The sequence below is a fragment of the Pseudoalteromonas sp. SWXJ133 genome, assembly GCF_015864365.1.
Taxonomy (GTDB): domain Bacteria; phylum Pseudomonadota; class Gammaproteobacteria; order Enterobacterales; family Alteromonadaceae; genus Pseudoalteromonas; species Pseudoalteromonas arctica.
Map to the genome: position 1 here is coordinate 173,015 of NZ_JADYXJ010000001.1, position 57,671 is coordinate 230,685.

General features: G+C 38.9%; 40 protein-coding genes (2 of these 40 running past the window's edge). 15 read left to right on the forward strand and 25 right to left on the reverse strand.

The features are described from left to right. The 3 genes from secF to I6F40_RS00710 form a co-directional block, all read right to left on the reverse strand. Nucleotides 1–482: the 5' portion of a protein translocase subunit SecF gene (gene secF, locus I6F40_RS00700; protein ID WP_197192356.1), read on the reverse strand. Its footprint begins 463 nt before the window's first position; 482 of the gene's 945 nt are visible here — the first part of the coding sequence; its start codon is at nucleotides 480–482; its stop codon lies beyond the left edge, outside the window. Beyond that, entirely contained in the window at nucleotides 475–2,313 is a 1,839-nt protein-coding gene (gene secD, locus I6F40_RS00705; RefSeq protein WP_165727422.1) for a protein translocase subunit SecD, read from the reverse strand. Before secD ends, secF begins: the two co-directional genes overlap by 8 nt. Before the next feature lie 108 nt (nucleotides 2,314–2,421). Further along, nucleotides 2,422–2,883 (reverse strand): hypothetical protein, encoded by a 462-nt coding sequence (locus I6F40_RS00710; protein WP_165721524.1) that lies wholly within the window; start codon nucleotides 2,881–2,883, stop codon nucleotides 2,422–2,424. A gap of 464 nt (nucleotides 2,884–3,347) precedes the next feature. Between I6F40_RS00710 and I6F40_RS00715 the strand changes: the two genes are divergently transcribed. The 5 genes from I6F40_RS00715 to I6F40_RS00735 all read left to right on the forward strand — a co-directional run bounded on the left by I6F40_RS00715 (nucleotide 3,348) and on the right by I6F40_RS00735 (nucleotide 11,971). Next, nucleotides 3,348–5,411, forward strand: a complete 2,064-nt coding sequence (locus I6F40_RS00715; protein WP_166376265.1) for an HAD family hydrolase — start codon at nucleotides 3,348–3,350, stop codon at nucleotides 5,409–5,411. 118 nt (nucleotides 5,412–5,529) lie between these two features. Continuing rightward, nucleotides 5,530–7,308 carry an ABCB family ABC transporter ATP-binding protein/permease gene (locus tag I6F40_RS00720; RefSeq protein ID WP_197192357.1) on the forward strand — a complete coding sequence of 593 codons (1,779 nt, stop codon included), beginning with the start codon at nucleotides 5,530–5,532 and terminating at the stop codon, nucleotides 7,306–7,308. Nucleotides 7,309–7,548: 240 nt separating this feature from the next. Continuing rightward, the gene (locus I6F40_RS00725; protein WP_197192358.1) at nucleotides 7,549–9,627 is read left to right on the forward strand and encodes a M13 family metallopeptidase; all 2,079 of its coding nucleotides are present in this window, start codon (nucleotides 7,549–7,551) and stop codon (nucleotides 9,625–9,627) included. A gap of 258 nt (nucleotides 9,628–9,885) precedes the next feature. Further along, complete coding sequence (locus I6F40_RS00730) at nucleotides 9,886–10,599, forward strand: YebC/PmpR family DNA-binding transcriptional regulator (RefSeq protein WP_010555049.1); 714 nt, start codon at nucleotides 9,886–9,888, stop codon at nucleotides 10,597–10,599. Between the two features lie 79 nt (nucleotides 10,600–10,678). Beyond that, on the forward strand, nucleotides 10,679–11,971 hold the full coding sequence (locus tag I6F40_RS00735; RefSeq protein ID WP_197192359.1) for a leucine-rich repeat-containing protein kinase family protein: 1,293 nt from the start codon (nucleotides 10,679–10,681) through the stop codon (nucleotides 11,969–11,971). A 73-nt stretch (nucleotides 11,972–12,044) separates the two neighbouring features. Here the strand turns inward: I6F40_RS00735 and I6F40_RS00740 are convergent, their stop codons facing one another. From I6F40_RS00740 to glk, 6 genes are all read right to left on the reverse strand, one after another. Next, nucleotides 12,045–13,169, reverse strand: a complete 1,125-nt coding sequence (locus I6F40_RS00740; RefSeq protein ID WP_197192360.1) for a sterol desaturase family protein — start codon at nucleotides 13,167–13,169, stop codon at nucleotides 12,045–12,047. A 212-nt stretch (nucleotides 13,170–13,381) separates the two neighbouring features. Then, nucleotides 13,382–14,386, reverse strand: coding sequence for a type I glyceraldehyde-3-phosphate dehydrogenase (gene gap / locus I6F40_RS00745; protein ID WP_007582622.1), 1,005 nt, complete (start codon nucleotides 14,384–14,386; stop codon nucleotides 13,382–13,384). Between the two features lie 9 nt (nucleotides 14,387–14,395). Continuing rightward, entirely contained in the window at nucleotides 14,396–15,016 is a 621-nt protein-coding gene (eda, locus tag I6F40_RS00750) for a bifunctional 4-hydroxy-2-oxoglutarate aldolase/2-dehydro-3-deoxy-phosphogluconate aldolase (protein ID WP_002959756.1), read from the reverse strand. 33 nt (nucleotides 15,017–15,049) lie between these two features. After that, complete coding sequence (gene edd, locus I6F40_RS00755; protein ID WP_007582619.1) at nucleotides 15,050–16,900, reverse strand: phosphogluconate dehydratase; 1,851 nt, start codon at nucleotides 16,898–16,900, stop codon at nucleotides 15,050–15,052. 336 nt (nucleotides 16,901–17,236) lie between these two features. Continuing rightward, nucleotides 17,237–18,250 carry a LacI family DNA-binding transcriptional regulator gene (locus tag I6F40_RS00760; protein ID WP_165740595.1) on the reverse strand — a complete coding sequence of 338 codons (1,014 nt, stop codon included), beginning with the start codon at nucleotides 18,248–18,250 and terminating at the stop codon, nucleotides 17,237–17,239. Between the two features lie 36 nt (nucleotides 18,251–18,286). Next, nucleotides 18,287–19,279, reverse strand: a complete 993-nt coding sequence (gene glk / locus I6F40_RS00765) for a glucokinase (RefSeq protein ID WP_197192361.1) — start codon at nucleotides 19,277–19,279, stop codon at nucleotides 18,287–18,289. A gap of 291 nt (nucleotides 19,280–19,570) precedes the next feature. Here glk and I6F40_RS00770 point away from each other — a divergent pair, with 291 nt between their 5' ends. Further along, nucleotides 19,571–20,590 (forward strand): LacI family DNA-binding transcriptional regulator, encoded by a 1,020-nt coding sequence (locus I6F40_RS00770; protein ID WP_165735095.1) that lies wholly within the window; start codon nucleotides 19,571–19,573, stop codon nucleotides 20,588–20,590. 254 nt (nucleotides 20,591–20,844) lie between these two features. Here I6F40_RS00770 and I6F40_RS00775 read toward each other — a convergent pair whose 3' ends face one another. From I6F40_RS00775 to I6F40_RS00800, 6 genes are all read right to left on the reverse strand, one after another. After that, on the reverse strand, nucleotides 20,845–23,253 hold the full coding sequence (locus I6F40_RS00775) for a glucan 1,4-alpha-glucosidase (RefSeq protein WP_197192362.1): 2,409 nt from the start codon (nucleotides 23,251–23,253) through the stop codon (nucleotides 20,845–20,847). 10 nt (nucleotides 23,254–23,263) lie between these two features. Continuing rightward, nucleotides 23,264–24,769, reverse strand: a complete 1,506-nt coding sequence (locus I6F40_RS00780; RefSeq protein WP_197192363.1) for an MFS transporter — start codon at nucleotides 24,767–24,769, stop codon at nucleotides 23,264–23,266. Further along, nucleotides 24,762–26,621, reverse strand: coding sequence for an alpha-amylase family glycosyl hydrolase (locus I6F40_RS00785; protein WP_165740480.1), 1,860 nt, complete (start codon nucleotides 26,619–26,621; stop codon nucleotides 24,762–24,764). Before I6F40_RS00785 ends, I6F40_RS00780 begins: the two co-directional genes overlap by 8 nt. Nucleotides 26,622–26,711: 90 nt before the next feature. Then, nucleotides 26,712–28,562: a glycoside hydrolase family 13 protein gene (locus I6F40_RS00790; protein WP_197192364.1), complete on the reverse strand. Its 1,851-nt coding sequence runs from the start codon at nucleotides 28,560–28,562 to the stop codon at nucleotides 26,712–26,714. A 2-nt stretch (nucleotides 28,563–28,564) separates the two neighbouring features. Then, nucleotides 28,565–30,055 carry a tryptophan halogenase family protein gene (locus I6F40_RS00795; protein ID WP_165740484.1) on the reverse strand — a complete coding sequence of 497 codons (1,491 nt, stop codon included), beginning with the start codon at nucleotides 30,053–30,055 and terminating at the stop codon, nucleotides 28,565–28,567. Between the two features lie 132 nt (nucleotides 30,056–30,187). Next, nucleotides 30,188–32,971, reverse strand: a complete 2,784-nt coding sequence (locus tag I6F40_RS00800) for a TonB-dependent receptor (RefSeq protein ID WP_197192365.1) — start codon at nucleotides 32,969–32,971, stop codon at nucleotides 30,188–30,190. 662 nt (nucleotides 32,972–33,633) lie between these two features. Here I6F40_RS00800 and I6F40_RS00805 point away from each other — a divergent pair. Next, nucleotides 33,634–35,256 (forward strand): alpha-glucosidase, encoded by a 1,623-nt coding sequence (locus tag I6F40_RS00805; protein ID WP_197192366.1) that lies wholly within the window; start codon nucleotides 33,634–33,636, stop codon nucleotides 35,254–35,256. A 93-nt stretch (nucleotides 35,257–35,349) separates the two neighbouring features. Here the strand turns inward: I6F40_RS00805 and I6F40_RS00810 are convergent, their stop codons facing one another. Then, nucleotides 35,350–35,895, reverse strand: a complete 546-nt coding sequence (locus I6F40_RS00810) for a TIGR00645 family protein (protein ID WP_007582598.1) — start codon at nucleotides 35,893–35,895, stop codon at nucleotides 35,350–35,352. A 240-nt stretch (nucleotides 35,896–36,135) separates the two neighbouring features. On the opposite strand from I6F40_RS00810, the gene I6F40_RS00815 reads away from it, so the two are divergent. Beyond that, a complete protein-coding gene (locus I6F40_RS00815) occupies nucleotides 36,136–36,378 on the forward strand; it encodes a hypothetical protein (RefSeq protein ID WP_007582596.1) in 243 nt (80 codons plus the stop codon). 317 nt (nucleotides 36,379–36,695) lie between these two features. Here the strand turns inward: I6F40_RS00815 and topA are convergent, their stop codons facing one another. Together topA and I6F40_RS00825 are read right to left on the reverse strand one after the other, a co-directional pair. Beyond that, nucleotides 36,696–39,404 carry a type I DNA topoisomerase gene (topA, locus tag I6F40_RS00820; RefSeq protein ID WP_197192367.1) on the reverse strand — a complete coding sequence of 903 codons (2,709 nt, stop codon included), beginning with the start codon at nucleotides 39,402–39,404 and terminating at the stop codon, nucleotides 36,696–36,698. Nucleotides 39,405–39,656: 252 nt separating this feature from the next. After that, on the reverse strand, nucleotides 39,657–42,368 hold the full coding sequence (locus tag I6F40_RS00825; protein WP_197192368.1) for a hypothetical protein: 2,712 nt from the start codon (nucleotides 42,366–42,368) through the stop codon (nucleotides 39,657–39,659). A 193-nt stretch (nucleotides 42,369–42,561) separates the two neighbouring features. On the opposite strand from I6F40_RS00825, the gene I6F40_RS00830 reads away from it, so the two are divergent. Further along, nucleotides 42,562–43,896: a dicarboxylate/amino acid:cation symporter gene (locus I6F40_RS00830; protein WP_166376248.1), complete on the forward strand. Its 1,335-nt coding sequence runs from the start codon at nucleotides 42,562–42,564 to the stop codon at nucleotides 43,894–43,896. A gap of 96 nt (nucleotides 43,897–43,992) precedes the next feature. Here the strand turns inward: I6F40_RS00830 and sohB are convergent, their stop codons facing one another. Together sohB and I6F40_RS00840 are read right to left on the reverse strand one after the other, a co-directional pair. After that, nucleotides 43,993–45,009, reverse strand: coding sequence for a protease SohB (gene sohB, locus I6F40_RS00835; RefSeq protein WP_166376247.1), 1,017 nt, complete (start codon nucleotides 45,007–45,009; stop codon nucleotides 43,993–43,995). 100 nt (nucleotides 45,010–45,109) lie between these two features. Then, nucleotides 45,110–47,566 (reverse strand): VolA/Pla-1 family phospholipase, encoded by a 2,457-nt coding sequence (locus I6F40_RS00840; protein ID WP_197192369.1) that lies wholly within the window; start codon nucleotides 47,564–47,566, stop codon nucleotides 45,110–45,112. 206 nt (nucleotides 47,567–47,772) lie between these two features. Here I6F40_RS00840 and I6F40_RS00845 point away from each other — a divergent pair, with 206 nt between their 5' ends. Further along, nucleotides 47,773–48,519 (forward strand): YciK family oxidoreductase, encoded by a 747-nt coding sequence (locus tag I6F40_RS00845; protein ID WP_166376245.1) that lies wholly within the window; start codon nucleotides 47,773–47,775, stop codon nucleotides 48,517–48,519. Between the two features lie 81 nt (nucleotides 48,520–48,600). On the opposite strand, the gene rluB is transcribed toward I6F40_RS00845, so the two are convergent. The 4 genes from rluB to I6F40_RS00865 all read right to left on the reverse strand — a co-directional run bounded on the left by rluB (nucleotide 48,601) and on the right by I6F40_RS00865 (nucleotide 51,392). Beyond that, the gene (rluB, locus tag I6F40_RS00850; RefSeq protein ID WP_007582584.1) at nucleotides 48,601–49,473 is read right to left on the reverse strand and encodes a 23S rRNA pseudouridine(2605) synthase RluB; all 873 of its coding nucleotides are present in this window, start codon (nucleotides 49,471–49,473) and stop codon (nucleotides 48,601–48,603) included. After that, complete coding sequence (gene scpB / locus I6F40_RS00855; RefSeq protein ID WP_166376244.1) at nucleotides 49,470–50,060, reverse strand: SMC-Scp complex subunit ScpB; 591 nt, start codon at nucleotides 50,058–50,060, stop codon at nucleotides 49,470–49,472. The genes rluB and scpB overlap by 4 nt, the downstream gene beginning before the upstream one ends. A gap of 151 nt (nucleotides 50,061–50,211) precedes the next feature. Then, nucleotides 50,212–50,733 (reverse strand): EF-hand domain-containing protein, encoded by a 522-nt coding sequence (locus I6F40_RS00860; RefSeq protein ID WP_197192370.1) that lies wholly within the window; start codon nucleotides 50,731–50,733, stop codon nucleotides 50,212–50,214. A gap of 227 nt (nucleotides 50,734–50,960) precedes the next feature. Continuing rightward, nucleotides 50,961–51,392: an exonuclease III gene (locus I6F40_RS00865; protein WP_166376242.1), complete on the reverse strand. Its 432-nt coding sequence runs from the start codon at nucleotides 51,390–51,392 to the stop codon at nucleotides 50,961–50,963. Between the two features lie 240 nt (nucleotides 51,393–51,632). Here I6F40_RS00865 and xthA point away from each other — a divergent pair, with 240 nt between their 5' ends. The 3 genes from xthA to I6F40_RS00880 are packed head-to-tail and all read left to right on the forward strand — an operon-like array spanning nucleotide 51,633 to nucleotide 53,904. Further along, nucleotides 51,633–52,439 (forward strand): exodeoxyribonuclease III, encoded by an 807-nt coding sequence (gene xthA / locus I6F40_RS00870; protein WP_010554249.1) that lies wholly within the window; start codon nucleotides 51,633–51,635, stop codon nucleotides 52,437–52,439. A 5-nt stretch (nucleotides 52,440–52,444) separates the two neighbouring features. Next, on the forward strand, nucleotides 52,445–53,092 hold the full coding sequence (locus I6F40_RS00875) for an energy-coupling factor ABC transporter permease (protein ID WP_166376241.1): 648 nt from the start codon (nucleotides 52,445–52,447) through the stop codon (nucleotides 53,090–53,092). Next, complete coding sequence (locus tag I6F40_RS00880) at nucleotides 53,089–53,904, forward strand: putative RNA methyltransferase (RefSeq protein ID WP_197192371.1); 816 nt, start codon at nucleotides 53,089–53,091, stop codon at nucleotides 53,902–53,904. The genes I6F40_RS00875 and I6F40_RS00880 overlap by 4 nt, the downstream gene beginning before the upstream one ends. On the opposite strand, the gene yfbV is transcribed toward I6F40_RS00880, so the two are convergent. Continuing rightward, nucleotides 53,901–54,347 carry a terminus macrodomain insulation protein YfbV gene (gene yfbV / locus I6F40_RS00885; RefSeq protein ID WP_007582569.1) on the reverse strand — a complete coding sequence of 149 codons (447 nt, stop codon included), beginning with the start codon at nucleotides 54,345–54,347 and terminating at the stop codon, nucleotides 53,901–53,903. The two genes, I6F40_RS00880 and yfbV, sit on opposite strands and share 4 nt — an antisense overlap. A gap of 284 nt (nucleotides 54,348–54,631) precedes the next feature. On the opposite strand from yfbV, the gene I6F40_RS00890 reads away from it, so the two are divergent. After that, nucleotides 54,632–55,846 carry an acetate kinase gene (locus I6F40_RS00890; protein ID WP_197192372.1) on the forward strand — a complete coding sequence of 405 codons (1,215 nt, stop codon included), beginning with the start codon at nucleotides 54,632–54,634 and terminating at the stop codon, nucleotides 55,844–55,846. A 1-nt stretch (nucleotide 55,847) separates the two neighbouring features. Continuing rightward, nucleotides 55,848–57,671, forward strand: partial view of a phosphate acetyltransferase gene (gene pta / locus I6F40_RS00895; protein ID WP_166376238.1) — the 5' portion only. Its footprint extends 336 nt past the window's final position; the window shows 1,824 of its 2,160 coding nt (coding positions 1–1,824); it begins with the start codon at nucleotides 55,848–55,850; its stop codon lies off the right edge, out of view.

The following is a 57,671-nucleotide window of genomic DNA, read 5'->3' on the forward strand; positions in this document are numbered from 1 at the left end:
GCTAAGCGCCATTCAAAACGCACTGCAAGGTAAATCATTACCGCAATCATTGCAGCAAACATTGCTAAACAGCCTTGATCAAATAACTCATCGCCCACTTGTGAGCCAATATAAGCTGACGATAATACCTGTGCGTTTATATAATCGTTTTGTGTAACGGCGCTTTGCCAATCAGGGCTATTAACTGTTGTTGATGTAGTTGATGCACTTGGCGCTTCTCTTAATTGAAAATGACTATTACCTTGCGCGGTTAGCTCAAACTCACCGTTGTGATTTTTAGCAATAAACGATTGAAGCTCTTTTAGCTCAACACTTTGGCTGGTTGTAAACTCAGTTAAATAACCGCCGGTAAAATCTAGGCCAAAATTTAGACCTTTTTGCGTAAGCGTAAATACGGATAGCAGCACTAAAATGGCACTTAAAAGCATACCCATAAAGCGTAAACGTGTGCCCTTTTCACCTTTCAAAAAATAATTAAGCATGTGCTTTTACTCCTGCTTTTTTACCCATTTTTAAATACAACGTTTGGCTTAATATTTTTGATACGTACACACCTGTAAATACAGACGTTAAAAGCCCCAGTGCGAGTGTAATGGCAAAACCTTTAACGGGCCCATAGCCTATGCCGTATAAAATAAGTGCGGTGATCATGGTGGTTATATTGGCATCAAATATTGTATTTGCGGCTTGTTTATACCCCTCTTGAATAGCCTGATACGGTGCACGGCCTTGGCGACGTTCTTCTTTAATGCGTTCAAATATTATTACGTTAGTGTCTACCGCCATACCTATGGTTAGCACCAGGCCTGCAATACCCGGAAGCGTTAACACAACCCCTGGTAATAATGACATTAAGCCCACCAGCGATGTTAAATTTAATATAAGTGCTACGTTTGCAATAAGGCCTAAGCGGCGATACCAAAGCGCCATAAATGCAAGGGTAATACCCATACCTAACATAAGCGCGGCTAAACCATTACTTATGTTTTCGCTGCCAAGGCTTGGTCCTATTGTTTGTTCGTGCACAATTGTAACGGGTGCTGTAAGCGAGCCTGCACGTAGTAGCAATGCTAGGTCGGCTGCCGCTTGTTGGCTTTTCATATTGGTGATACTAAAACGTGAACTTAAATGCTGAGCAATATTGGCAACGTTAATAACTTCGCTTTTTTTAACTACTTCGCCTTTAGCGTTTTGAGAATACTCAGAGTAAACCGTCGCCATTGGCTTACCAATATTGGCTTTTGAAAACGCCGACATTGCATCACCACCTTGGCCGTCTAAGCTTAGTTGTACCAATGGTTTACCCCAATCGTCGCGGCCTATGTTTGCATTATTAATATGATCGCCTGTAAAAATTGGCACAGGATCGAGCTTTATCGTTCCGCCCGATTGCATATTAAATGTTTGCCCGCCAATTTCTTTTAATTGATAAAAACCAAGCGATGCTGTTGCACCAATAATACGTTTTGCTTCGGTTGGATCTTGCACGCCTGGTAGCTCTATACGAATGCGATGTTTGCCTTGTTGCTGTGTTACCGCTTCGGTAATGCCTAACTCTTCAATACGCGAACGAAGGGTTGTAAGTGTTTGCCCCATAACCTCTTTATCAAAGCTGCTGCGGCCTTGCTCTGAATAACTAAATTTGGCAGTTTTAACGCTGCCGTTATTGCTTGTTACAACGGCTAAATTAACAAATCGGCTTTGTAGCTCTTCAATAACGGGGGTTAACTTGTCGGTTGCATTAGGCAATGCGTTTATTTCAAACCCCTGCTGAGTTTGCTGCGCTTTTACGCCATGTGCTTTTTGCTTAATAATAATTGATTTAGCTTGTTGATACGCACTGACTAACTGCTCATCAACGGCTTTATCTAAATCTACGTCTAGTACAAATAGCACACCGCCATTTAAATCAAGGCCCAGCTTTATTGGTGATAAACCAAAATCTTGTAACCATGTTGGGCTGGTTGCATGCTCAACAATTTTAACTTGCGTGTTTGGATATTGCGCTTTTATAGCCGCTTGCGCCTGAGCGCTTTTAGTTGGCTCGTTTAAAAGTATATTAATAGTCGATTGCTTATCTAAACCCTGCTCAACCTCTAGCCCTTGTTTATTTAAAAAAGTAACTAGCGTTTTAGTGCTCGGTAAAGATTGCGTTTCGCTGTGCGGCGTACTACTTACGTGCAACCACGATTTATTTGGATATAGGTTTGGTAATGCGCTGATAGCTAATAAAACCAATACTATTAGCATGGCTATATAGCTTAATTTGAACTTAGCCGAAGACGGCTTTTTATCTTTTTTAAAACTTAACATGTTGAATCCTTATTGCCAGCAAAGCTAGCAACGTGCTTTTTAAAAGCACAATTAATCTGCAGGCTAAAACTTTAAAAGTTAAAACCTAATAAAATTAAATAAGGAAAATTAAGCGTGGTAGGTAGTTACAGCTCTGTAGAGTAAGTTTACGTCTTTCCAGCCACTCAAGCGCGACTTTTTACTATTAGTTACAAGCGTATACCAAGGCTGTATAGGATTAATCGCTCTTGGTCGTAAGAATATATGCCTAACAAGATTTTGAGCAAAAAATTCAAAAACCACATCGTATTCTGGCTCACTTTGAACAGTGTGCAAAAACAATGATGAATTATTGGCTGTTAACCTTGGTTGGTGCGCGTCAAAATCGGTTTGATGCGTTTTTTTATGCTGCGAAGTATCTACAGACTTACTAATAGGCTGTATTTTAGTTAAATCGGCAATATCAGTAAGCGAAACCTGCGTACTAATATTGATATTTAAATTTTGAGAGGCGCCCATAGCATTGCTCTGCACACTAAAAAGTGCAGCAAGTAGCAAAAAGGCAGTTAAAAACACTCTAAATTTAAACATTCACGTTTTAAAACTAAAATAAGGGATGCGTAGTATATAAGGGCTAGTATTTAAAATACAATAGCCTGCTCGGTAATTTAGTTTGATTTTGCCACTTAACCTAGGCCGCTGCCGTTGATTTAGGTTGAGCGAATTATTTGCATATTATTTTGAAAATTTAATTTACAAAACACGTTACGTTTAAATCTACTTCTTCGGTAACATACCTTCCCCTTATCAAATAAAAATAGAGTAATTATTTAGGGTTACTCTTCATCTATTATTTGCAGTTTCATTATTCATTTAACGTTCATTTAGTGGTTTTTTTTGGTAAAATAACAGCTAACCAATTACGTTTTTTACTATTAAATAAACGCGTAAGTTACAGCGAATATACGAAATTAATACAATAAAATGTAAAAAATAGCTAAATTTTGATTTTCTTAATTATGTTATGGACAGTAAATAAGGTAGGAAAGGTCATTATGAAAAAAAACATACTTAGTAAAATAACCTCAAAATTTTACAATAAAAGCTTAAAGCTAATAAATACCCTAAGTAATGATACTGACCTAAAAAAGCTAATAAACAACAGTGAAATAGTCTCTTTTGATATTTTCGATACAGTGATCCTCAGAAAAGTCTTCAAACCAGCTGATATTTTTACAATAGTTGAAAATTTATATAATGATAAACATAAAAAGTTAGAAATAGACTTTAAAAGTATCCGAAGTAAAGCCGAACCAGAAGCAACTAAAATATTAGCTCAGGTAAATAGCACTCAATCGATTGGCTTAGATGAAATTTACGCACATATACAAAAAATACATAATTTAGACAGTAAAATAATAAATGTACTAAAAGCACTAGAGATCGAAATAGAATTAAAATTTTGTGTCAAAAACGAATATATGTACTCTTTTTATCAATATTGTATTGATAATGGGAAAAAAGTTATTTTCACTTCAGATATGTACTTACCTGAATATGTAATAAAAAAAATCCTTCACGATAATGGGTACAAAAAATTCCATCAATTATACTTATCATCTGTAATTCGTAAATCGAAGTCTAAAGGTGGATTATACTCACATATTATTAATGACCTATCTTGTAAACCATCTAAAATTTTACATATTGGGGATTATTATTACGCCGATGTGATCAATGCGATGAAAGAAGGCATAAAGCCTTATTATTACAAAAAAACAAGTGAATATGCGTTGAGCCATAATTCGTTTAAAAGACTAAGACAGCTATATCCCCCGAAGCTATCCATAGAAGAATCTATTTATTTTGCGACAATTATTAATAAAACCTTTACCCAAAGAAATAATAACAATGAGAATATTTGGTACGACTTTGGTTATGTTTACTGCGGAATTATATATTTTGGCTTAACTCGCTGGTTTACTGGTCAGGTCATGCATCAAGAAATAGAACATATATTTTTTCTTGCTCGCGACGGCTATGTTATGAATAAAGTTTATACCCTTATGAACCAAGGAACGAGTACGCCTCCTAGTAAATACATGTATGCATCGAGAAGGGCTATAAATATCCCTACCATATACAATGGTATAGATGAGCATTCAATAAAAGTACTGTGTCATTTCGTTCCTAATTTAAGCGTTGAAAATTACCTTGATAGAGTCGATATAGATGCAAAAAAACATATTGACCAAATAAAAGAAGCTGGGTTTTCTGATCAAAAACATACAATAGAAACAGATAACGATAAGAATAAATTAGCTAAATTATTTAATTTATTAGCCAATGATGTATGCAATATTGCGGCTGTCGAAAGAGAAAACCTATTAACATACTTGCATCAGATTGGGTTTATGGATACAAAAAAAGTCGCTATTGTTGATATTGGGTGGCAAGGAACAATTCAGAATTCGTTAAATAAGTTAATGCTACTAGAAAATAAAGAAATAGATATTAATGGCTATTATCTTGGCACATTTCAGACCGCTATGAAGTTTGCTAAAAAAGGGTTTCCGATGTCTGGTTATATGTGTAACTTTTCGGAACCTAAAAAAAATCATCAGGTTTTATCTAAAGGTGTACACATGTTCGAGTTTATTTTTTCGGCGCCTCACGGCTCTGTAATTAAATTTGATAAAAAGAATGATAAAGCTGAGCCAGTTTTCGAGCCTAATGATTTTTCTAACGGTAAGTTAGATACGATAAACGAATTTCAAAAAGGTGCTATAGATTTTATTACTGACTTTATGGCTACTGAGAGAGATTATAAAACAATGAATATAGCCCCTGAAACAGCTATAAAACCTATATCTCGGTTATTAAACAGCCCTACCTATAGCGAATCTGTAAATTTTGGCAACCTCAAACATTCTGAGTATGTGGGTGCAAATAGCCATGAAAGTTACTTTGCTAAAACATCAGATCCATTAAAAATGTTTATTAATCCGATTAAGTTTAAGCAAGCCTATAACAAATCATTATGGAAAGCTGGTTTCAGAAAACGCTACATGAGATATATTTTACCAGAAAACATATACTGCTATTTTAGAAAACATTAATTTGGTAAACGCATTTTAATGCTTAAAATTAAACTAGTATCTTTCCTTATTTCAATTTACTGAGCTTGTTAGCTTATAAGTTAGTTTATTTACCCATATACCAACTCTGAGATACTGAATGCGGCCCAGACAAAGCAGTGAAAAACGACCAGACGCCATGAATTTACGCCAAAGTGTAAAAACACTGTGGCCCTACCTTACAAAATTTAAAGGCCGTGTTTTCATTGCACTTATGGCGCTTATAGGCGCAAAAGGTGCCACGCTTTTAATGCCTTGGGCGCTTAAAGAAATTATAGACTCGGTAGATAAGTCGATTAACCCACTGTTAGTTATTCCCGCTTTATTGTTATTGATGTACGGTGCACTGCGTTTTGCTAGCGTATTTTTAGGTGAAATAAGAGATGCTGTATTTTCGCGCGTAACCGAGCACGCTATGCGTGATATTGGTTTAAAGGTATTTAAGCATTTGCACTCACTTGAGCTGGCTTTTCATTTAGACAGGCAAACTGGCGGTATTAGCCGCGATATAGAACGCGGTACTAGCGGGTTAAGTTTTTTAATGCGCTTTTTAATGTTTAACATTGTGCCTACTTTGTTTGAAATACTTACCGTTGCGATTATTTTTGGCACGTTGTTTTCTGTTTGGTTTGCGCTTATTACATTATTGGCAGTTGCTATTTATATTACCTTTACTGTGGTGGTTACTCAGTGGAGAAACCGCTTTATTAGAGAAGCAAATGCTGCCGACAATCAAAGTAATACCCGCGCCATAGACAGCCTACTTAATTATGAAACTGTAAAATATTTTAATAATGAGCAGTTTGAAGCAAAAACGTACGACACCTTTTTAGCAAACTGGGAAAAAGCCCGTTTAAAAAATAGAATGTCGCTGCTCGCCCTCAACTCAGGCCAAACACTTATTATCGCTTGTGCTATTACCGCTTTAATGTGGTTGGGCTCAACCGAGGTAGTTGCAGGTACACTCTCTATTGGTGAACTTGTGATGATTAACGCGTATATGATTCAATTGTTTTTACCACTTAACTTTTTAGGTTTTGTGTACCGCGAAATAAGACGCGCCCTAACCGACCTTGAAAACATGCTTGGGCTACTTAACAAAAAACCACAAATAACCGATGCACTTAATGCTAAAGAGCTCAATATTAGCCAAGGTGAAATAACATTTAACAATGTAAGTTTTAGTTACGATGCGCACCGCCCGATCCTTAATAACCTTAGCTTTAGTGTTAAAGCTGGCAGCAAAGTAGCCATTGTTGGTGCCAGTGGTGCAGGTAAAAGTTCATTAGCGCGACTGCTTTATCGTTTTTATGATGTAAGCGCTGGTGAAATTAGTATTGATAATCAAGCTATAAACTCAGTAACACTTAATAGTTTACGAAAAGCCATTGCAATAGTCCCGCAAGATACCGTGTTGTTTAACACCACGATTCGTGAAAATATCGCTTACGGTAGACCATCAGCAAGCGATGCAGAAATTGACGAAGCCATTGCTATGGCGCATTTAAAAGACTTTATAGCGACACTTGATAAAGGCGATAAAACGCTGGTTGGCGAGCGCGGTTTAAAAGTATCCGGCGGCGAAAAACAGCGTATTGCTATTGCGCGCGCCATTTTGAAAAAATCCCCTATTTTAATTTTTGATGAAGCAACTTCAGCCCTCGATTCTCATTCTGAGCAAGCAATACTCGCAGCAATGCGTGAAGTTGCCAGTAACCATACGAGTATTGTTATTGCTCATCGGTTATCCACTATTACCGATGCAAACACCATTATTGTGCTCAAAGCCGGACAAATTATTGAGCAAGGTAAGCACGATGAGTTACTTACACTCGCCGGAGAATATGCCCGTATGTGGGAGCTTCAGCATAAAAAATAAATAGTGTGTAACCCCTCTTAGCTCGGATACTTTCAAGTATTCGAGCTAAATAAAGCTTTTATAGCACCTATTAGCCTTTCTCTTTTCCTCTATATTAGTTTTATCGAGCACTGTGGTGATTCACCTCAAAAGGTTTGTTTGTCTGATTAATATCAATAACAATCGATAAGTTAAATATTCGTAACAATAAAAATGATTCACTGCTGCTTTAATTCAATCAGTGATACTCAGGAGTAAGTAATGAAAAAGAGTTTAATTGCCGCAGCATTAGCTGCCACATTTATTACCGGTTGTTCAGAGCCGCAAACAACAAAAACAGACGAGCAACAACCTAAAGTAGCCACTGCAGCAGTAACAGAAAAAGCAGAGTTAGGTAGTTTTGGTGTTGACCTAACAGCCCGTAACGAAGCCGTGAAACCAGGCGATGACTTTTTTATGTATGCCAGTGGCACGTGGTATAACAACTACGTAATGCCTGCAGATAAAACCCGCTACGGTGCATTTTCAGGATTAGCTGAGCGCAGCGAAGGCGATGTTAAAGCTATTATTGAAGAAATAGCCGCACGTAAAGATTTAAACGCCGAAGAAAAACTAGTCGCTGATTTTTACAATGCGTATATGGATACCGAAACACTTAATAAACTCGGTGTAGCGCCTATTAAGCCATTGTTAAGTGAAATTAGTGATATAGCGTCAACTGACGATTTAGCTGAAATGTTTGGTAAGTCTTGGTTAACCGGTAATAAAGCCCCTTTGGGCGGCGGCATGTGGTTTAATCGCCTAGACCCTAACAAATATGAAATGTCACTAGGTGCGGGTGGGTTAGGCCTACCAGATCGCTCTTACTACCTTGAAGACGCTGAGCGCTTTGTAAAAACCCGTACAGCTTATGTTGCTCACATTGCTGACATGCTTGAGTTTGCAGGCACTGAAAATGCAACTGAGCGCGCTCAAGCTATTCTTGATCTTGAAACCAAAATTGCACAAGGTCACTGGCCTCGCGAAAAGCGCCGTAATCGCGATTTAACCCTAAACCAAGTTGAACGTGCCGATTTAAGCACTGCTTATCCTGGTTTTAACTGGGATTTATATTTTGCGCAAACAGGTTATAAAGTACCTCAGTTAAATGTATCTCAGCCTGAACCAATAAAAGCGATGATTGAGCTAATCAATCAAGAAGATATTGCAGTATGGAAAGACTACCTAACGTATCACGCTATTAGCGGTAACGCAGGTTTACTATCAGAAGACGTATTTAATACTAATTTTGCTTTTTTTGGTAAAGAATTAAACGGACAACAAGAACCTCGTCCTCGATGGAAACGTGCAATAAGTGAAATGTCGGGCACAAGTTCGCTTGGTTTTGCTATTGGTAAAATATACGTAGCGCGTTACTTCCCTGAGTCATCAAAACAACAAATGTCAGAGCTAGTTGAAAACCTTCGTACAGCCCTTGGTGAACGTATTGATAACCTAGAGTGGATGGGCGATGCAACTAAAGTAAATGCGCGCGCTAAACTGGCTGCATTTGTACCAAAAATTGGTTACCCCGATGTATGGCAGTCTTATGACGGTTTAAGCATTACTAAAAACGATTTAATTGGTAATGTGAAAAACATGCGTGAGTTTTTCCACGCAGAAAGTGTTGAAAAAGAGCTACAAAAAACAGACCGAAATCGCTGGGGCATGACGCCACAACGCGTAAACGCTTACTACAATAGCTCGTTTAATGAAATTGTATTTCCGGCTGCGATATTACAACCGCCATTTTTCGATCCAAATGCCGATCCGGCTGTAAACTATGGCGGTATTGGCGCTGTAATTGGTCACGAAATGGGTCATGGATTTGACGATCAAGGTTCAAAATCTGACGAAAACGGTGTGCAACGTAATTGGTGGACTGATGCTGACCGCGCTGCATTTGACAAAAAAGCCGATCAACTGGCTGCGCAGTACAGTAAATACGAGCCAATTGAAGGTAATTTTGTTAATGGTCGAAATAGCCTTGGCGAAAATATTGGTGATGTGGGTGGTTTGTCGATGGCTTATCACGCGTACAAGCTAAGTTTAAATGGTAAAGAAGCGCCTTTAATAGACGGCGTGACTGGCGATCAACGTTTCTTCCTTGCGTGGGCACAAGTATGGAAAGAAAAACGTACTGAGCAAAGCATGCTTAACCAACTGCGTGGTGGCACACATGCCCCAGGTCGCTTTAGAGCACAAGCGCCACGTAACCACGATGCATGGTACAAAGCGTTTGATGTAAAACCAGGCGATGCGTTATACCTTCCTGAAGATGAACGTGTACGTATTTGGTAAGTAATACTTACTTTTTATTACTTAGTAAGGCAACCTGTTATACAAGTTGCCTTTTTTATTGAGTTAAATTTACAATAATAGATATAATTCCAACGTCTAAATCCCTCGATAATCCCCTCACTAAAATGCACTTTAGATGGACTTTAAACGCTACAGTTTTAATCGGCTTTAATACTTACTAGCCCTTGAATGCATTTACCTTTAGAATACGCATTATAATTTTATTCTATTATTTACATATATTAAGGCGAAACGCAGATGGGAAGAGCTTACCAAAACAAAAAAGATTCAATGGCTAAGACTGCGGGTGCTAAAACTAAAGTTTATTCTAAGTACGGCAAAGAAATTTATATTTGTGCTAAAAACGGCGGTGTAGATCCAGATGGTAACTTATCATTACGTCGTTTAATTGAACGCGCAAAAAAAGACCAAGTACCAGCACACGTTATTGACCGCGCAATCGACAAAGCAAAAGGTGGCGGCGGCGAAGACTACTCAGCAACACGTTACGAAGGTTACGGCCCTGGTAACTGTATGATTATTGTTGACTGTTTAACAGACAACAACAAGCGTACCTTTGCTGATGTACGTGTTTGTTTTACCAAAGCAAATGCTAAGATTGGCGCTCAAAACTCTGTTTCACATTTATTTGATCACCTTGCTATTTTTGTATTTGACGGTGATGACGACGAAGCAGTACTTGAAGCACTAATGATGGCTGATGTTGATGTAACTGACGTAGAAGTTGATGACGGTAAAGTCACTGTTTTTGCTCCTCACACAGAGTACAACAACACACGTACAGCGCTTGAAGAAATGGGCGTGACTGAATTTGACGAAGACCTAATTAGCTTTGTGCCACAAATTGAAACGCCGATTGAGGGCGAAGACGTTGAAGTTATGGAACGCTTTTTAGCAATGTTAGAAGATTGCGATGACGTACAAAACGTTTACCATAACGCGCAATTCTAAAGAGCGATTTAGTAAGTTAGAACGACTTTAAGCCAACAGCTATGTTGGCTTTTTCATTTTTAGAACGTGGTATAAATATATGAATAATCTTACAGAGCTTAAAAGTGGCAAACTTGTTGGTGCTACTCGCCTGCAATTAGTAGAAGAGCTAACAATATTCCCTGAAGAGATTTTTAGCTTAGCTGACACGCTTGAAGTACTCGATTTATCAAATAATAACTTATCAACACTGCCTGATGAATTTGCCTGTTTAACACACCTTAAGCGTGTATTTTTATCGTTTAATCAGTTTAAGCATATTCCTGCGGTTTTAGCTAAATGCCCTGCTCTGATAATGGTTGCATTTAAAGGCTGTAAAATAACTGAGTTTAGTGATTATTGTTTACCAAAAAATATTGAATGGCTCATCCTCACCGATAATAATATTACTGAGCTACCGCAAAGTTTTGGCCAATTTACCCAACTTAAAAAGCTCGCGCTTGCGGGCAATCAACTTAAGCAACTGCCAAGTAGCATGGCGCAGTGTAAAAACCTCGAGCTTGTTAGGCTCTCTGCTAATAACTTAACACACGTAGACGACTGGCTGTTTGAACTGCCTAAACTTACTTGGCTTGCGTTTGCCGGTAACGATTTTAATAAAGCCCAGTGCCTTACAAAGTGCAGCTTAGAAAATAAGCCTCTTGACGATTACACGCTTAGTCATGTTATTGGCCAAGGTGCATCGGGCGTTATTCATTTAGCGCAAGCTGCTGATAGCGCTGTAGCGATTAAATTATTTAAAGGTGCAATTACCAGCGACGGCTACCCGCTTGATGAAGTGAATTGCTGCTTACAAGCAGGCGATCACGCTAATTTAATTAAAGTACTTGCCTACATTGAACAAAGTGATCAGTTAGGTTTAGTGATGGAGCTAATAGATAAAAGCTTCGCTAATTTAGGTTTGCCTCCAAGCCTTGAAACCTGTACGCGTGATACCTTTAACAATGATTGCCATTACTCAACTCACGCTATTTTAAAAATTGCACAGCAAATGGTAAATACACTGCATCACTTACATGTTCGTAAAGTAAGTCACGGCGACATTTATGCGCATAACACTATGGTTAACCAAAACCATGACGTTCTGTTTGGTGATTTTGGTGCTGCAACTAATTTAACGATGCTAAGTGAGTATCAGCAAAAGCAACTAGAGTTGATAGAAGTAAGAGCTTTGGGCTGTTTAATTGAAGACTTATTAGGCACGGTAACCGGTGATGATAGGCAAAGTGAGCTATTTGTTAAAATGTCCGATATGGCAAAATATGCTATGCAACCTTCATTAAATCAAAGACCTACACTTACTGAGTTATTAGAAGAGCAAATATATAATTAAGTAGAGTCATAAAAAAGAGCAACGCGTAGCACGTTGCTACTTTTTTAGTTTATGTTTATTGAATTAATCGAGCTCATTTAGTGCGCTTAAACGGGTAAACCTGTTGTTTAAGCATACCTACCGGCATGTAATCCCCGACTACACCATACGCTTCTGGCCACTCTTTTTGGCCTTTAACAGCAGTACCAAATGCGTAGTCTAAAAACGAAAAATGCGCAGCGTAATTGCGGTCAATTGCGGCTTTATCTGACGCATGATGCCAATGGTGAAACTGCGGTGTAACCATAAAATATTTTAGCCAACCAAATTTCACACGCACATTTGCATGGTTAAACACAGCCTGTAAACCCACAATTATTACGTATAAACTAATTATTTGCTGTGAAAATCCAAGTACAAATATGGGCGTGAGCACTAAACTGCGCGTTACGAGTATTTCAAAAATATGCTGGCGAGAGCCCGCTAACCAATCCATTTCTTTAGCACTGTGATGTACGCCATGAAAGCGCCATAGTAAAGGGACTTCGTGATAAGCACGATGCACCCAATACTGCATTAAATCAGCCACGAGTATTATTAAAAACAACTGCACTACAAATGGTGTTTGCTCTATATAACCTTGTACTGTAGATGATACAGCCCAGCCAAAACCATAATGCACAAAGTGGTTAGTAACGAGTAACACAAAACCAATAATTAAATGGTTTACGAAAAAGTGGTTTAAATCGCCTCGCCATTCGCTACGTAATATTTTTTGCTCTTTTCGATGGGGTAGCAGCTTTTCAATAACAATAAATATGAGTGTTGAGCCGAGTAAATCTAAAATAAACCAATCTAGCCCTATGTAAGGTGTGTCGCTAGCAAACTCATTTACCTCAACGTTTGGTCCGCCAAACATAATTGCCAGAACAATAAAAAACCACGCTGTAGCCCCTAAACGCTTATTGGTATTACGTACAAAGTTAAGTAGCCCTAAACTGCCCGAGACCAATAATGATGCAAACATAAGCTGACGTAAAAAGTCGACACTGTAGCTTTTGCGTAGTTCTGGTGTGGTTAAGTATTCAGGAAAGTGAAACGCTAATACGCCTAAGCAACTCAGTATTGCTAAAAAGCAGGCTATGTAGCCACTTATGTTGCCCTCACCTATCTGAAGATGATTTGTGCGAAATACCTTTCGTGATAAAGCTCTGATCATTTTTATTATTCCTTGCTTCGTTGAGTTGATTAAATACAACGAAATTCCATTGATTTACACACCCACATATTAACAAAATTTAGGGTATAAAAAATACAAATAGTTCCCTCCATAGTCTGAGTTGCAAATATACAGATAAACCAAACGCAAAAAAGCCACGCAATGCGTGGCTTGGTTGGATAAAGCTAAAACTTTACATCATTAGGGCTGTATTATAAAAACGCACCTAATGCTTTAACTTGGTCTAACATGCGGTTTGAGAAACCCCATTCGTTGTCGTACCAAGCCATTACTTTAACTAGATTGCCATCGGCTTTAGTTTGCGTCGCATCAAAGATAGATGACGCTGGGTTATGGTTAAAGTCGATAGAAACAAGCGGAAGCTCATTATATTGTAAAATATCTTTCATTGAACCCGTTGATGCTTCTTTCATGATTGCATTGATTTCTTCTGCAGTCGTATCGCGCTTAGTAATAAACGTAAAATCAACTAAAGATACGTTGATTGTTGGCACACGTACCGACATACCGTCTAATTTACCTGCAAGTTCTGGTAATACTAAACCAACAGCTGCCGCAGCACCTGTTTTAGTTGGGATCATAGATTGAGTCGCACTACGAGCACGGTATAGATCTGGGTGGTATACGTCAGATAAGTTTTGATCATTCGTATAAGAATGAATCGTTGTCATACTCCCCTTTTCAATACCTACGGTGTCGTTAATTGCTTTTGCAAGTGGTGCTAAACAGTTAGTAGTACACGATGCATTTGAGATGATTTGGCTATCAGCGTTAATTACATCGCTGTTTACACCATGAACCACTGTTGCATCCATATCTTTACCTGGAGCAGAAACGATTACTTTTTTAGCACCCGCTGTAATGTGCTTAGCAGCATCATCACGTTTAGTGAAAAAACCAGTACATTCTAAAACGATATCTACGTTTAATGCTTTCCACGGTAAATTTGCAGGGTCGCGTTCTTGCGTTAACGTAATTACGTCATCGTCAATTAACATGGTGTTATTTTCAAGTGTTACTTTTTTAGAAAATTGACCATGAACTGAGTCATACTGCGTTAAATGTGCATTAACGTTAGCAGGTGCTAAATCGTTAATTGCTACAATTTTAATTTCGCTGTTTTGAGCTGACTCATAAAGTGCACGTAAAACATTTCTACCGATACGGCCGTAACCGTTAATTGCTACATTAATCATTTTAGACTCCTATTTAAGTTCACTTGCTTGGCGAGCAAGCGCTTCAATTGCTTGCCAGTCTTTATTTTCAATTAGTTGTTTATCTAGCATCCACGTACCACCCACACAAATAACGTTGTTAAGCGCTAAATAGTTCGGTGCAGTTGCTAGGCTAATGCCGCCAGTTGGGCAAAAAGTAATATGTGGTAATGGGCCACCGATTGATTTAAGCATTGCTGTTCCGCCTGCTGCTTCTGCAGGAAAGAATTTTAAATACTTAAAACCATGCGACGCAAGTTGCATAACTTCACTTGCAGTTGCAGCGCCTGGTAAAAATGGTATATCTGATGTTTTAGCCAAAGCAATAAGCTCATCGCTCACACCTGGACTCACCATAAAATCTGCACCTGCGGCAACCGAAAGATCAAAACTTGCTTTATCTACTACCGTACCAGTACCTACATAGGCTTCAGGTACTTCTGCTTTCATCAGCTTTACAGCTTCTGCAGCAATAGGTGTACGTAGTGTTATTTCTAAGGCTTTTAAGCCACCGTTATATAACGCTCTTGCAAGTGGTGCTGCATCTTCTAATTTTTCGATTACAACCACTGGCACTACGGGTGCCGATGCTAAGATTTTTTCAATACTCATTACTTGTTCCTCATTACCCAGTATGGCTAATATTTATTCAAGTCCAAAAGCACTCGCGCCTAAATCGGCACTGCTTACGATATTTCTAAATCCAGTAAATAATTCGCGACCTGTACCAAATGTTGCACTTGGCAGGCTAAGTTCTGCTTCACGTTTAGCAAGTTCTTCGTCGCTAACGTGTACTTTTAATATTCCGTTTGGCGCATCAAGTGTCACTAAATCACCTTCTCGGATTTTAGCAATAATGCCGCCTTCTACTGCCTCTGGTGCTAAGTGAATAGCAGCTGGTACTTTACCTGATGCACCCGACATACGACCGTCAGTAACAATGGCTACTTTAAAGCCTTCATCTTGAAGCGTTGCCATTACTGGCGTTAATTTATGTAGCTCTGGCATACCTTTCGCTTTAGGGCCTTGCTCTTTTAGCACGGCAATAAAGTCTTGGTTTAATTCGCCACGCGTGTATGCATCTTGCAGAGCACTTTGTGAGCTAAACACTTTTGCAGGAGCAGTAACAACCTGATGTTCGATAGCAACAGCTGACACTTTAATAACAGCTTTACCTAAGTTACCCGTTAGAAGTTGCAGACCACCTTGCTTACTAAAAGGGTTACTCACTGGGCGAAGTACTTCTTCATCGTGTGAGTTTGCTGGGCAATCTACCCATTTAACTTTAGTTGGGCCGGTTGAGTTGCTCATGATCAGGCTATCGTCTTTATCCAAACGAGGCTCTGTCATGTAAGGTGCTAAACCATCGCCTAGCATTGTTTTAACGTCTGTGTGTAAGTAACCAGCGCTTGCTAGCTCTCGCATTAAGAAACCCATACCGCCAGCTGCTTGGAAGTGGTTTACATCTGCAGAGCCGTTAGGGTAAATACGTGTAAGTAGTGGTACAACTTCTGATAAATCAGACATATCTTTCCACGTAACCTGAATGCCGGCAGCTTTTGCTATCGCAACAATATGAATAGCATGGTTAGTAGAACCACCTGTAGAAAGCAGGCCTACTAAACCGTTTATAATCGTTTTTTCGCTGATCACATCGGCTAAACACGGGCTTTCTTTATCATCTGTAAGCTGCTTAAGCATAGTTTCTACAGCATTACCTGTAAGACCATCGCGAAGCTCAGTGTAAGGATTAATAAACGAACTACCTGGAAGGTGTAAGCCCATTATTTCCATTAACATTTGGTTTGAGTTTGCAGTACCGTAGAACGTACAAGTACCTGCGCTGTGGTAAGACGCGCTTTCAGCCTCTAATAAGTCTTCGCGACTTACTAGACCTTGTGCAAATTTTTGACGAATACGTGCTTTTTCTTTATTAGGAATACCTGATTGCATTGGACCTGCTGGTAAAAAGAACACAGGTAAATGACCAAACGACAATGCACCAATTAATAAACCCGGGACGATTTTGTCGCAAACGCCTAAACAAAAAACGCCATCAAACACATCGTGTGAAAGCGATATTGCCGTAGACATAGCAATTACATCACGAGAAAAAAGCGAAAGTTCCATGCCGTCACGCCCTTGCGTAACACCATCACACATTGCAGGAACGCCACCAGCAACTTGTGCTGTAGCATCGTATTTAGTAGCAATGTCTTTAATTAAATCTGGGTAATCTTTGTATGGCACATGAGCCGATAACATATCATTATATGAGTTGATAATAGCAAGATTTGGCTGCTCATCAGCCTTTAAGCGCGCTTTGTCATCACTGCTACATGCAGCCATAACATGGGCTATATTTCCGCAACCTAAACCGGCACGAACTCTTGTTTGTTTTTTTGCGTGCGAAATACGTTCTAAATAATCTTGACGGGTATTTTTACTGCGTTCGATAACGCGCTGGGTAACTTCTTGAATACGAGGATGTAACATAATTTAACTCATCTCTATTAGTTAGAGGATAAAGGCTCAGTAGCAACTACAGACTCCACGTAAATAACTGTACTGAGCATCTTTGATTTACCCGTTCAAAGGTACGCTACCAGGGAGCCTCTCACAACAACCCTGACACCGGTGTCACTGTATTAACGCATAGCAATGACACCGGTGTCAACCCCGGGTAACAAAAATAGTTTAATATTTTAACATGTCCGAATAATGACCTAATTCATTTTTAGGCACAAAGTATATTTTAGCAAGTTCAGAGCAAAAAAAAGCCCGAATAAGCGTCACTCATATTCGGGCTACTGTGAAAATGTCTTTAACTCACTATTTTATCGCAGAGGTTGACTCACGTGTAATTAAGCGCGACTCAAGCGTTACCTGGTATGGCTGTTCTTGAGGCTGAGCTATATGAGATATAAGCTGTGTTACAGCTTGTTTTGTCATTTCTTCAACCGGTTGTGCAATAGTCGTTAAACCAGGCCAAATATGACGCGCAATAGGTGCGTTATCAAAGCCCGCAATAGAAATATCATCAGGTACTTTAAGTTGGCGCTGGGTAGCTAATTTTAATACAGCTGCCGCCATGTAATCGTTTGATGCAAATACAGCGGTTGGCCTAGGTGATAAATCTAAAATACTACGTGCGCTGTCGACGCCTGAGTGATAACTAAAGTTACCCTCTTCTACTAAGCGCTCGTCAAACTCTATTCCATGACTTGCAAGTGAACGCCTGTAGCCTTTAAAGCGTTGTTGCGTGGCACTATGATCCGGGTGCCCTTTAATAAACGCAATTGATTTATGACCAAGACTAATTAAATGCTCGGTAATTTCAAATGCGCCTTGCTCATCGTTGCTCCGCACAGAAATTGAGTCATCTTGAAGTAAAGCCGATGCAACTCTTGCGTAAGGGATTTTTTTAGATTTTAAAAATGAAACCAGCTCGGCAAAATCACCAAAAGGAGGTGTTAATACAATGCCATCTAATCGAGAAGTCTGTAGTAATTGCTCAATATTATTTATAAGGGCTTCACCACGAAACTCACAAGGGTGTATCAATAAGTTATAGTTATTTTCTTTACACGCTTCTAAAGCGCCCGTCTGCACCCGAGTGATATAACTTTTACTGGGATTATCGTAAAGACAACCAATAATAAAGCTACGATTTTGTGCAAGGCCTCGTGCAATTGGATTTGGGGTGTAATCGAGTTCTTTAAATACCGCAAGCACCTTTTCTCGGGTTGCAGCACTAACATTAGGCTCGTTATTTAAAACGCGTGATACGGTTTTTTTAGAAACACCAGCATGACTTGCCACACTGTTTATTGTTACTTTTTTCATCACTCTATTTTTCCAAATGCGAACAAGGAAAGCTCCTTATTTGCTGTTGTGCAAACACGCTGCGGCACCAATTAGTGGAATATTATCTTGTGTTACAAGTATTACAGGAATTTGCCCTGCGTATTGCGACATAATACCCTTTTGTGAAAATCGTTCAACAAAACGACTTTCTAAAAGTCTTGCTTGCATACGAGGCAGTATTCCACCGCCAATAAATAGTCCGCCTAAAGCGCCGTAAACAACGGCTAAATCGCCAGCTACACTGCCGATCCAATCACAAAATTGATTAAGCGTTGCATCACACACATCACATTCACCGCTATTTGCTAGGCTACTAATTTGCGCTGCATCTAAGTTTTTAGCTGTTACACCTTTAACCGCAGACATCGCTTTGTATAAATGCGTTATGCCAGGTCCTGAAAATACAGTTTCGATAGAAACGTGGGGGTGATCTTTACGTAATTCATTTAATAGTAAAGTATCGAGTTCATTAACAGGTGCTAGCGATATATGCCCCCCTTCTGAACTTAAAACAGCGGTAGATTGCGACGTTCTAACTAAGCACGCCGCACCAAAACCAGTACCGGGACCTATAACACCAATATTAGCATTATCATCAGCTTGACCTGATTTAACAATGACATTTTGTTTAGGATCTAAGTAAGGAGCCGCATATGCAAAGGCAGCAAAATCGTTAATGACCTCTAGTTGCTGTAAATCAAAATGAGTTTTAAATTCACTAACACTAAAATGCCAACCTAAATTGGTTAAATGTACCTGCCCAGCTTTTATTGGACCTGCAACGGCTAAACATGCGCGTTTAGGTGTAATATGCGAGACTGTTTGTAAATATTGCTCAAGCGCACTTTCAAGTGAACCAAAATTAGCACTAGGAAAAATATTAATGTGCTCTATTACAAATTGGTTAGTATGTTCATTAAAAGCAGTTATTAAAGCAAAGCGGGCATTGGTGCCGCCAACATCAGCAACTAGGATGGGATCAAATTGGGCAGAAGAGTTTAGGCTCATAGTATTATCTCTTTTGTTAAGCGACTCGTGCTTATTATTTTACAATGGTATACCATTGTTATTTATACTTTGAGCTATCACCTCAAAGTAGCTATCACAGTAAAAAATGCTGCCTATAAAATATATAAACAGCGAATACGTTTTGACAACAAAATGATAAAACATTTATATTATGACACCGGTGTCAGCCGTTTATCAATAAAAATATACGTTAATTCACAAAAAGCTTGAAATTATTCATTAATAAACGAAAATGACACAATTATTTATCAAATTAATTAAGTTGTAACAATGAAAGGTAAAGCCACCTCATTTGATATTGCCCACTATGCAGGGGTATCTCAATCAACTGTATCTCGCGCTTTACGTAACAGCCATCTTGTTAATGAAGAAACACGTAAGCGTGTTTTCGATATAGCTAAAAAGCTTAATTATAAAGTTGATAAAAATGCCAGCAACTTGCGTACACAACAAAGCAGCACACTTGCATTACTTCTTTTCGAAGACCCTACTTCTGATGAGTCACAAATTAATCCTTTCTTTTTAGCCATGCTTGGCAGCATTACCCGTGCTTGCGCTAAAGAAGGTTACGATTTATTAGTATCATTTCAATCGGCCAGTGCTGATTGGCAAGCAGACTATGAAGACAGTCACAGAGCCGATGGTATTATTTTACTCGGTTATGGCGATTACATTGATTACCAACCAAAATTTAATACCTTACTTGAACAAAACACTAAGTTTGTTTGTTGGGGGGCAACGGTAGATAATCGCCCAGATTTAACTGTTTGTTGTGATAACTACGGTGGCGGTAAGCTCGCCGCTGAGCACTTTATTGCTCACAGCAGAACTGATTGCGCTTTTATTGGTGATGCATCTGATCATAGCCCTGAATTCTTTAGTCGCTTTCAGGGTTTTAAAGATGAGCTATTAGCTAACAACGTAAAAATAAACGAACGTAAGATGGCTAATGCTATATCTACTGAAGAATCGGGGTATCACGCCACTCGTTCTCTTATCGCTAATAATATTAAATTTAACGCATTATTTGCTGCAAGTGACTTAATTGCTATTGGGGCTATACGTGCACTTAAAGAAGCAAATATTAACGTGCCAAAAGATGTTGCGGTAGTCGGCTTTGATAATATAGCCATTGCTAGTTATGTAAATCCACCGCTGACGACGATAGAGCAAAACACCACTGTTGCTGGGCAAATGCTTGTAGAGAACTTATTAAAACTGATACGTGGTGAAGAAGTGCAAAGTACCTTACTTCCACCTGTATTAATTTCTCGAAAAAGTAGCAGTTAAAAATCAAATATCCTAATAAGACTTCAACATAATAAAAAGGCTTCTAAATTTATTTAGAAGCCTTTTTTTAATAACTACAGCATTTTATACCAATCCGCAATAATACTTAATCATTTTGCGGGGCTAAACGTGTCGCTAACTGCGTTAAAAAATCCTTATTTAGAACAACTAAATAGCGAATTTTTTGCCTAGCTAACAACACGTTTTTCCTGCCTCAAAATAGCTCACTTAATTAAGCGAATTGGTATTATATATTAGTCTTTAAGCGATTCGGCAACCACCGGGTAATAATCCCAAACTTGTTTATCACTGAGTGAGCGTACAAGCTTAATGTATTCTGCATGTGTCCAAGCTAGAGGTGTTGCTGAGTTTGTACCCTCGCCTAACGCATAACCTGCTTTATTTACACCCACGCCATCCCATACTTGCTCAGGTAGCATCATGCCGCTATTAGCAAATTGCTCTAGCCCTTTTACGTAACTATTTTTAATGTCCGCTTGTTTTGCATCATCTAGCGTATTATTTGCGTTTGCGTCCGCTATTTCATAGTGTCCGCGTTCACCTGTAAAAAATGGCCATACACGACCACGTTGGCCTGGCGTGTTGCTCCTGCTTTCGGCGTAATTAGTACCTGTGGTTTCATCTTCGCCGTAACCGTCGTTGCCATAACGGCGATAGCCTGCAAATGTGCCGCTACCATCGGTAAAGTTAAAGCTGTATTTAACTTGTAAGTTATCTTCAAGCGTTTCGTCGTCATACTCAGGTAGGGTTTTAACTATACTTGAATCGTTGGCACTTCTTACTCCATAGCGGACTAATTCTAAAAAACCACCATCTAAAATCTGCTTTTTGTTAAAACCTTCACGGCCATTGTTGGCGTTAATTTTAGTATTAGAGTTAGCGTCGGTGTCTTGACCTATACGAATAAAATACTCGCCATCGGTGCTATCACCTTTTAAATTACCTTCGGTGGTAAACATTTGCGATTCTATATCATTGTTGTACTTTTTAGCCGTTGCTAAATAACGATCTGCATTTTGAGTATCACCGCTGAGTGTTGCTATGTCACTGGCTGTTATAAGGCCAGCAACAACGGCAGCCGTTGTAGAGGGAGAATAACCACTTTGCTCTTCCCAGCGCTCTTGCTGTGTAGCAGGTGGAGTGATTTGCATGTCGTTCCATAAAATTTTAGCTCTTCCGCCATCAACTAAAAAGTCAGCTGCCGGTTTTAGCATGCGTGCGTACCAATCTTTAAGTTCGTTATCACTTAGTACGTTTGCTTGATGTAACTTCCACGCAAGCATAATCGGCATAGCCGTTTGATCTAGCTGTACCCCTACCCATTCAAGTTCACCGTCAACATGTGTTTTTTGTAAAAACCATCCTGTATCACCATTGTTACCGGGGGTTTTGCTAGTAACTTGTACTTTTTCAAGGTATTCGAAGGCCGTTTTTGCAGTCGCTGTATCGCCTAAGGCCATAAATGCCATAGCTACTTGATAAAAATCACGAACCCATACCGCTTTGTAACCAGTCGAACCCTCTTTGGCTGAAACAGTTTCACCCCAAGGATTAGAAAGTGAGGCAATGAGCGCACCCGCATTAGTTTTGTCTTCTTGCGCTTTTAGTACCATTGCACTGGTATAAAGTAGCTTACCGTCATCGGCTGTTTGCTTAACCATTGTATTTAATGGCTCAAGGCTTTGTAAATAATCTTCCCAGCCTAGCGATTCACCTTTACCGTTGTAGGCATCAAGCACATTTTGATAACCTTTAGATAAGCTCTGTGCACCTTGTTGCTGGCTTTGCTGCTGCGTTTTACCAAAGCTTAGTGCTAAATCAAATGTGGTATTACTATCGATATTACCAAGCTCAGCCAGCAGAGTGACGTTACCGGCCTTATCGCCAGTGTTTGAATATTGTTTGCTTAGTGTGTTTTGTTTTTTAAGTGAGGTGATGCCATCGCTCACACCTGTAAAGCCTACACTTTGCATTTTGAATGGCGTAGATGATTGCAACGTTAAAAAATTATCATCTTCCCATGCTACTAAGCCTTGCTCAGTGGTTTTTGCAAAATCACCTAAGCCGTTGTTGTTTATATAAGGGTTAACAGCAACATACGCTTTCACGCCTTTAAGTGATGTATTAAAAATACTGCGTACAAACAATGTTTGTCCGTCAGGGTCGGTGAATATGTGTTTTTCGAGGGTAAAACGCCCTTTCTTATCTGTACTTGTTACTTTGTAAGCAAGCGATAGTGGTCTGCCTTTATCGTCTTTATGTAAGTAATCAATTGTAACGTCTAAGTCGTCAGCTTCAGTGACTGTAAAATCTTTACCGGTTACTACAAACTGCATATCTTTAATTTGAGCTTGGTGAATGAGTCCAAACATAGTTTCGGTGATCATACCTTTGGCAATTGAAAACCATACTTTTGATACTTCACCTGTCGCAGCGTTGTTATTATATTGGCCGTTTTGGTATTGCTCAAAAGAAGTACCAATTCCGGTTTTACCCGCGTAAGCCCAAAATGGTTCAGCACCTGGTGCGCCAGGAGCGGCTGAAACTGTAGCGTCAATATTTTCATTATTAGTATTTTTCACGCCACAGGCCGTTAAACCCAAAGTTAAAAGAGAAGCGGTAATAAGGTTATATTTTTTCATTGTGTGACCCTTAGTTTGAATTTTTAACGCGCATTACAGCAATCGCAGCAACAACAAATGATGCGGCACCAATTAATAATGCGTAAATAGGCTGGTTAGAAAATACGTGGCGTAAAATAAGCCCTAAAATACTGGCAGCTAATAACTGTGGAATGACGATGAAGAAGTTAAATATCCCCATATAAACGCCCATTTTATTACTCGGTAGTGCGTTACTTAACATGGCGTAAGGAAGCGACAAAATAGACGCCCATGCAAAGCCAACACCTATCATAGGTATAATTAGCATTTTTGGATCTGTTATAAACATAAAGCTCGCTAGGCCTAATGCACCTAGTAGTAAGTTAAAGCAATGTGCGCCTTTTAATCCCATTTTTTTAACTAAAAACGGAATACACATTGCAGCAATGGCCGCAAAACCATTGTAAGCGGCAAATAAAATACCGACCCAATCAGCCCCATCGTTGAATGCTTTACTGGTTGCATCGCTGCTACCATAATGAAAGCTTGTTACTGCGGCTGTAGTGTATATCCACATAGCAAATAACGTAAACCAGCTAAAAAACTGCACCCACGCTAGCTGCTTCATTGCCTCTGGCATAGTAAATACATCTTGTACTACTTGATAAAAGCCGCCTTGTGTTTTATTAGCGCCTTTTAAAGCACTCGCTATCCACTGCACAATACCAAACGCTAATAAACCGCCAGCAAGTAAATACAGTTCTTTTTCAAGGTCTAAACCCATAACTAAAGCAAGTGTTGCCAAACCTAGCACCACAAAAATAACGGCGCCTTTATTAAAGTTAATATTTAAAATAGGTACGGCAGCAGATTGTACTTTTTGGTTTTCAAACTCAGCAAGCTGTTCAGGGCTATATTCTTTAGTGCGTGCTACAGTCCAAATAACGGCAGTAAGTAATACAACCCCACCCCAATAAAATGAATATTTAACAGATTCAGGGATTTGCCCTGCAGCAGCGGTATTACTAACATCAAACCAATTGGTCATCATCCATGGTAGCGCTGAGGCTAATACTGCACCAATACCAATAAAAAAGCTTTGTAAGCCGTAGCCTGTTGCACGTTGTTTTTCTGGCAGGTTATCGCCTACAAGTGCTCTAAAAGGTTCCATTGTAACGTTGATTGACGCATCCATAATCCACAACATACCTGCAGCAATCCAAAGCGTTGGCGAGTGCGGCATAATAAAGAGTGAAATAGTAGTAAGTACCGCCCCTATAAAAAAGAACGGACGACGACGACCAAAATGCCCCCATGTTTTATCACTCCAATAACCAATTATTGGTTGCACTATTAAGCCCGTTAGCGGTGCTGCAACCCATAAAATAGGAATATCATCCACTTGTGCGCCTAGGGTTTGAAAAATACGGCTCACATTGCCGTTTTGTAGTGCAAAACCAAATTGAATACCCAAAAAGCCAAAGCACATATTCCATATTTGCCAAAAACTTAGATTTGGTTTGTTGCTGTCATAATTATTATTTTGATTATTCATGATTAGCCTTATTAGTTAAAACTGCGCTACTAAATGCATCTAGCGAAAGCATAAGCTTTGTAACTTCTTTGTCAGTGATGATCTTTACCGTGTTTTGTTCAAGTAAGTCGTGTAGCGGTTTATTTCGCTCAAAGGTATTAGCTTGCTCTGGTGTTAAATTAATTAATACCGTTTGTGGCTCCTCACTAAAATTACTAAAAACATAAACAGATTGCTGTCCCAGCGAGCGTACAAAACCAACAACGCGTTCGCTATTGCTAAGTGAAAGCTCTGACATGGTTCCACCTACAACAGCGGGTAAACTATTAAGAGCCATTATTGATTTATAATAATCACGAAGTGATGCTTGCTCGCTTGACAAGTTAGCGCCGTCGAATTTGCCGTTGTTCATCCATGCTTGATGCGCTGGTACACCAATGTAGTCAAAAATACTGGTGCGAGTAGATGTGCCAAAACCTGCGTTTTCAGATCCGTCCTCCCCCACATCTTGAGCAAAATATAATAAAGTAGGTGCGCGACTAATTAAGCTAGAAACTACCATTGCTGGTTTCCCCCAGCGTGCATCACCTGCAAAATCGGGGCTCGCAATGCGTTGTTCGTCGTGGTTTTCTAAAAAGTGCAACATGTGCGATTCAATATCGTTAACGTGGCTTTGGGCTGCAAAAATCGTATTAGCAGCTTGCTTACCCTGCATAATGGCTTTTAATGTGTCGTAAAAGCCGACTTTGTCATACAAATAATCCATTTTTCCTTGCTGAATATACGCTCTGTACATTTTCGGGTTATAAACTTCAGCCAATAAAAATGCATCCGGTTTTTGCATTTTGATTGATGAGTTTAAAAAACTCCAAAATTCAACTGGCACCATTTCGGCCATATCGTATCTAAAGCCATCAACGCCTTTATCAAGCCAGTACAAAGTGATATCTCTAAATTTATACCAACTATTAGGAAGCTCTTTATTTTGCCAAAAAGCGTAATGAGCGCGATAATCTTGGTTTTTTAGCTCTTTAGGTAATGCAGGAAAGTCATAGCTGCCATCTGGCTTTACACCATAGTTAACTTTTACGGTTTCATACCAATCGTTTATATCAGGTTTTGGTGCTCGCGCCCCATTCCCCGTCCATTTTGCTGGCGTTTCATCAAAAAAACCATCAGCTAATGGATGCGTATTACCACCTAAAACGAGGTAACTTTCTGACGCTGGAACCTGAAAAGACTGCCCAGGTACATAATAAAAGTTGTTATTTTTATCGTACTCTTTACTTTTATCATCCTGCTCACCAAAGTCTTTTACTCCTTTGGGTTTTGCTACTGATTTATAATCACGCGCAACATGGTTAGGGACAATATCAATAACCACTTTCATACCATGTTGATGAGTGCGCTCAATCAGATCACTAAACTCACCCAACCTATTAGTCACATTTATGGCTAAATCGGGGTTAACGTCGTAGTAATCTTTGATTGCATAAGGTGAACCTGCACGGCCTTTTACTACATCCGGATCGTCTTGGCTAATGCCGTACTGTGTATAGTCGCCCACTAACGCATGGTGCAAAACACCGGTATACCAAACATGGGTCGTCCCTAGCTCTTTAATGCCAGCTAATGCAGCATCGTTAAAGTCAGCAAATTTGCCTACACCATTTTGCTCTTTTGTACCCCAAGGTACATTTGCGGTTTGTGTGTTACCAAATAAACGTGTAAACACTTGGTATACAACAGGCTTTGTTAACTCATTTTGCGCCTGTTTAGGCATTTGCTGTTGTTCGATTTCATTATTGTCTGAGCACGCACTTGTTATAAGTGCGCTACACAGTAATGCGGGTACATAAACTGATTTTTTCATTGTGTGTCTTTTTGTCAGTAGTGTTATAGCTTTATACTAAAGATAACTGCAGCAAGCATACAGTTGCTGCATACGTATTCACTTAAACATTCACGGCGTATTAATCACTAATACCGTAGCAGCCATTGGCTCTAAGTTAATACTGTTAGTTAGTTTAAAAGTGTGTTGTGTGAATAATGCCTGCGCATTGGCATTTTTTGGTATGGCTTCTTGCATGTAATCAAGATTATGCTTTTGTTTTACTTTGTTTTTATTCATAAAAACTAATACTGTTTGCGTATCACTAACGCGAGCATAACTATAAACACCATTATTCGGACTGAAATGAACGAGCTTACCCTTTGCAAGCGCCGGGCTTTGCTTTCTAAAGTTAAGTAGCGTGCTTATAGTTTCGTGCATATCGCGCTGATCTTTACTTAACCCGACTCCAGTAAACGCATTAGCGTTTTGATTTTTGAACCCACCAGGAAAATCAATGCGTATATCACCATGATCTTTACTCGGCGTATTATCCAATAATATTTCGGTTCCATAATATATTTGAGCAATGCCGCGCGTTGTTAAAAACAAAGTCATCGCCATTTTAGTTTTAGCTAAGTCTTGCCCAAGCTCCGTATATACACGGCTCATATCGTGGTTATCAGCAAACACCATAATGTTATTGGTGTCTGGGTATAAAAAATCGTTAGCTAATGACTGATATACTTTAACCCAGCCTGTGCTCCAACTTTCATCTTCATTTAAAGCTCGAATTACCGCCTCTTGCAACGAAAAGTCCATCACACTGGGTAAGCTTGACACATACCCATCTTGATTTACTTTACCGCGCTGCCAATACGACGCTATTGCAGGGTTTGAAGTCCACTCCTCACCAACAATATTAAAGTGTGGGTATTCGTCCATAATGGCTTTTGTCCAATCACTTAAAAATGCTTTGTCTGAGTAAGAGTAAGTATCAACACGAATACCACTCAAATCCGCGTATTCAATCCACCAAATAGCATTTTGAATTAAATATTCACTTAATAATGGTTGGCGCTGATTTAAATCAGGCATGCTAGCAACAAACCAACCATCGCTAAATTGGCGTTTATCGTAGTTGCTAGCGTGCGGGTCTTGAATTGTTTGGCGCGCATGGCTTGTCGCATTTTTACCATTTTTAAATTCGCCATTAAAGTTAATCCAATCTTGAGTTGGTTTATCCTTCATCCACGGGTGTTCAGAGCCAAAATGATTAAGTACCATATCCATAACAAGGCCTATGCCTTGCTCTTTTGCTTTTACAGATAACGTTTTGTACAACTGGTTTGAACCCATACGTGGATCAACGTTATAAAAGTCTGTGATCGCGTAACCATGATAAGAATAATCTGGCATGTTGTTTTCAAGTACTGGCGTTAGCCAAAGCTGTGTCACGCCTAAATTATTTAAATACGGTAATGCGTTAATAACACCTTGAATATCCCCTCCATGTCGCCCGCCTTTAAAGCCTGGATTTGCAGCTTCTAGCATGCTTTTAACGGTGTCATTTGTGGAGTCGCCATTTACAAAGCGATCTGGGTTAATTAAATATAAAGCATCTGCACTTGTGAAACCTTGGCGTTGCGCGCTATTTTTATCTCGAGTAAATAAAGGAAACTCAAAGCTATGCGCTGTATTAGTGCTGTTAAACTTGAGCGTTCCTGCTTTGGCGTTATCGCTAATATTTAAATGAAGGAAAGCATAATTAGGGTTGTCGGTACGTGTTACGTTATTAAGTTCAACCCCTTTATACTTATCTAATTTAAATTCTTCGTTAGCTATATTTTGCTCATGCACGAGTACTGTAATATTATTTTTATTCATGCCTACCCACCAATTGGCAGGCTCTACATTAAGTGCATAACTAAAGCTTGGTAAGCTACATGCGCTTACTAGTAAAAGTGTGTTTAAAAATCGCATTATTAAACCTTTTTAATACTGGCTAAAAAATCTTGATGAGTTGGTAGCTGCGCAACTGTTGAGTTTATCAATGTTTTTAAGGTAGAAAATAAATCGCTCAGTTGCTCATCACTTAACGAATCCACAATACTATTGTAGTCATCAGGGATAAGCCCTTGCCCTATCATTACTTGCTGCCAAGCAACCTCAGCAAATAGCTCGTCGTCTTCGCGTACTACCTTGCCTGTTTGCTTAAATAAATTCATTTTTTGGCTCAGGGAGTTAGGTATATCCATTTGCCTACATTGGCGCCAAAATGAGGAGTCTTCTCGCTCGGTGAGTTTATAATGCAAAATAATAAAATCACGTATGTGCTCTAATTCAATAACGCTTTGTTTATTAAACTCCGTTACTAACGCATCGCTAATACCGTTGTGTGGAAATAGCTTAATTAAACGCGTAACCGCAGTTTGAATTAAATGAATACTGGTTGACTCTAGCGGCTCTAAAAAACCACTTGAGAGGCCAACCGACACCACATTTTTATGCCATTGCTTTAAACGCCGACCTGTTTTGAATTTTATAATACGGGGCTCTGTAATTGGCTCAGCGGGTAAGCTTTTTAGCAGTAACTGCTTAGCATCATCATCTGACAAGTATCTACTGCAATAAACAAGGCCATTACCAATACGATTTTGCAGTGGTATTTGCCATTGCCAACCAGCACTATGTGCAATAGATCGCGTATAGGGCTTAAGCTCATGAGTACTTTTTGTTTGTACGGCTACTGCACTATCGCATGGTAAGTAATGAGACCAATCAATAAAACCTGTATTTAGTGTTTGTTCAATTAATAGTGCACGCAGCCCGGTGCAATCTATAAATAAATCCCCACTAATTTGACTGTCGTTATCAAGTGCTAGGCTTTTAACATTGCCTGTATCGCATTGTTCAACATGGCTTATTTTTGCATCTATGTGTTTAACACCGCGCGATATAGCCAACTTTTTTAAGTATTCAGCGTAAAGCGTCGCATCAAAATGATATGCGTAACTCAGCCCAGGTAGTTGGGTATTAGGAATGGTATTTAAAGGGGCAAATTTATGCTGTTTAGCCGCTTGGTAATTGAGTGAAAAATCCCATAGTTCGTCTTCGCACCCCGTAACTTGGCCTTTTAACCAAAAATTATAAAAATCACAAAAAGGAAAGTCTTTACCAAACGAGCCAAACGCATGCATGTAGCTATGCCCTGGCGTTTTCCAATTTTCGAACTCAATACCTAATTTTATTGAAGCATTAGTGGCATTAATAAAATCTTGCTCGTTTATACCCAGCGCGTTATTAAGTTGAACAATCGGCGGTATAGTGGCTTCGCCAACCCCCACGGACCCAATAGACGATGATTCTATCAATGTGATATTAATTACTTTACCTAACACTTTATTAAGCAAGGCTGCTGTTATCCAACCTGCGGTACCACCGCCTGCAATTACGACATGTTTTATTGGTTTCATATTATTGCCCACGCTTTAATACAGCGCTCAATAAACTTAATTAAGCGAATTGGTATTAATCAGTGTTTGATAAACTAGCTATAAAAAAGCCCTTGTAAAACAAATCACAAGGGCTTCTACACACAACTTTTATTATAGCTTGTAACTAAAGCCTAACAAGTAAGTACGACCGTAATCTTGGTAGTCACGTACTTGTAGAGCATTATCGCCAGAAAGTGACGTAAACGGTTCTTCAGTTAAGTTTTGTACTTGAAACTGAACAGATAAACCTTCAAGGCTTTCAATACCGGCCTCAGAGAAGTCATAACCTGCTTGAACATCCCAAATAGTTTCACCTAAAATATCAACTTGTTCAGTGTTAAAACCTAAACCATACACATCACCTTTAAAGGCACTGCGTTTGCGCATACTGGTACGTAATTGTATACCATGCATTTCGTAGTAAACTGTTAAGCTTTGAATTTTATCCGAAAGACCTGGTAGCTCGTAATCGTTACCGTTTTGATCTTCAATATCAGACTCAATACCAGTATGGCTGGCAATTAAACCAAAACCTTCAAGAGATGGATGGAATATTTTAAATGGTAACGCTAGTGAAAGCTCGTAACCATATAAATCGCCACCGCCGCCATTTATTTTACCGCTGCCTGTACCTGATGATGTTGCAGGAACTTCACCTGTTGAAGGGTCAGCTACGCCCGACATATCAATTGCGTACGTGCCGTCAAAAATCCACTGAGTTAAATCTTTATAGAAAAACGCAGCAGAGAAGTAACCTTCATCGCTAAAGTAATTCTCGTAAGTAAAATCGTAGCCGGTTGCTTCTTTAGGTTCTAAATTTGGGTTACCACCCGATACAGACCAATAGTTACCATTTTCATCAGGTGTTTGATTATATGAAGCATTAACTGATGAATTCATTTCATCTAAGCGTGCACGAGAAATTGTTTTAGCAGCACCAAAACGTATCGTTTGTTGCTCATCAATCGCAAGTGACAGGTTTAAGCTAGGTAATACGTGCGAGTAATCATGACTTATGTTTGTAGGTGATGTAACAACCACACCATCAACAGTACTAAATGCATTACCTTGTGATGATTGATCAGTTTGTACATAACGCACGCCCACGTTACCCGTTAATGCAAGGCCGCTTACTTCAGCATTAATATTTGCTTGAACAAATGCAGAAGTAATTTCTTCTTTTACAGTCCACGATTTAGTCGCATGACTTGTATTTGTTAAGCTCTCTGCCAGTAAGTCGTAATAACCGTCGTTAACTAAGCCATTTACGTCATAAGCAATCATATCGCCCATGCCTATAAAGCCTAAATCAACACTTCCGTTACGGTACTGTTCTGGCACATTAAGCATGCCTGGGTTATCAAGCGAAAAGCTAGATAACGTCATAAAGTAACCTTCTGAATCTTTTGTTTTCTCACGTTCTTTGTAAGACATACCAAATTCAATAGAGCTTATGTACTCGTTTTCTAATACCTTTGAAGCCGCTATTTTTAATGTTGATAGCTCATCTTCAATGGTCGGTGCATTAATAAAACCATCTTGCGCTTGGTTTTCATACTCAGTACCAGTTAAACCATATTTATCGTTAAGTGCAGAGCTTGCACCCCACGATAGCGGGCCACCTAACTGTATTAAACCATAATCGCTATAATCTAAGTCATGAGTAAAACTTGCACCGGTGTTTCCACCATTAAATGTATAACCTAAGTTATCTGCAACACCGCGAGCATCACCACGCCCTGTACCTGAGTAACTCTCAACACTCCAGATTTTACGGTCTACTTGTGAATAACTTGCATCAAACTCTACTGACCACGAATCGTCAATATCATATTTAGTATTAAAACCAAAAGCTGTAAGTTCAGCTTCGCGTTCTTCATAATCGTTTCGAACTACTACACGTTGGCCTTGTGTTACTGCACTAGTTATAAAGCCAGATGCTTCATCAACTACAACACTATTTGCATCAATACTACCTTGTCCCCATGCAAATGGAACTTCAATACCGCGTAGAATTTTTTCATCTGTAAAATCTACATATAACGCATCAAACGTCATGTTTAATTTGTCAGTAGGGGCTGCTTCAAGTACTAGCATTGCAGAATCGCGCTCAAGCGTAGATGAACGTACAAATGGTTTAGCGCCGCCTAAAATTGAATAATCGTTACCATTTCCGGTGAATTCTGGGTAGCCCCATGAATTCCAACGTTTTTCTTGATTTGGTGAACTCATTGTATTTAAAGCAAATGCAACACCAATTGTATCGTCAGCAAACTGATCGATGTATGAGATAGTGCCTCGATAGCCGTCATCATTACCGTCTGGATTTAATTTACCAAAGCTGGTTTGCTCATACTGCCCATTTACTTGCACAACACGCTCGCCTTTACTTAAAGGGCGCACGGTTTGCATATTAATAACACCGGCAATACCTTCAGCATCAATACTTGCATTTGGCGTTTTATAAACAGTTACACCGCTCATTATTTCTGATGGATAAAGGTCAAACTCTACACCACGGTTATCACCAATCGATACCTGCTCACGACCGTTAAACGTTGTGCCACTTTCATTCTCGCCAAAACCACGGATAGAGACACGACTTGCTCGGCCATCTAAGCGCTGGGCGGTTAAACCTGGTAAGCGCGCAATCGATTCAGCAATTGAAGAATCTGGCAATTTGCCAATATCTTCAGCCGATATAGACTCTACAACCTGTGTAGAAAAACGTTTTGTGTTAATAGACTCAATCACACTGCCACGAAAGCCTTTAACTTCGATAACTTCTACATCATCTTTTTTTATTGTATCTTCTTGAGCAGCCTGTGTAGCAAAGCTAGATAAGCCTGCAGCTGTTAATGCCAAAGTTAATATACTTGGTTTGAACATAGACATAATGTTTTCCCGTTACCCATATTGTGATACCCGCGTTCAATGTTTAAGTGATAGTTAAACAAGGCGAGCTAATTTTGTTGTCAGGATGAATATTAACGCCAGATTTATTTTATTAACAACTTTATGCATACGTATTCAACAATTTCAAAGTAGCCTAATATTAACATACATTACACACATATAATTTTAACCATATGATTCTATTAAAAATAAACAAAACAAAAAACACTGAAAGAGCATGACAGATTAAATCTATTTTGTAGAAAACTAATAGCCTTCCCACTTGAATGTAAACAAGATGAAATTAATTGGCACTGTTATATAACGTTTAAATAATTGCACATTTACTAAGTGTTAAATTGGTCAGACCATTTCTAGTAAAACCAAGGGTATATTTCCTTTATAGTACAAACTGTTAGGTTAAATTTAACTAAAAAATGAATGAATAACATAATTGGTAAACATTAAACACACAAAACGAACACCGCTAAAGATGCGCTAAGCGCTTATTTTAAATAATTTTATTGCATTATTTTTAGTGCATACGTATGCAGACTTTTTACAGAATTAAAGGCTTCACGTATGCTTTTTGTAAATAACGTGATTAATCGTAATCACAATAAAGAATAGTCTAAATACTGTGTGGAATGACGGAGAAAAGCATGACCAAAAAGCAGTGGTATAAAGGTGCGGTTATTTATCAAGTTTATCCGCGTAGCTTTCAAGATAGCAACAACGATGGTATTGGTGACTTAAAAGGGATTATTAATCGTATTGATTACATTAAAAGCTTAGCCGTTGATGCAATTTGGATTTCACCTTTTTTCAAATCGCCGATGAAAGACTTTGGCTACGATATTAGTGACTACCGTGACATTGACCCGCTTTTTGGTGATTTAAACGATTTTGATGAACTTATTAGCCAAGCCCATGATCGCAACATTAAAATTATAATTGACCAAGTACTAAGCCATACATCAGATCAACACCAATGGTTTACAGATAGCCGCGAAAATCAAAATAACGATAAAGCGGATTGGTATGTTTGGGCTGAAGCTAAAGATGACGGCACAGCACCTAATAATTGGCTGTCTATTTTTGGTGGTGGCGCGTGGCAGTGGGAACCTCGCCGTGGGCAATATTATTTGCATAACTTTTTAACCGAACAACCTGATTTAAACTTTCATAATCCTGACGTAAGACAAGCTGTACTTGATAACGTAGAGTTTTGGCTTAAAAAAGGCGTTGATGGCTTTAGATTAGATGCTATTAATTTTTGCTATCACGATGCACAACTTCGCGATAACCCAGCTAAACCAAAAGATAAGCGCCAGGGTCGTGGCTTTAGTGAAGATAACCCATACGCATTTCAGTATCATTACTACAACAACACTCAGCCAGAAAATATTGAGTTTATGCAAGACATTCGCACATTACTTAATAAATACCCAGGTACTGTATCGCTTGGCGAAATCTCATCAGAGGATTCATTGGCGACAATGGCGCAATACACCCAAGGTGGCGATAAGCTGCACATGGGATATAGCTTTGAGCTCTTAACAAATGATTATTCAAGTGAATATATTAGAACTACGGTTCAAACTCTTGAACAACGTATGACTGAGGGTTGGCCGTGTTGGGCATTTAGCAACCATGATGTAGAGCGCGTAGCAAGTCGCTGGAGCGAAAATGGCGAAATAAACCCTCAACAATGTAAAATGCTAACCGCCCTACTTGCCTCCCTTCGTGGCAGTGTGTGTATGTACCAAGGTGAAGAGCTTGGTTTAGGTGAAGCAAGTGTTGCCTTTGAAGACTTACAAGACCCATACGGCATTACATTTTGGCCTAACTTTAAAGGGCGTGATGGCTGTAGAACGCCAATGCCTTGGGAGCAAGCTGATTCATCTCATGCGGGTTTTAGTGATGTAAAACCTTGGCTACCCGTTGATGATGCACACAAACAGCAATCAGTTGCGATACAAACTAATGATAGCAACTCAATTTTAAACGCCTACCGTGAATTTATGGCGTGGCGCAAAAGCCAAACTGTTTTACTAGAGGGTGATATTGAATTTATTGAAACGTCTGAGCCTGTGCTTGCTTTTTATAGAACGCTTGGACCGCAAAAAATGCTGTGCATATTTAATCTAAGCTCTCAACAAACAAGTATTGGTATGCCAACATCAATCGTTAAAGAATACAATGAGCTTAGCCACCACAGCGCAAAATTAAGCCAAAACACACTAACACTTGAGCCTTTCGCTTGCTTTTATGCAAAGTGTTAATGACATCAATAATTACACTTAATATTACAGCTAAGCTCTAAACATAAAAAAGCCCAAGTAAATTACTTGGGCTCTTTTATGCGTTTAATTTTTCTAATGACTTTGGGTTTTACTGTTTAAGTAGTCAGTTAAAGCAAATAAAACGCCTGACATTACAAACGTGACATGAATAGTCACTTTCCAAAGTAGCTCATCACTTGGATATGCGCCTGAGTTTATAAATACTTTTAATAACTCAACAGCCGAAATAGCGACTATCGCACTTATTAATTTCATCTTTAGACCTGAAAAACCAACTTTTCCCATCCAAGATGGTCTGTCTTCGTGATTATCAATATTAAGCTTAGAAACAAAGTTCTCGTAACCACTAAATGTAATGATCAGCAATAACCCCGCTAATAATGCCGTATCAACTAAAGTTAGAATACCGACAAGTAACTCTTGATTGGTTGCTGTAAATGTCGCAATACCCATTAAATAAAGCTGCTTAAAAAACTTTATTAACAACAGTACAACTGCAAATAGTAAACCCACAAAAAATGGGGCTAGTAGCCAACGCCCTTTAAAAATAAAAGATTCTAATGCATGCTCTACTTTATTAGCTTGGCGTGGTTTTTTATTAGGGGTGTGTGATGACATTGGTTTATCTTTTAATTAAAAAAAGCGACCTTAGCTTATAAACCACTGCAACACAATGCTGCGAAATCCTGACAAGTAAATTACTCATCCTCACGATAAAAAAATTTCGTTATCTTTTATTTCGTTTTCGTTTAAAAATCAGTATACCAACAGAGTTGTTCTGGATTGGGCACTACTGGTTTAAACCTAATCTTAAACTGGGTAAATCAGTCATCACACCATTTTTTTAGGAATAAACGAATGAAAAAAGCATTGCTAGCATTAATCGTAGCTCCACTATTTGCAGTATCTGCGACTTACGCGGTAGCAGACGATGCGCCAACAGCTTCAGCCGAAATGGTAAAAGAATACACAGAAATGTGTGTTAACTGGGCTAAAGATGATGACGTAAGCAATGAAGAGCTAAATGCCTACGTATTAAAATGCGTAAATGATGAGCTTGAATCTGAAGGGTATAAAAAAGTATCTTCTGTTAAGATTTAATCATACCAATTGCATTAAATTAGTGATCTATTATAGCGCTAAGAAAATAGCTCAATAGCAAGTGAAATAGCATGACATATAGTTGTTTTATATGAATGTTTTTTAACGCAGTGAGTGGGTTATTTAGTGCAATATAATGACCATGTTTTTAATAAAATTGGTATCTCCAATACGCTTAGTTGAATGTACTGCTAATAAAGCCGTTGCGAAAACATTTAACTAGGCACAAAAAAACCGGAATAGACACAAGCTGTGCGTTCCGGTTTTTTTATGGTTTTTTAAAACCTATAAAAAGTTATGAATAAGCGATAACGTGCTTATTCATCTTCTTTTTTAGCTTTCGCTTTAGGCTTTGCTTTAGCTGGTGCCTTTTTTGCAGCAGCTTTCTTTTTAGGTGCTGCCTTTTTCTTCGCTTCTTCTGTCCATTTACCTGCTTCATAATGAGCAGTCCAGCCAGTAGCTTTACCGTCAACTTCAGTCATAACATACTGAGCTTTATTTTTACGGCTGTAGCGTACAACAGCAAGATTACCATCAGGATCTTTAGCAGGTGCATCTGCTAAGTAATAAAACTTAGGCGAGATACGGTCTCTAAAGCGTTTTAACTCTTCTACCTTAGGTGCACGTGTTTCACGAGACTTAGGAAAAGTATTTGCAGCTAAAAATATACCAGCGGCGCCATCACGTAATACGAAATACGCATCTGACTTTTCACACTCTAATTCAGTAATGTGAACAGGATCTTCTTTTGGTGGAGCAGCTTCGCCACTTTTAAGTAGTTTACGTGTGTTTTTACACTCGTCATTATTACAGCCAAAATACTTACCAAAACGACCCGATTTAAGTTCCATGTCAGAGCCACATTTATCACATTCGATAATTGGTCCGTCATAGCCTTTAATTTTAAAGGTGCCTTCTTCAACAATATGCCCTTTACATGCGGGGTTATTACCACACACATGTAATTTACGGGTTTCGTCGATTAGGTATGAATCCATTGCAGTTTCACAAATAGGACAACGTTTCATCTGCATTAACTTTTCAGTTTCTACATCTTCTACATCAGCTGCAACTGCTTCATCACCCGACACCAAGTTCATTGTTGTAGTGCAGCGCTCTTTTGGCGGAAGGCTGTAACCAGTACACCCTAAGAAAACACCAGTTGATGCTGTGCGTATACCCATTTTTCGGCTACACGTAGGACATTCAATATCCGTTTCAACCATCTCGTTGAGACGCATGCCGCCATTTTCTGGCTCATCTTTAGCGACAGTTAATTGCGTTGAAAAATCAGCATAAAATTTATCAAGAACTTCAGTCCATACTCGCTCGCCTTCAGCGATGTCATCTAAACGGCCTTCCATTTTTGCTGTAAAATCAAAATTCATTAAATCTGTGAAGTTTTCAACCAAACGATCGGTAACAATCTCACCCATTTTTTCAGCAAAGAAACGGCGATTTTCTACACGTACATAACCACGATCTTGAATCGTTGATATAATTGACGCATAAGTAGATGGACGACCAATACCGCGTTTTTCAAGCTCTTTTACTAAACTTGCTTCACTAAAGCGCGCTGGCGGTTTAGTAAAGTGCTGCTTAGGATCAAGTTCGATTAAAGTAAGGACTTCACCTTCTTTAACAGCCGGTAATGATTGATCTTCTTCGTTTTTCTTACGTATTGCAGGCTGTACTTTAGTCCAACCATCAAAGCGTAGCACACGGCCTTTTGCTTTAAGTTGGAAGTCGTTAGCTTCAACTGTAAGCGTTGTTAAATCGTATTCGGCAGGTACCATTTGGCACGCTACAAACTGACGCCAAATTAGCTCGTACAGTTTTTTAGCATCAGCATCTACACCTTCAACATGCCCAGATAGCACGGTAACGCTTGAAGGACGTATTGCCTCATGCGCTTCTTGTGCATTACCTTTAGAGCTGTAGCTAATTGGATCTTTTGGTAAATATTTAGCACCAAACTCGTTCGTTACGTACTCACGACACATTTCAACCGCATCTTTTGAAAGATTAGTTGAATCGGTACGCATATACGTAATATAACCGCCTTCATACAAACGCTGAGCAAGCATCATGGTCTTTTTAACGCCATAACCTAAACGCGTACTTGCCGCTTGTTGCATGGTTGAAGTAATTAATGGCGCACTTGGACGACTTTTGCTTGGTTTTTCTTCAACGCTAATTACTTTATATTCTGCATTCTCAAGGCTTTTAACCGCTGCGCTAGCCTGAGCTTCATTTACAGGCTTAAATGGCTTTCCTGCTTGTTTGGCTACTTCTAAGCGTAACTCAGACTCAGTATTTTTAACGTCAGCGTGAATATCCCAAAATTCTTCAGGGATAAACGCCTTAATTTCACGCTCACGCTCTACTAATAAACGTACCGCAACAGACTGAACTCGTCCTGCAGAAAGTCCACGGGCCACTTTAGCCCACAATAAAGGTGATACCATAAAGCCAACAACACGGTCTAAAAAGCGACGTGTTTGCTGAGCATAAACCATATCAGTATTAAGCTCGCCAGGTGTTTCAAACGCTTGCTGTATTGCGTTTTTAGTAATTTCGTTAAAAACTACGCGCTTATATTTAGCAGGATCACCACCAATGATTTCTTGAAGGTGCCAAGCAATTGCTTCCCCTTCTCTATCCAAATCCGTTGCGAGATATATTTGGTCTGCATTTTCAGCCAGCTTTTGTAATTCTTGAACAACTTTTTCTTTACCAGGCAGTATTTCGTAATGCGGATCCCAGCCTTGGTTTGGGTCTATACCCATACGCGCGACTAAGTTTGTATAATCTCGTTGCTTTTTATACGCTGCTTTCTCTTCAGGTTCCATTTTACGAACTTCTGCTGGCGTTTTAGTTGCCGGCACTTTAGCTTTGCTCGAACCTGAAGTAGGTAAATCTCGTACATGCCCAATACTGGACTTTACGATGAAGTCATTACCTAAATATTTATTAATTGTTTTAGCCTTAGCAGGAGACTCTACAATTACTAGCGATTTGCCCATAGTTGCCTATTTCTAACCAAATATTAAAAATGTGTTTTGCCGACATAAGCGGCGCGAATATTTATAGGTATATCTACAAACACTAGTTGTTACAAGCTTTTAATACAAACTTTTCAGTATTTACTGAATAAACGAACAATTTTTGTCGTTAAATTAAACAAACTGGTGTTTTTAGATTAATTGATGTGGAATATATAGAACAGAAACAAAAATGCCAACCCAAAGGTTGGCATTTTAAATACTTTATTTGCTCTAAGGCTTTGGCTCATCCAAAATCGACATCACAGTATATTGAGTTTTGACCCCGCCTGGTGTTTCAAACTCGATATATAAAAAGCCAGAATCAACTTCATCTGGAGCTGTTTCTTTAGTAATATTGACAGTGACTGAATTAGGAGTTTTTTGCGCGGTGTTAGCTACAGTGTAGTCAGTCAATCCCTTCAACACAGCATTATCAGATGTTACTTTAACAGTAGTACCCTCAGGTAATGGGTTGTTATGGATATCACTAAAGAAAATGGTAACCGAAATTGCACTGTAAGGCGTCGAATTACTAATATCGATCAGGTTAATATCACACATACCAGCCATATCAGAGGCTTCTAAACTAATTCCACTATTTAAGGTACAATCATTTAAGGATGTTACAGCTCTAATATAGGGGGTACTACCAGACATAACTAACTCTGAACGAGCACGTACATTTATGGTTTCTCTTGTACAAGCATTAGCTGTAAGTGCTTCATCACTACACAGTAAACCATTATAAATACCATCACCTAAATCGTATTGTCCATTATCTAGTGCGCCAGAACGCTCAATATACCATTCATTTTCACCACCATTGGAGTCAATAGGGTTAACTGGTGCCGAAGAATTACCATCAAATACGCCATTTTCATTAAAGTCTATAAATGCTTCCGGTAAGTCTTGTAATGTAGAGTCAAACTCATTTTGATTAAATTCGCCATTTGCTGATACATCATTGAATGACTCCTCACCCACAGAATAAGCCAACAAACTTACTCGTCCTCCAAGAGGGTAATCAATCGGTGCAAGTGCTGGTGCATCACTAAACGCTATAGGATTACCACTACTGTCAAGATAAGTGATTAAATTACCACTTGCATCTAATTGCGACTCCCTGATGCCTAAAGAACAAGGTGCTGCTTTTCCAAAATGTCGATCACACTTTTCTACTACAGAGTTCTGGTAAATACTATAATGATAAGGAATAGGGTTTTGGCTACGCCACTGTGCACTACATACACCATCAATCGTACGGCACAGTAATAAAGGTGAAAACTGCTGCCCATCAATAGTACCTACTGCCCCACCTTCACTGGCAATATAAATTGCCGTATTATCAGGTACGAAATTATTAAAGTGATCTGCGGCAAATACGGTTAAATCGGTAGTTACTCCCGCTTCATTTAATGACTCAGTATTAAACGATTGCACTGCAAGAGTGAAACTGTCTTGATCTGGTACCCCTGTAGTAATAGTAATATCGTTTGAAACGATTGAAATAACACTGTTTTGAGAGTTATCTGTACTTACTACTTGATGAGAAGCAATAACAGATAAAACCCCGGCGGCTCTTCCTGAGCGCACATTTACAGTTACTAAACCTTCGTTGTTGGTAAATTGAAATACGCTACCCAATAAAGCACCACCGGGGTTTTGTGAAAGTGCAAAATCTATTTGCTTTTGACCTACAGGATTTCCATTAATATCCAAAAGTTTAAAGGTTAACTCTGAATTTTCAGTGAGGGTTTGTCCCCCAGCTCCTTTAATAGCTAAAACTTGATTGGTCGAACCCATAAGAGCAATAGAACCCGTTTGAGCTGCTGCTACATTAATATTAATTGTTTGTGTTGCAACATTGCCACCAGTAACCACTGTGGCCGTGATTGTATCAACACCATTACACCCATCAGCCTTATATGTTGTGCTGGCTATGCCTCCAATGCTGCTTACAACACTATCAATAGTTGCTCTAGGCGTTGATTCTTGAGCACATGCAGACGTAAACTGTACTTCAAGGGGTGTCGTAAATAAATTATTATTACTATCTACAATTTTCGCAGTAATTACTGTAGTAGAACCCGCTGATAATATATCAGACGAATCAATACCCGAGCTTAAATCGACACTGACTTGAACAGCATTAATCTCAAATAAAGCAGAGGCGATGCTACTTTGTGATGTCAATTCAACCTGACCTACACCAGAGCTACTTCCAGGTAATAGATTTAAAACTGCAATACCAAACGCATCCGTTTTTGCAGTTAAGCTCTCTGGCAATAAAACACCTAATGTCGTCGTAGCGCTAACTAGCACATTACTTGCTGGGGTATTCGTCCCTGCTTTAGTAATTTTTGCATAGATAATAGCTTGCTGAGCTACAAGGTTACTATTTTCTGAACAATCAGAGGAGTTAAGCTCAATCGAGTCACGGTCAATGCTAAGCCAATTATCGGGGCAGTTTTGTAAAATTTTAATGTCAATTTTAGCGCTAGAATCATCCGATGGAGCTTCATCTCCGGTAGTATAAAAACCGAGTTTACTGCTAGTCTCTTCATACGTTGCTATAACGGTACCTGCACCTTCAACACTTCCAGCTGCTAGCTCAATAGTTGCAACCCCGCTAGTGTCAGTTAGAGCACTACCTGTTGCGGGTATAAATGAGCCTAATGTAGTTGTAAAACTCACTTCTTGACGTTGTATTGGCTGCCCATCAGTACCTACAACTGTCGCTGTGATTTCTAATGGTGAATCTGCAGTGACAGGACGATCTTCAAAGGAAATTTCGATATTCGCTGCTTGTATAATAGTGTCTCCACCAGTATTCCCTGTATCATCACTTAATGTCTCGCCATCTTTTTCAAGTGACCCACCGCCACCACAGGCTGTAAGTAAAAAACTGAGCAATAAGATGCTGAGTAGTCGCATTAAAGGCATGAACCTCTCCCTAGCGTTGTTATTATATGTAGTATTAATTATTACTTAATATTAACCTATAACTTAGTCTAAAATCATAGTTTTTTATTACTTTTTTATGCAAAATATTTTTAAATAAATACTAACTTTTTCTGTAGTAAATATTTCCTTGCTGGTAGTCTATGGCAAATTTATAAAATGTAGATCAGGAAATATGTCAAAAATCCGTTCAATGAGTTTGACCACTCGCATCATGATTGGTATGGCGCTTGGGGTTACAGTAGGTTTTATATTTCAGGCTATATTAGCTGGTGAAGACGATTATCTAATACCACTTGGGTTATTCTCTTTGCCAATTAAAGCCTTTTTTGTGGATGGTATTTTCCATGTAGGTGGTCAAATATTCATTGCAAGCTTGAAAATGTTAGTTGTTCCTCTTGTTTTTGTATCGCTTGTTTGTGGTACCTGTAGCTTAAGTGACCCTAAAAAACTAGGCCGCCTAGGTGGTAAATCTATTGGTTTATATTTATTAACTACGGCTATTGCAATAACAGTAGCAATTACGCTTGCCTTATTATTTAGCCCCGGTGAAGGTATAAGTTTACCATCTAATGCAACATACGATGCGAAAGAAGCACCGACTCTTGCTCGTGTAATTATAGATATGTTTCCTACGAATCCTTTTGAAGCAATGGCCAAAGGCAATATGCTTCAAGTTATCGTGTTTGCACTTTTATTTGGTGTAGCAATGGCATTAAGTGGTAAAGCGGGAAAACGCGTTGCTGCTGTATTTGAAGATTTAAACACAGTGATTTTAAAACTAGTTACGCTTTTAATGAATATTGCCCCTTATGGCGTGTTCTTTTTAATGGCAAAACTGTTTACCACAATTGAGCTTAACTTAATTGTGAGCTTAGCGAAGTATTTTGGCGTGGTCGTATTGGCGCTGTTATTACATGCGCTTGTAAATTACACCTTATTACTAAAAGTGCTTACAGGCTTAAACCCACTTATTTTCTTAGCAAAAATGAAGCACACATGCTTATTTGCATTTAGTACTTCAAGCTCAAGCGCAACTATGCCTATTACACTTGAAACTGCCACTAAAAAGTTAGGCGCTAATAACTCTGTTGCCTCATTTACTATCCCACTGGGTGCTACCATTAACATGGATGGCACCGCTATTATGCAAGGTGTGGCTACCGTGTTCATTGCACAAGTGTTTAGTGTCGATTTAACAATTTCTGATTACCTTATGGTTATATTAACGGCAACACTTGCCTCTGTAGGTACAGCAGGCGTACCTGGTGTTGGTTTAATAATGCTGGCAATGGTACTTAACCAAGTTGGCTTACCTGTAGAAGGGATTGCAATCATTATCGGTGTAGATAGATTACTTGATATGACACGTACAGCAGTTAATGTAACCGGGGATTGTATGGTTACCTGTGTTGTAGCTAAATCTGAAGGGGAGCTTGATGAGAGCATCTTTAACGACCCTAATGCAGCTAAAGACTTAGAAGATTATCATAAATCTATTGACTCATAAGCTACATTTATACAGCTATAAAAAACCTTGATGCAATCCATCAAGGTTTTTTTTCGAGTCAAAATAATTAAACTGAATCCTAAAAAAGATTCTAATCTAAGGATTTAACGACTTAAACTTAGAAAGTAAGTTTATTCCCACTTTATTTACACCACTACTCAAGCCAAGAGCTAGCTTATCGCTCAACCCTTTTTTAACTTTGTATTTAATCTTATAAATTTGGCGCTCATGTTGCTGCTCTAGCAATGCATCATCACTTGTTTTTATAACATCTACCAAGCCTTTATCAATCGCTTGAGTTGCAAACCAATGCTCACCTGTCGCAACTAAGTTTATATCTAACCTTGGGCGTTGAGTGCTTACAAACGTTTTAAATAAATCATGTGTTTGTTCAATTTCTTCACGAAATTTTTCACGGGCCTTATCTGTGTTTTCACCAAATAAAGTAAGTGTGCGTTTAAATTCACCTGCTGTTATTTGCTCAAATTCAACATCATTTTTCTTTAATATTTTATTAAAGTTAGGTATTTGAGCTATCACACCAATAGATCCAACTATTGCAAAAGGCGCTGCAAGTATCTCGTCCGCGACACACGCCATCATGTAACCACCACTTGCTGCCACTTTATCAATTGCAACACTCAGAGGAATACCCGCACTTTTAATACGCTGTAACTGAGATGCAGCAAGTCCGTAGCCATGTACAACACCGCCACCACTTTCTAAACGAATAAGTACTTTGTCTTTACTTGGATCGGCAATAGAGATAATAGCCGTTATTTCTTCTCGTAAGCTTTCTACTTCGTGAGCGTCCATACTACCCACAAAGTCAATTACATATAAACGAGGTTTAGGCTCATCTTTATCTGCTTTTTTACTCTTTGATTTAAGTTGTTTTTGATGCGCTTTAAGCTCTTTTTTACCCAGCGTATTTTGTAAGAAGCTTTCTTTAAGTTCAACTAGCTGCTCTGATATATCGTCAATTTGTATTTCACCTTTTTTGGCCTTTGGCTTAACTGCAGCGCCAACTATTAGCATTAAAATAACTGCTATAGCGATAACAAAAGTAACTGTTTTAGCAAAAAACAAACCGTATTCGTATAAAAATTCCAACTGGTTTCTCCATTTATAAATTTCAGCTAATTTAGCATGCTTTAAAGCAAAAAAAAGCCACTTTTCAGTGGCTTTTAAAGGTTAATTATTTTACTGGTTATTAATCAGTCACAACCTCAGGGTTGAAAACTAATAACATCCGTCCACGAGAAGCTAAATAAACAGCTACTTGCAACTGCATTTCTGCATTAGCGGCAGCACTGCCTTCAACAGTTGCAGCCTGTGCAGCATCTTGAGCTGGTGTTAATATAGAACCATGATGCCCTTTAGTGAATTTAACTAAATAGCTTGCCGGTGCTTCACTCAAGGCTTGCGAAGAGCTTACTGTTTCAAGACCCATCAAGTTAGCTAATGGAATTGTGCCAGAAATAGGATTGTTAGCTGCCATTGGTGGTATCACTTGGTCAGGCTTGTTATCAACACCATCACCCACAACAACATTAGTATAAACAGGAGTACCTAATGCTTTCACAGTGGCTGCGTAGTTCGTTGGGTCGCCACTATCTAGAGCTGTTTGCGCCGCAAAAGCAAACTGTGTAAATACACCTTGAATGTTAGTAAGTTTAGTCGTTTCACCCGCAGTGGTAAGTGATGCAATATATTCGTTGTAACCACATGTCAAGTAAGCTTCCATGTCTGGTATTAATGAGCCACAGTTAGAAACTGCATCTCCTTGTAAGTATGCAGTAAATTCATCAGCTTCTGTCGTACCCGCTTGTGAAAGTACTGAACCTTGAATAAATGGACCAAACGCAGCAGATTCAAGTAAGAAGCTTGCTATACCGCCACCACCACTTGCAAGAGCTACCGTGTTTACATTAAATAGCGGATCAAGCGTTTCTGCCATTGGCGTATTAGCTTGAGCAATAAATGCTGGAGCAACAATAGAACCTAACGAATGCCCAATGTAGGTAACGTCTTTACTATTAATAGTTGTATCGTTAATAAAGTTTAAGCCTAAACGAAGGCCTAATAAATCAGCAGCCGATTGACGTAAGCTATCACGTGCAACAAGTAATGAACTTAAGTTCATGTAACTAAGCACAGAGCCCGTTGTAGCATTAAAATCGTCTGTTCCATCATCATCAGCATCTATTCCACGCTCACCATGGCGAGGATGGTCTATTGCAACTGTAGCAAAGCCCTGAATTGAAAGCTGCGCCGTTAAAGCGAGCATACTTTCTTTTTGTGTTGTAATGCCGTGTTGCATAATAACAACAGGCCAACCACCTTCTGGGATACTTTCAAGCTCAGGTAAACCATAAACTGAACGATAAATATTTATATCAGCTAAAATTGGCTTTGTAATTTGTACAGGTATAGTCTCATTGCTTTGAGCTAGTGGAACTGGGTTATATTTAGTTAAATGCCGAGTAATATCTATTTTTGGATAGTCATGTAGACGGGTATTTATTTGCTGACAAACGTCTTCATAAGGCCCTTCGTCAAACATAGTTGCATCAATATCTTCTTCTTTACCCTCATCTCGTAATTTTTGATCCGCGGCTAACTGATTTAATACTGCAACAGGGCTTGAACACATTGCTTTCCAGTATGTGTCATTCAAAGCACTTATATCTGTACCTGTTGGTGTGCCTAGATACATTGGTAAAGTAATTTCACCTTTAATGTATTCAACAGCATCAAATGGTGCAAAAGTAGCTATATCTGGAAAATCTAAAAAATCTTTAACCGTTTCTTCAGACTCTGTGATAGTTATTTTTGGTATGGTTGCAGGGTTTCTCAAACTACCAGCTAATAATTGTTTAATGGTACCAAGCACTGGCCCTGCAGACTGAATAGTCATTGCGCTAGAAAAAATAATATCGTCTTTTGAAATGTCACCTGAACTAACCACTACATTTTCGTAGCTATTTACAGCACCTTGTAAACCAAGTTGAGCATCTGTAATTAATGGCGCTTCTTCACTCACAGAGGCATAAGTAGATGAAGGCTCAATAGAACGACCTAAAGAATCTTTAAGCCCTGTAGTTAATACATTGATGTATGAGCTACCGGCCGTAAATGGTTTTAAAGGAATAATTGCAACGCCATCACCTGAGGCCTGAGTTACAAAGTCAACGCCAAAAGTAAGCTCGCCAACCAGTTTACAAGCTGTTCCAGCAGCGACTACAGAACATTCTGCGTCGGTTAAACTCGCACCCATTACAACTTCAAAAATCCTTACTGTACCAGGGGTCCCCGCAGACGCTTCATCTAAACTAACATTTGGTGGAAATGTTAAATCAATTTTATAAGGAACCTGCGAAGACCAACCGTCAAGCGCACCTAGTGCAAGTTGAGGGTTTGCATAAGCCGCGCGAGAAACAAAAATATTATTATCATCTGTTTCATCTGGCAGATTTAGAGTCCCGTCTAAAGTACCACTGAGTAGTAAATCGTTAGGTACCGATAAGATACCTGCTGCAGGATCAAATGTAACTGTTGCTGTTGGGACAACTGGTGCTGTGTCATTTTTGACATCTGTTAACGTTTCTCCACCGCCACAACCTGCTAAAGCAGCTGTAACTGAGAGTGAAAGTAGCATTTTTTTCATATTGTTGGCTCCGCACGTATTTTATTTTTATAGTGTGTTTAATCAGTGTATTAAGTTAAAACAATGTAATCAGGTTATTAATGAGACATTAGACCAGTTAAACTTAACGTAAAGTTTCTATTTTCGCCACCTAATTTTACAATAAATTCGATTACTTCACGTTTCGCTATGTTAAAATCAAAAAAATTATATGAATTGGTACTTTTATGCACACATATCAAGCAGCTGAAAACGCACTTAAAGATAAAGTTATTTTAATAACAGGCGCCGGTGATGGTATTGGCCGAGTTGCAGCAATTACGTATGCAAAATACGGCGCTACAGTTATCTTATTAGGAAAAACAACTAATAAACTTGAATGTGTTTACGATGAAATTGTTAATGCTGGCTACCCTAAACCTGCAATAGTCCCTATGGATTTAAAAGGCGCAACGAAGCAAAACTACCGTGACCTTGCTGCAACAATCGAATATCAGTTTGGACGCCTTGATGGGTTGCTTAATAATGCAGGTATTTTAGGGTCACTCGGTCCGCTTGAACATTTTTGCTCATCTACGTTCGAAAACATAATGAAAGTAAACGTGACTGCACAAGCAATGATCACTAAAGCACTTTTTCCTGTTCTTCGTAAGTCTAATAATGCATCGATAGTATTTACGTCATCAGGTGTAGGCCGCAAAGGTCGTGAATTTTGGGGGCCTTATGCCATCTCAAAATTTGCAGTGGAAGGTATGATGCAAACATGGGCATGTGAAGTAGGTAAAACGAATATTCGTGTAAACTGTATTAACCCAGGCGCTACTCGCACTTCAATGCGAGCTGCTGCATATCCAGGTGAAGATAGAGACGCGCTTGCTACACCAGAGGATTTAATGCCTACATATTTATATCTAATGAGTGACGATTCTAGTGAAGTTAATGGCGAATCGTTAGATGCTCAAGTAAAAAAGTAATTTAGAGTTTAAATAATTTAAACAGCACATTAAAAAAGCCGCAATTAGCGGCTTTTTTGTGTTCAATAAATAACTAATTGATTATTTACGTTTAGTCGGCTTAACACGCTGATTGTGTTTTTTAACTGCTTTACGAATTTGGTTGATTTTAGCGCGTTTATCTTTGCGTTTTTCAGGCATAACAGAAAGCTTAGTTTGTGTTTCGCGGCCTAATTTAACGGTTTTACGCAAGTAGTTTACTGTTTCTAAATCATACTCCATCCAACCACCTTGTGGCACGCGCTTATCAAGCTCTAGTTTACCGTAACGAATACGAATAAGACGAGATACTTCCGCATCTTGGGACTGCCATAAACGACGAACTTCACGGTTACGCCCTTCATTTAACGTTACGTTAAACCAACGGTTAACACCTTCACCACCCATAGGGGTTACAGTCGTGAATTTGGCTGGACCATCTTCAAGTTCAACACCACGTAGTAAGTTTTTAACCGTCTCGTTGGTTACTTCACCAAATACACGTGCAGAGTATTCACGCTCTACTTCATAGCTTGGGTGCATTAAACGGTTTGCCAGTTCACCATCGTTTGTAAAAAGCATTAAACCCGATGTATTAACGTCTAGTCGACCGACCGCAATCCAGCGATCGCCATCAATACGCGGAAGTCGGTCAAATACAGTACGACGCCCTTCAGGATCTTTACGTGTACTTAATTCACCTTCTGGTTTGTTATACATAATCACACGACAGATTCGGTCTGCTTTTTCTTCGATTTTTACACTGTGTCCGTCAACACGAATCAAATCGGTTTCTTCAACACGGTCACCTAACTTTGCCACTTTACCGTTTACACTAACGCGGTTTGCGTCAATGTATTTTTCCATTTCACGGCGTGAGCCTACGCCTGCACGGGCTAAGACTTTTTGTAACTTTTCACCTTGTATAATACTCATTCGGATGGTTCTCTCACAGAAGGATCGCTCAATAACTGGTTAATTTTACTTTGCTGCTCTGTTGGCAACGCAGGTAAATTTTCAAGCCCAGTTAACGAAAAATAATCTAAAAATTGCTTAGTAGTTGCATATAAAGCCGGCTTTCCCGGAACCTCTTTATGCCCTACCACTTTAACCCACTCTCTTTCGAGTAAGGTTTTAATAATATTCGAACCCGTAGTAACACCTCTTACTTGCTCAATTTCGCCGCGTGTAATGGGCTGCCTGTATGCAATAAGTGATAATGTTTCCAGTAAAGCACGCGAGTATTTTGGTGCGCGTTCTTGCCACAAGTTATTTAACCAAGGGCTTAAACTACTGCATGCCTGAAACCGATACCCACTACCAACTTCAACTAAGCGAATACCACGAGTTTGAAAATGCTCTTGTATTGTATCTATTGCTTCATTTATTCGCACCATAGAAATAGCTAAATCTATTAATACGATGTCTTTGAGGTGGCGTTTACTAACAGGCTTATCTGCAACAAAAATAGCTGCTTCAATGATCTCAACTAGTTGTTCATCACTAATTCGCCGACCCGCCATACACACTCTTAACAAATAAAAATACACAGCCATCTATTATGACAGAACAACACCAAACTAGGAAAATATATCTATCAAATAACTAAATTTAAAACACAAAAAAGCCAGTGACTAGCACTGGCTTTAATCTTACTTACTAAAATGGTAACTATTAGTTACTTTTAAAAGCTTCTAATGCATCATCTTCAGCTACTGCGTTACCGTATTTTTTAATGTAACCCATAAACTCGCTTTTACTGATGCGCTTATCTTGGTTTTTATCCATGTAACCAAAATGATTTGAAATATCATCATCGTTACCTTCAACTACCGAGATATAGCCATTGCTGTCGTTATCTAGACTTGCAAAGCTGCTTTCAATTTTATCGAATTTAGTAATTTCAGCTTTAAATGCCGACTCACTTACTTCAGAATCAGTGGCTACTTTGCCATTATTAAGCTTCATATAAGTGTTAAATTCTTTGCGGCTAATTTCGTTATCCATATTGGTATCAATATTTGAAAAATGGTCCCAAATGCTATCGTCATCAGCTTCAACTTTTGAGATGTAGCCATCGCTATCATTATCTAAACTTGCAAAGTCACTGTCTATTCTTTCAAGACCTTGATTAGATGAACAAGCCGCTAGGCTTAATGATGCTAGAATAGTGGCTGCTAATGTTAACTTTTTCATAAGACGTATCCTTCGTAATTAATTAAATGTCACCCTAGTTAATACAATTCGGATGCCAACAATAGTTAAACCAAATAAATCAAAAGCTTAACGATTTTATAGTATGTTTATTAAACACTTTCAATAAGTTAAGCCTGCAAGCTTTGCAAACACCCTTGTAATTTTTGCAAAAAAATACCTGGTAAAAACCAGGTATTTCAATTTTACTTATATAATTAAACTAATAATTAGATTGCTGCGTTTTGGTAGCGTTTAACAAACTCAGTAACGTTTTGACCATTACATTTTAATGAGTTTAGGTTACCAATTTTTTGACGAACAGGTGCTAAACCTTGTTTTAAAGCCGTCATACATAATTGAGTTTCTTGCTGAGCGTCTTTTGCAAATACTTCTACTTTCTCAACTGATGCGTTGCGTAATGTCGTTTTTTTAGCAATATCACGAATATCTTCACCATTACATAAAATGCTTTTAGAAAAACGAGATAGGTAAACACCGTGCTGGGCAGCTTCTTTACGAGCAACGCTAAAGCCTTCGTTTGCACTTAGTACACATAACTTAGACTCAATTTTGTTATCTTGGCTAAAGTAAGTATTGCTTTGAGCTGACGCAGTTGCAGATGCTAGTAAAGCAGTGGCTAAAAGTAGTTGAGTTTTCATGAGAGATCCTATTTGAACGAGCTAAACAAGTGAATTTCGCGCATTATATATTCAATAAAGTTAAGTTCAATTGAATTTTTTATTTATTTAAATAATTAATATTGTATTCACAATGTTTAAACTTTACCCACCAATTGATCAACATTTGTGCAGCTATTATCTCAATTCAGTCATGTTATGTACGCGTATTTACTGATACAATTTAATCTATTAAATAGAACCAATTTTAAGGTAAATTTTATGAAAGTGATTTCTTTCAATATCAATGGTCTGCGTGCTCGTCTTCACCAATTACAAGCAATTATCGACAAGCATCAACCAGACGTTATTGGCTTGCAAGAGATTAAAGTTCACGACGAAGCATTCCCATTAGAAGATGTACAAAAAATGGGATATCACGTCTACTTTCATGGTCAAAAAGCGCATTATGGCGTAGCTATGTTATGCAAAAAAGAGCCTAAGTCGGTCTTAAAAGGTTTTGCCACCGATACAGATGAATCGCAAAAACGCATGATAAGCGTCACTGTTGAACAAGAAAACGGTCGCGACCTTACTGTTATGAATGGCTATTTCCCACAAGGTGATAATATTAATCACGAAACTAAATTCCCTTATAAACGTCAATTTTATAAAGATTTAATGACACACCTTGAAACCAATCACACACCCGATCAAGACGTCATCGTTATGGGTGATATCAACATATCACCTACCGATTTAGATATTGGTATTGGCGACGTAAATGCTAAACGTTGGTTAAAAACGGGTAAATGTTCTTTCCAACCGGTAGAACGTGAATGGCTTGCAACATTACTTAATTGGGGTTTTAAAGACACCTTTAGAGAGCAAAACCCCGAAACAGACGATCAATACTCGTGGTTTGACTATCGCTCTAAAGGGTTTGTAGATAATCGAGGACTTCGTATAGATGTAGTGCTTGCAACCAATGAGCTTGCAGCACGCTGCATAGATACAGGTATTGATTACGAACTTCGCGGTATTGAAAAACCGTCAGATCATGCCCCTATATGGTCAACATTTAAGTAATTATTATGCTCAGCCTAACAATGCAGGGGCTACTTTGGGCTCTTGTAATTATCATTGCTATTTTAAGCTTTGATAGAGAAACATATAAAACATTGCTTAATACGCCAGTCCGTCAAACTGGTGTGCTTGCGTGTGCGTTAGTGTTTGCAGTACTTTGGCGAATAAAGGCTGGCATTTTAACTGGCCTTGATTTACACATACTAGGTGTTACGGCAGCTACATTAATTTTAGGCTGGCGATTGACTATTTTAAGTAGCTTACTTGCCACAGCCCTACTGGCTGCCTTTGGTCAAATTGAGCTTGAACTGTTACCAGTACAACTGCTTATTGGTGCGTTTGTTCCTATAATATTGAGCTATCTTGGCTTTATAATTAGTTACCAATATTTACCTCGTCATTTTTTTGTTTATATATTTGTTTGCGCGTTTATAACCGCAGGATTTATAGCCTGTATAAAAATAAGCCTAGGTGCTTTATTTTACTTAGCTATAGGGCAATACAATTGGCAAGAACTTGCAGATAACTACGTTTATTTAAGTGCTATTATTTGGTTTCCTGAAGCTATGCTCAATGGCATGGCTATAACAATTATGATCACCTATCGCCCACATTGGGTAAAAACTTTTTACGATAAGGACTACCTAGGCTCATGAGTCTTGAATATCAATGCCCGCTGTGTAACCTAGCACTTTTGAAAACTGATTCAACACTTCATTGTGCTAACAACCACAGCTTTGATTTTGCTAAAGAAGGCTATGTTAATTTACTGCCTGTGCAACAGAAAAATTCAAAACAACCGGGTGATTCACTTGAAATGGTACAAGCCAGACGTGCATTTTTAGAGCGTGGGTATTATCGTTTTTTACAGCAAAGCCTTAGTGATATAATCAGTAATATAAGTGCGAATACTATTATTGATTTAGGATGCGGTGAAGGGTTTTATACCCAAGCAATCGCGAATAAAACAAATGCTGTTGTATACGGTGTCGACATTTCAAAATCAGCGGTTAGATATGCAGCTAAGCGCTACCCTAATTGCCAATTTAGTGTGGCATCAATCAGCCAAGCGCCCTTTAAAAGCCAATTTGCTGATGTACTTATAAGTGTATTTGCACCTTTGTTTGAGCAAGAGCTTGAACGCCTAGCAAATCAAAACGCAACATTAGTAGTTGCAAGCCCAGGACCTTGTCATTTAAAAGAACTAAAATCGTATATATATTCAGAAGTAAACGAACATACTGAAATAGCCACTCCAAAAGGGTTTCAAAAATCAGAGCAGATCCTTTTAACAGAGCATATAGCGCTTAGCTTTACTGATATTAAAAACTTAATAATGATGACGCCATTTGCATGGAAGTTTAGACCCGAGAACTGGAAAGCACTCGAAGAAAAAGGTGAACACACTGTCACCTTATCGTTTTATATTACTCAGTTTACCAAAATAGATAATGATGTAACTCTCTAAAACTGCTCTTTAGTAAACGCCCTGTCCATTTTATCAAACATATCTTTAAGTAAATTGGCAAGCTCCATATAACGGGGCTTGTTTTCACTTAACTGCGTTTGATATCCATTAGCTGCCATTTTAGTGTACAGCTCGTTATACCATTTTTGCATCGCAGGCTCTAAAGGCGTTTGCGCTCGCTTACCCAACCAAAATAAACCTTGTAATGGTAGCGATATAAAAAATAATGCACTTGCAATGGCTTGCGGTAAAAAATCAGAACCCAAGTAATTTAGCTGAAAAAACAATGTTAGCATGGCTAAGATTGGCATTACTGTAATGGCAAGCTCAGTCGCTCTAATTACTCTAAACTCTAAAAATAAGGGCGCAAGCTCTTTGCGCATTGGCCATTTTTTACCATACAAACGGCCTGTTTGTAGTTGTGACATCACACTTTTTTGCATCATGACTCCTCACAGATACTGCTTTTAAATACAATGGAAAAACGAGCTATACGCAAAGTGTAACACAAAATGAAGGAGTTACACTGTCCGCGCTAAAGAGCTTAAATTTACCATTAAATAGCATACAGTTCTAACTAAAACCCTCTAATTAAGGTAAAGTATTTAACATTACGTTAACTGTTCTGCATTTGATCACTCAATTGTTTTTGCTTTATTTAATACCGTAAGTGTAACGATTACGTATTAACGTTTACTTACTAAATTTGTTTATGGGAATTGAATCTATGCCAACAACCCCTCCTGAATCACAACACGTTTTAGTTTTAAATTGTGGTAGCTCTAGCTTAAAGTTTGCCATTATAGATCCAAATAATGGTTACGAGGTCATCTCTGGTTTGGCTGAACGCTTGGGAAGCGAAGCACCTTCAATAAAATATAAATATAATGGGGCTAAGACCGCTATTAATTTGAAAGCTAACGAAGCTCATGCTGAAGCAATCAATACCCTAGTGGCATTAATTAAATCACATAAATTAGATGAGCACTTAATAGCGGTAGGTCACCGTGTTGTTCACGGTGGTGAACATTTTATACAATCAATACTTATAGACGAAGATGTTATTTCGGGAATTACACAAGCTGCAACACTTGCTCCACTCCACGGGCATGCTAACTTATTAGGCATTTCATCTGCAAAAGAAACTTTTAAAGGATTACCCCAAGTCGCGGTATTTGACACCGCGTTTCATCAAACTATGGATGAAGTCGCTTATCTTTATGCTCTTCCTTATAAGTTATATACCGAGTTTGGCGTAAGGCGTTATGGTTTTCATGGTACAAGCCACTGCTATGTTGCAGATCAAGCCGCTCAGCTATTAAATCAATCCCTTGAAGAAAGTAATTTTATTAGTGCTCATTTAGGTAATGGCTGCTCTGTATGTGCAATAAAAAATGGTAAAAGTGTTGATACAAGTATGGGCTTAACTCCCCTTGCAGGCTTAATTATGGGTATGCGTAGTGGTGATATCGATCCCGGTTTATTTAACTTTTTAACTACACAACTAAACTATAGCGCGCAGCAAATTGACGATTTACTAAATCAAGAAAGCGGTTTACTGGGCATAAGTGGGCTTTCTAACGATTGCCGTACAATTGAAGAAGCTTCGCTTTCTGGGAATCAAAGAGCAACTCTAGCAATTGATATGTTTTGCTACCGGCTAGCCAAACAAATTGCAGCCTACATGGTGCCATTACAGCGCCTAGACGCTGTAATTTTTACTGGTGGTATTGGCGAAAATTCAGATCTTATTCGTAAAAAAGTAATCTCTCAACTTGCCTTTTTAAACATTGATTGTGATGAGCAAGCTAACCTTAATGCGCGATTTGGACAACAAGGGATTATTAGCGCTAAAAAAACAAAAATTAAAGTTATCGTCATACCTACAAACGAAGAGTGGGTAATAGCAAGCGATGCTGCAAATATTGTAAAGGAGCTTTAATATGGCACGTCGTATTATGTTAATTCCTGTTTCTACCGGTGTGGGTTTAACGTCGGTATCAGTTGGTTTAGTGCGTGCACTTGAACAAAAAACAGTTAAAGTTAACTTTTTTAAACCAATAGCTCAGCCTCGTTCTGGTGAAACAGGCCCTGAAAAATCAACGCAAATAGTTACTCAAGGCTCACCTATTAACCCACCAATGCCTTTTGCACTTGATTATGCTGAGCAAATGATTGGCGACGGTAAAGGTGATGACCTACTAGAGGAAATTGTTGAACGCTTTGAAAGTAAAATAAACGACGACGAAGTCGCTATTATTGAAGGTATGGTACCTACTCGTCGCCAACCTTATGCTGGGCGTGTAAACCGCGAAATTGCGCAAACCCTCGGCGCCGAAATTGTATTTGTACTTACTCCAGGTAATTACACCATTACTCAAATAGAAGACCGCCTTGAAATTGCAGCAGGTAACTACGGTGGTATCGATCATCCTCGCGTACTGGGCTGTATTTTTAATAAAGTAAATGCGCCACTTGATGAAGAAGGTCGTGCACGCGCCGATTTAGTCGATGCCTATAAACCTGAAGAGCTTGAAAACGAGTTAAATCGTTTAGCATCCCTACCTATTTTTAAAAAAAATCCGTTTATGTTACTTGGTGCAATCCCGTGGGATTTTGACTTAGTAGCGCCGCGCGTAAAAGACTTAAGCGCATACTTAAAAGCCACGATTATTAACGAAGGCGATATGCTTCATCGTCGTCTGCGCCGTATTACTTTTTGTGCTCGTACGGTTTCAAATATTTTAAATTATTTTACGCCAGGCGCTTTATTAGTAACACCGGGCGATCGCTCTGACATACTTGTTGCTGCGTGCTTATCTGCTATGAACGGCACTAAACTTGGCGCTATATTACTCACCGGTGGTTTTGAGCCAGAGCCACGTATTATGGCCTTGTGTGAGCAAGCCATGAAAACCGGTTTGCCAATACTCGCAACCGATGCAGACACGTGGCGTACATCATTACTACTGCATAACTTTAATATGGAAGTACCAAATGATGATGACCAACGTATTGAAAAAGTAAAAGATCACAACGCAGAGCATATCAATTCAAGCTGGCTAGATACTCTAGCTAAAAGTGTAGGTAAAACTCGTAAGTTATCACCACCCGCATTTCGTTACTTACTTACCACTAAAGCGCGTAAAGCAGGTAAAACCGTGGTTCTACCAGAAGGTAATGAACCTCGTACAATTAAAGCGGCTGCTATTTGTGGTCAACGCGGAATTGCTAAAACTATATTACTAGGCGATCGCGAAGAAATAATGCGTATTGCACAGCAGCAAGGTATTGAGCTAAACGAACATGTAGGTATTATCGAGCCTCAAAGCATTATTAATGATTATATTGCGCCTATGGTCGAAATTCGTAAAAGCAAAGGCCTAACTGCCGTAGTAGCACAAGAGCAACTACAAGATAACGTCGTACTCGGTACAATGATGCTTGAGCAAGGTAAAGTAGACGGTTTAGTATCGGGCGCAGTAAACACTACGGCAAATACAATTCGCCCACCACTGCAATTGATTAGAACAGCACCAGGGTCATCACTAGTATCATCTGTATTTTTTATGCTACTGCCTGACCAAGTATTAGTTTACGGTGACTGTGCGATTAACCCAGACCCTAATGCTGAACAACTCGCAGACATAGCGATTCAATCTGCCGACTCTGCAGCTGCATTTGGCATAGAGCCGCGTGTTGCCATGATCAGCTACAGCACGGGTACGTCTGGTACAGGTGCCGATGTTGAAAAAGTACGTGAAGCC

Bases quoted from the DNA above. Each gene is read 5' to 3' on its own strand.
- I6F40_RS00800 (WP_197192365.1), bottom strand. From the start codon at position 32,971: ATGTCTATGTTCAAACCAAGTATATTAACTTTGGCATTAACAGCTGCA.
- I6F40_RS00715 (WP_166376265.1), top strand. From the start codon at position 3,348: ATGAAAAAAAACATACTTAGTAAAATAACCTCAAAATTTTACAATAAA.
- xthA (WP_010554249.1), top strand. From the start codon at position 51,633: ATGAAAGTGATTTCTTTCAATATCAATGGTCTGCGTGCTCGTCTTCAC.
- I6F40_RS00730 (WP_010555049.1), top strand. From the start codon at position 9,886: ATGGGAAGAGCTTACCAAAACAAAAAAGATTCAATGGCTAAGACTGCG.
- edd (WP_007582619.1), bottom strand. From the start codon at position 16,900: ATGTTACATCCTCGTATTCAAGAAGTTACCCAGCGCGTTATCGAACGC.
- I6F40_RS00860 (WP_197192370.1), bottom strand. From the start codon at position 50,733: ATGAAAAAGTTAACATTAGCAGCCACTATTCTAGCATCATTAAGCCTA.
- gap (WP_007582622.1), bottom strand. From the start codon at position 14,386: ATGATTAATGTAGCAATTAACGGTTACGGCCGTATCGGTAGAAATGTT.
- I6F40_RS00830 (WP_166376248.1), top strand. From the start codon at position 42,562: ATGTCAAAAATCCGTTCAATGAGTTTGACCACTCGCATCATGATTGGT.
- eda (WP_002959756.1), bottom strand. From the start codon at position 15,016: ATGAGTATTGAAAAAATCTTAGCATCGGCACCCGTAGTGCCAGTGGTT.
- I6F40_RS00815 (WP_007582596.1), top strand. From the start codon at position 36,136: ATGAAAAAAGCATTGCTAGCATTAATCGTAGCTCCACTATTTGCAGTA.
- I6F40_RS00890 (WP_197192372.1), top strand. From the start codon at position 54,632: ATGCCAACAACCCCTCCTGAATCACAACACGTTTTAGTTTTAAATTGT.
- I6F40_RS00770 (WP_165735095.1), top strand. From the start codon at position 19,571: ATGAAAGGTAAAGCCACCTCATTTGATATTGCCCACTATGCAGGGGTA.
- topA (WP_197192367.1), bottom strand. From the start codon at position 39,404: ATGGGCAAATCGCTAGTAATTGTAGAGTCTCCTGCTAAGGCTAAAACA.
- I6F40_RS00880 (WP_197192371.1), top strand. From the start codon at position 53,089: ATGAGTCTTGAATATCAATGCCCGCTGTGTAACCTAGCACTTTTGAAA.
- I6F40_RS00760 (WP_165740595.1), bottom strand. From the start codon at position 18,250: ATGAAAAAAGTAACAATAAACAGTGTGGCAAGTCATGCTGGTGTTTCT.
- I6F40_RS00875 (WP_166376241.1), top strand. From the start codon at position 52,445: ATGCTCAGCCTAACAATGCAGGGGCTACTTTGGGCTCTTGTAATTATC.
- I6F40_RS00740 (WP_197192360.1), bottom strand. From the start codon at position 13,169: ATGATCAGAGCTTTATCACGAAAGGTATTTCGCACAAATCATCTTCAG.
- yfbV (WP_007582569.1), bottom strand. From the start codon at position 54,347: ATGCAAAAAAGTGTGATGTCACAACTACAAACAGGCCGTTTGTATGGT.
- I6F40_RS00720 (WP_197192357.1), top strand. From the start codon at position 5,530: ATGCGGCCCAGACAAAGCAGTGAAAAACGACCAGACGCCATGAATTTA.
- rluB (WP_007582584.1), bottom strand. From the start codon at position 49,473: ATGAGTATTATACAAGGTGAAAAGTTACAAAAAGTCTTAGCCCGTGCA.
- I6F40_RS00710 (WP_165721524.1), bottom strand. From the start codon at position 2,883: ATGTTTAAATTTAGAGTGTTTTTAACTGCCTTTTTGCTACTTGCTGCA.
- I6F40_RS00775 (WP_197192362.1), bottom strand. From the start codon at position 23,253: ATGAAAAAATATAACCTTATTACCGCTTCTCTTTTAACTTTGGGTTTA.
- I6F40_RS00840 (WP_197192369.1), bottom strand. From the start codon at position 47,566: ATGAAAAAAATGCTACTTTCACTCTCAGTTACAGCTGCTTTAGCAGGT.
- I6F40_RS00735 (WP_197192359.1), top strand. From the start codon at position 10,679: ATGAATAATCTTACAGAGCTTAAAAGTGGCAAACTTGTTGGTGCTACT.
- I6F40_RS00790 (WP_197192364.1), bottom strand. From the start codon at position 28,562: ATGCGATTTTTAAACACACTTTTACTAGTAAGCGCATGTAGCTTACCA.
- I6F40_RS00780 (WP_197192363.1), bottom strand. From the start codon at position 24,769: ATGAATAATCAAAATAATAATTATGACAGCAACAAACCAAATCTAAGT.
- glk (WP_197192361.1), bottom strand. From the start codon at position 19,279: ATGAGCCTAAACTCTTCTGCCCAATTTGATCCCATCCTAGTTGCTGAT.
- I6F40_RS00865 (WP_166376242.1), bottom strand. From the start codon at position 51,392: ATGAAAACTCAACTACTTTTAGCCACTGCTTTACTAGCATCTGCAACT.
- scpB (WP_166376244.1), bottom strand. From the start codon at position 50,060: ATGGCGGGTCGGCGAATTAGTGATGAACAACTAGTTGAGATCATTGAA.
- I6F40_RS00725 (WP_197192358.1), top strand. From the start codon at position 7,549: ATGAAAAAGAGTTTAATTGCCGCAGCATTAGCTGCCACATTTATTACC.
- I6F40_RS00810 (WP_007582598.1), bottom strand. From the start codon at position 35,895: ATGTCATCACACACCCCTAATAAAAAACCACGCCAAGCTAATAAAGTA.
- I6F40_RS00825 (WP_197192368.1), bottom strand. From the start codon at position 42,368: ATGCCTTTAATGCGACTACTCAGCATCTTATTGCTCAGTTTTTTACTT.
- I6F40_RS00785 (WP_165740480.1), bottom strand. From the start codon at position 26,621: ATGAAAAAATCAGTTTATGTACCCGCATTACTGTGTAGCGCACTTATA.
- I6F40_RS00795 (WP_165740484.1), bottom strand. From the start codon at position 30,055: ATGAAACCAATAAAACATGTCGTAATTGCAGGCGGTGGTACCGCAGGT.
- secD (WP_165727422.1), bottom strand. From the start codon at position 2,313: ATGTTAAGTTTTAAAAAAGATAAAAAGCCGTCTTCGGCTAAGTTCAAA.
- I6F40_RS00845 (WP_166376245.1), top strand. From the start codon at position 47,773: ATGCACACATATCAAGCAGCTGAAAACGCACTTAAAGATAAAGTTATT.
- I6F40_RS00805 (WP_197192366.1), top strand. From the start codon at position 33,634: ATGACCAAAAAGCAGTGGTATAAAGGTGCGGTTATTTATCAAGTTTAT.